Origin of the sequence: Isoptericola sp. NPDC056578 (genome assembly GCF_042793275.1) — a bacterium.
GTDB lineage: Bacteria > Actinomycetota > Actinomycetes > Actinomycetales > Cellulomonadaceae > Isoptericola.
In genome coordinates, this window is record NZ_JBHTVC010000038.1 from 1 (window position 1) to 45,165 (window position 45,165).

The following is a 45,165-nucleotide window of genomic DNA, read 5'->3' on the forward strand; positions in this document are numbered from 1 at the left end:
GCCCGGCGGCACGTGCCGCCGGGCCCCCGTCGTGCGCGGGGAGCGTCAGCTCCGCATGTCCATGACGACGCGGCCGTCGATGCTGCCCGCGATCATCTCGTCGAAGATCGCGTTGATGTCGCCGAGGGGGCGCACCGTGTAGGTCGGGTCGACCTTGCCGCGGGCGAAGAAGTCGAGGGCCTCCGCCATGTCCTTGCGGGTGCCGACGATCGAGCCGCGCACGGTGAGCCCGAACAGGACCGTGGTGAAGATGTCCAGCGGGAACTTCTCCGGGGGCAGGCCCACGAGGGACACCGTGCCGCCGCGGCGCAGCGCGCCGACGGCCTGCGGGAACGCGTGGGCGTTGACCGCGGTCACCAGTGCGCCGTGGACGCCGCCGCCGGTCTTCTCCTGCAGCTCGGCCGCGGCGTCGGCGGAGGTGGCCGCGTTCACGGTCACCTCGGCCCCGTGCTTGCGCGCCAGCTCGAGCTTGGCGTCGTCGACGTCGACCGCGGCGACGCGGCGGCCCATCGCGACCGCGTACTGCACGGCGATGTGGCCGAGGCCGCCGATGCCGGAGATCAGCACCCACTCGCCCGGCTTGGTGTCGGTGACCTTGAGGCCCTTGTAGACGGTGACGCCGGCGCACAGGATCGGGCCCACGGCCGACAGGTCGACGCCCTCGGGGACGATCGGGGCGTACCGGGAGTCGACGAGCATGTACTGGCCGAAGGAGCCGTCGACCGAGTAGCCGCCGTTCTTCTGGTTCGGGCAGAGGGTCTCCCAACCGGTCTCGCAGTACTCGCACTCGCCGCAGGCGCTCCACAGCCAGGCGTTGCCGACGGTGTCGCCGACCTTGACGCGGGTCACCTGGTCGCCGACGGCGACGACGTGCCCGACGCCCTCGTGGCCGGGGACGAACGGCGGGCTCGGCTTGACCGGCCAGTCGCCGTGCGCGGCATGCAGGTCGGTGTGGCACACCCCGGTGTAGTCGACCTTGACCAGGGCCTCGTGCGGGCCGGGCGTCGGGATCTCTCGGTCCTCGACGGTCAGGGGCTCGGTGAACGAGTGGACGACCGCGGCCTGCATGGTGCTCATCTGCTTCTCCCTCTCACGGGCCGCTCGCGGGCGGCCCACATGTCGAACTGCTGATACCTCGACGGTAGGCGCGATGCCTCCGCGACGCAGCCCCAGGGCCTTGTGAAGGCTGTCACAAGCCGCACGATCAGGCCGTTCGCTGCATGTGTAATCCTTCACAAAGTGGATGGCCGGTCGATCCGGCACGGTCGGCAGCGGTCGGCCCGACCCGGGCTCGCGTGCCCGGCCGAGGGGCGGACGCCGCCCTCGGGCGCTCCGGCCGTTCCGTAGACTGGCGCGGTGACCACCCCCCTGTCCGCCGCACCCGCGGGCGGCGTCGACGGCGCGCGGCTGCCGCTGCGTCCCGAGCTCGCCGCCGAGGTGCCCTACGGCGCCCCGCAGCTCGACGTGCCCGTGCGGCTGAACGTCAACGAGAACCCGTACGCCCCGTCGGAGGCCGTGGTCGCGACGATCGCCCACCACGTCGCCGAGGCGGCGCGCGGGCTCAACCGGTACCCGGACCGCGACTTCGCCGCCCTGCGTGGCGACCTGGCCGACTACCTGGCGCTCGAGTCGGGGGTGCGGGTCGCGCCCGAGCAGGTCTGGGCCGCCAACGGCTCCAACGAGGTCATGCTGCATCTCCTGCAGGCGTTCGGGGGCCCCGGCCGCACCGCGCTGTCCTTCGCGCCGACCTACTCGATGTACCCCGAGTACGCGCGCGACACGCACACGCGCTGGGTCACCGGCCGCCGCGAGACCGACTTCACGCTCGACGTCGACCACGCGGTCGCGACGATCGAGGAGGTCCGCCCGTCCGTGGTCCTCCTCGCCAGCCCGAACAACCCGACCGGCACGGCGCTGCCGCTCGCGACGGTGGAGGCGATCCTGGACGCCGCGGCGAGGACCGAGGTGCCCGACGCCCCCGAGCGCGACGGTCGCCGGGCCGGCGCTGTCGTCGTGGTCGACGAGGCGTACGCGGAGTTCCGGCGCCCCGGCACGCCGTCGGCCCTCGAGCTGCTCGGCACGCACCCCCACCTCGCGGTCTCGCGCACGATGTCGAAGGCCTTCGCCGCGGCCGGGCTGCGGCTCGGCTACCTGGCCGCCTCCACCGCGCTCGTCGACGCCCTGCGTGTCGTCCGGCTGCCCTACCACCTGTCGGCCGTCACGCAGGCGGCCGCACGGGGAGCGCTGGCGCACCACGACGAGCTGCGGGCCCAGGTGCGCGACCTGCGCGACGAGCGCGACGCCCTCGTGGCGTGGCTGCGCGCGCAGCGCGTGGACGGCCGCCCGCTGCAGGTGGCGGACTCCGACGCGAACTTCGTGCTGTTCGGCACGTTCGAGGACCGGCACGCCGTCTGGCAGGGCCTGCTCGACCGCGGGGTCCTCATCCGCGAGACGGGGCCCGACGGCTGGCTGCGCGTCTCCGTCGGCACGCCCGGCGAGAACGCCGCGTTCCGGGCCGCGTTCATCGAGGTCGTCAGCGAGACGGTCACCGGCGCCACGGCGCCCGAGGAGGAGGACTGATGCAGCACCGCACGGCCCGCGTGGAGCGCACGACGAGCGAGTCGAGCGTCGTCGTCGAGCTGGACCTGGACGGCACGGGGCGCACGGAGATCTCGACGACCGTGCCGTTCTACGACCACATGCTCACCGCGCTCGGCAAGCACTCGCTGATCGACCTCACGGTGCGCGCGACCGGCGACACCCACATCGACGCGCACCACACGGTCGAGGACGTCGCCATCGTGCTCGGCGAGGCGCTGCGCGAGGCGCTGGGCGACAAGCGCGGCATCTCCCGCTACGGCGACGCGACCGTGCCGCTCGACGAGGCGCTCGCGCTCGCGGTCGTCGACGTCTCCGGCCGGCCGTACCTGGTGCACTCCGGCGAGCCGGAGGGGCAGGAGTACCACCTCATCGGCGGGCACTTCACCGGGTCCCTCACGCGGCACGTGCTCGAGTCGATCGCCCACCACGCGGGCATCTGCCTGCACGTGCGGGTCCTCGCGGGCCGCGACCCCCACCACATCGTCGAGGCCCAGTTCAAGGCGCTCGCCCGCGCGCTGCGCGCCGCCGTCGCCCCCGACCCGCGCGTCGAGGGCGTCCCGTCCACGAAGGGTGCGCTGTAGCCGCATGACCACCGATCCCGACCGGCAGCCCGACCCGCAGCCGGACCTGCCCGACGACCTGCCCGAGGGCTTCGAGGTCCCCGACGACCTGTCGGGTCTCGACGGCACCCGCAAGGACCCCGACCTGGCGGTCCTCATCACACAGATCGCCGGCGCGGAGCCCTTGGCGGCCGCCTGCTCGCTCGCGGAGCTCGACGTCGACGCCGTGCCCACGCCCGTGGGCGCCGTCGCCGTGCTGCGCGACACGAGCGACGATGCCCCCGACCACGCCGCCGCGGCGATCTCGAAGCTCGTGGCGGGCGTCCCGCTGGTGCTCGTGACCCGCTGGGGCGAGCAGCTCACCTGCGTGCGCTACGCCGACGGCGAGGCGCAGGGCGAGCTGCCCCCGGGCCTGGTGCTGGGCGGCGCGCCGGAGGCGCTCGAGGACCTCGTCACCGGCCAGCTCACGGTGGCCGACCTGCCGGGCGTCGTGCCGTCGACGAGCATCGGCCGCTTCAAGGCGATGCGGATGCTGACCGGCGCCGCGCGCAAGGCCCGCAAGAAGCAGTAGGGGAGAAGCATGCCGGACACGCCCAGCGATTCGACCAGCGACTCGACAGGCACGGTCGACCGGGACAGGATCACCGCGGCGCAGGAGGCGGCGGGGATCACGCCGTTGCTGCCGCACGGCGGCGCCGCGGCCGAGCTCAACCCCGCGCCGGCGCCCGCGCGCCCGGACGGACGCTCCCACGTCGTGGTGCTCGACTACGGCTTCGGCAACGTCCGCTCGGCCGTGCGCGCGCTCGAGCGGGTCGGTGCCGACGTGGAGCTCACCGCCGACCTGGCGCGGGCCGCCGAGGCCGACGGCCTCGTCGTGCCGGGCGTCGGCGCGTTCGCCGCCTGCATGGCCGGCCTCCGTGCCGTGCGGGGCGACCAGGTGATCGACCGGCGCCTCGCGGGGGGTCGCCCGGTGCTGGGCATCTGCGTCGGCATGCAGGTCATGTTCGACGCCGGCGTGGAGCACGGCGAGCGCGCCGAGGGCCTGGGCGAGTGGCCCGGCGTCGTCGAGCGCCTCGACGCCCCGGTCGTGCCCCACATGGGCTGGTCGCCCGTGGAGGCTCCCGAGGGCTCCCGCCTCTTCGCGGGGGTCGAGCACGAGCGGTTCTACTTCGTGCACTCGTACGCGGCGCGGCAGTTCACGCAGGGGCACGACGGCGACGCGGACCCGCGCTACACGCCGCCGCTGGTCACCTGGGCGCGGCACGGGGCGCCGGGCGCGGAGTCCCGGTTCGTCGCCGCCGTCGAGAGCGGTCCGCTGGCCGCCACGCAGTTCCACCCCGAGAAGTCCGGCGACGCCGGCGCGACCCTGCTCGAGAACTGGGTCCGCTCGCTCTGAGCGCCGTCGACCCGATCACCCCGCACCCGAACCTGCCGTTCCAGAAGCTGGAGACACCCTGATGACCGACCGCCTCGTGCTGCTGCCCGCCGTCGACGTCGCCGACGGCCAGGCCGTCCGCCTCGTGCAGGGGGAGGCCGGCTCGGAGACGTCCTACGGCGACCCGCTGGCCGCCGCCCGCGACTGGCAGGCGGGCGGCGCCGAGTGGATCCACCTCGTGGACCTCGACGCGGCGTTCGGTCGCGGCTCGAACGCCGACCTCCTCGCGCAGGTCGTCGCGGAGCTCGACGTCCAGGTCGAGCTGTCCGGCGGCATCCGCGACGACGCCTCGCTCGAGCGCGCGCTCGCCACGGGAGCCCGGCGCGTCAACATCGGCACCGCCGCCCTGGAGGACCCGGAGTGGACCGCCCGCGTCATCGCCGAGCACGGGGACGCCGTCGCCGTGGGCCTCGACGTGCGCGGCACGACGCTCGCCGCCCGCGGCTGGACCCAGGAGGGCGGCGACCTGTGGGAGGTGCTCGCCCGCCTGGACGACGCCGGCTGCTCCCGGTACGTCGTCACCGACGTGACCAAGGACGGCACGCTGCGCGGCCCGAACGTCGACCTGCTGCGCGAGGTCGCCTCGCGCACGCCGGCCAAGGTGGTCGCGTCCGGCGGCATCTCCTCGCTCGCGGACCTCGAGGCGCTGCGCGCCCTGGTGCCGGACGGCGTCGAGGGCGCCGTGGTGGGCAAGGCCCTGTACGCCGGGGCGTTCACGCTGCCCGAGGCGCTCGACGTGGCGGGCCGGCCGTGACGGCCGGGGACGGCCGGGCCCTGCCGGGCCACCTGAAGTCCATCCAGCCGACGTCGCAGTTCGCGGGCGACGACGGCTCGGCCGACCCGGAGCTCGCCGCGCTGCTGGTCGCGCACGCCGCGGGCACGGGGTCGCTGGAGGACGTCGTGCGGCGCCTCGCCGTGACCCGCGTGCTGGTCCCCGTGCTCGCCGAGCTGGCCGTCGCCGACGTCGTCGAGCACGAGGGGCCCTCGGGCACGCAGGAGCTGCACGTCGACAAGGAGGCCGCGGCCGGCGTGGTGGCGATCGAGGCGCCCGACGGTCGCCGCGCGCTCCCCGTCTTCACGTCGGTCGGCGCGATGACGGCCTGGCGGCCCGACGCCCGTCCCGTCCCGGTCGAGGCGGCCCGCGCGGCCCTCTCGGCGGTGAGCGAGGACTGGTCGCTGCTGGTCGTGGACCCGGCCGGGCCGGCCACCGCCCTCGTGCCCCGGCCTGCGGTCTGGGCGCTCGCCCAGGGCGAGGAGTGGCGCCCGGCGCTGGTCCCCGCGGGCCCGGACGGCGCCCTCGAGGTGGACCCGGAGGTCGCCGCCGCGGTCGCGGACGCCGCGGCGCCGGTGCAGCACGTGGTGCGCGCGCACGCCGAGCGCGGACGCCGCGCGGAGGTCGCCGTCGTCCTGGCCCTGGACCCGGGGCTGGACCGGCCGGGGCTGGACCGCGTGCTCGCGCAGGTGAACGCCCGTCTCGGCGCCTCGACGGTGATCTCCGGCCGCGTGGACTCGCTCGAGCTGCGGGTGGGCGCGGCGCGCTGACCCGGCGTGCCGACCCGGCGTCGCCGGGCCTCCTAGCCGGTGGGCGTCGCGGACGGGCTGCCGGACGGCTGTGCGCACGGCGGCAGCGCCCGGAAGCCGTCGGCGTCGTCGAGCAGCCGTTCCAGGGTGGAGAGCGGCACCAGCAGCGAGCGGCCGTCGGAGGTCTTCGCGTACACGACGCCGATCACCCGTCCCCGCGTGTCGAGGGCGGCCGACCCCGACGAGCCCGGTTCGACGGGGGCGTCGGTGAGCAGCACCTCGCCCAGGTTCTCGTGCAGCGGGTCGGTCGTCGGCCCGATGACCTCGCCGGCGGTGATCGTCAGCTCGCCGCCCTCGGGATAGCCGACCACGGTGACGGCGTCGCCGGGCCGCGGGTCGGCCTCCGCGAGCGTCGGGTAGCTGGGCAGCGGGTCCGCGGTGCGCACGAGGGCGAGGTCGGCCAGGGATGCGCTGCCCGCGGCGGAGACCTCCAGGTCGCGCCCGTCGTAGGTGCTGACCTCCAGGGACTCCGAGTCCGCCACGACGTGGCGGTTGGTGACGAGGGTGTGCGCGTCGACGGCGAAGCCGGACCCGGTCGACAGGCCGTCGCAGCCGACGTTCCGGATCCGCACGGCCATGCGCTGCACGGCGTCGAAGCCGTCGGGGGACAGGCCCTCCGCGTCGTCGGGGGAGAGCGACGCCGGGGCGGACGGCGCGACGCGCGTCGGGACGACGTCGTCCGGGACCGCGGGCGGGAGCGCGGGGAGCACCCCGCAGCCGGCGAGCGTCGCGGCGAGGAGGAGGGCCGGCGCCGGGCGCAGGCCGCGCGAGCGGTCTGGCCGGGTACCTGGTCGGGTACTTGGTCGGGTCACTGCTCGAGCTCCTGCTCGAGCTGGTCGTTCGCCTCGGAGGCCTGCCGGCACAGCGTCTCGACGTCGGAGGCGAACCGGTCGAGGTCCTTCGCGTCGTAGGAGCCGCGGTCCTCGAGGTACGTGATGAGCTGCGACTGGGCGTCGACGCAGTCGCCGAGCGCCGTGGTCACGACGCCCGCCGCCTCGCTCACGCGCCGCTGGTAGTCGAGGTACTGCTGCGAGGCGACGTTCTCGTCCCCGAGCTGGGCCTTCTCGTTGGCGAGGTCGGTGATGCGGGCCGTGGCGGTCGCGAGCTGCTCGCGGGCCGCGACCAGCTCGGCGTCGGTGGCGTCGAGCTCGGCGTCGAGGGACGCCACCCGGTCGGCGTACCCCCGCGCCTCGTCCTCCCATGCCGCGCTGTGCGCCTGCCAGCGCGTGGTGGTCACCCACAGGTACGCGCCGATGCCGAGCGCCCCGGCGAGCAGCACGGCCAGGACCGCCACGACCGGGCGGCGGTCGCGGCGACGGACGGGTGCGCCGCTCCCCGCAGGGGGTGGCGAGCGGTCCGGGGGCGGCGGCCAGGCGGACGGGGCGGACATCTCAGACGACGGAGCCCGTGAACTTCTCGCCGGGGCCCTCGCCGGGCGCGTCCGGCACGACCGACGCCTCGCGGAACGCGAGCTGCAGGGACCGCAGGCCGTCGCGCAGCGAGCGGGCGTGCTGGTTGCCGATGTCGGGGGCGCTCGTCACGACGAGCGCGGCGAGCGCCGTGATCAGCTTCCGCGCCTCGTCGAGGTCCAGGTGCCCCTGGGCGTCGGCGTCCTCCGCGAGGCCGCACTTCACGGCGGCGGCGCTCATGAGGTGCACGGCCGCGGCGGTGATGACCTCGACCGCGGCGACGTCGGCGATGTCACGGGTGGCGTCGTCGGCCGCGGCGTCGGCGGTGGAGGGGGTCGCGGGGGTCGCGGTCGCGGAGTCGGTGGAGATGGCGTCGGGCGAGGTGCTCATGGGGTCCATCTTCGCATCGGGCGGGACCGTGACGGCCCGCGGGGGACGGCCGAGGCCGGGCCCCCGCGGGGACCCGGCCTCGGTGAGCGGCGACGGCGGACGCGCGTCGCCGTGCCTGTCGCGTCAGATGCCGACGGGCTCGACGTCCGGGCCCGAGCCGGCGGCGGCCGGCGACGGCACGTGCCCGGCCGACACCTCGGCGCGGAGCTTGGCGCCGAGCTCGGCGTCGACGTTCGTCCAGTACTGGAAGAACCGCTCGCGGATCTCGTCGATCGTGATGGCGAGGCCCTGGCCGGTGAGGGTCTCGAGGAACCGCGCCTTGGCGCCGTCGTCGAAGACCTCGCGGTACAGGGTGCCGGCCTGGCCGAAGTCGTCGTCCTCGGCGTGCAGGGTCTGCGCGGAGCGCAGCAGCGCGCCGTCCGACTCCCACGCCGCCTCGACGCCGAGCAGCGGGTCGGCCACGGGGCCGCCGGCCTCGCCGAACGAGTTCGGCGTGTACACGCGGTGCTCGGCGCCGTTGAAGTGGTACTGCATGTTGCCCTGGTGCATGTAGTTCGCGACCGGGGCGGCGTGCGGCTGGTTGACCGGCAGCTGGTTGAAGTTCGTGCCGATGCGGTGGCGCTGGGCGTCCGGGTAGGAGAACACGCGGGCCATGAGCATCTTGTCCGGCGAGATGCCGGTGCCCGGCACCTGGTTGCCCGGCGAGAACGCGGCCTGCTCGATCTCGGCGAAGAAGTTCTGCGGGTTCCGGTTCAGCGTGAACGTCCCGACCTTGATGCGCGGGTAGTCCTTCTTCGACCAGGTCTTCGTCATGTCGAACGGGTTGAAGCGGTACGTCTTCGCGTCCTCGTACGGCATGACCTGCACGTAGACGTCCCACGAGGGGAACTCGCCGCGGTCGATGGCCTCGTACAGGTCGCGGCGGTAGTAGTCGGCGTCCTCGCCGGCGATGCGCTCGGCGTCCTCCGCCGACATGTGCTCCACGCCCTGGTTCGACAGGAAGTGGTACTGCACCCAGAAGCGCTCGCCCTCGGCGTTGACCCACTGGTAGGTGTGCGAGCCGTAGCCGTTGAGGTGCCGCCACGACTTCGACAGGCCGCGGTCGCCCATGACGTAGGTGACCTGGTGGGCCGACTCGGGGGAGAGGGTCCAGAAGTCCCACTGCATGTCGGCGTCGCGCAGGCCCGAGGCGCCGAGGCGCTTCTGCGAGTGGATGAAGTCCGGGAACTTCATCGCGTCGCGCAGGAAGAACGTGGGGGTGTTGTTCCCGACGATGTCGAGGTTGCCCTCGGTGGTGTAGAAGCGCAGGGAGAAGCCACGCACGTCGCGCCAGGTGTCGGGGGAGCCCTGCTCGCCCGCGACGGAGGAGAAGCGCAGCAGCGTCTCGCTCGTCGCGCCCTTCTGGAAGACCGCGGCGCGGGTGTACTGCGACACGTCCTCGGTGATCACGAGCTCGCCGAAGGCGCCACCGCCCTTGGCGTGCGGGTTGCGCTCGGGCACGCGCTCCCGGTTGAAGGAGGCGAGCTTCTCGACCAGGTAGCGGTCGTGCAGGACGGTGGGCCCGTCCGCGCCCACGGTCAGCGAGTGCGCGTCGCTCGCGACCGGGGTGCCGGTCTGCGTCGTCGTGAACGGCGTCGTCATGAGATGACGTCCTTTCTCAGGGGGGTTCCGGTTCAGAAGGTCGTGCCGTGGCCGGCCGCCGGGACGGGGTCGGCGGCGGAGCGTCCGGCACAGTCGGGGCACAGGCCCCAGAAGGTGACCTCGGCGAGGTCGACGGCGAACCCGTGGGACGCGCTGGGCGTCAGGCAGGGTGCGTGACCCACGGTGCAGTCGACGTCGGCGACGGCGCCGCACGAGCGGCACACCACGTGGTGGTGGTTGTCGCCGGTGCGGCGCTCGTAGCGCGCGGGGTGCCCGGCCGGCTCCATCCGGCGCAGGAGGCCGGACGAGGTGAGCGCGTGCAGGCAGTCGTAGACGGCCTGCACGGACACCGAGCCGAGGTCGGCCCGCACCGCGCGCACGACGTCGTCCGCGGTGGCGTGCGGGTGCTCGGAGAGCGCGCGCAGGACGGCGAGCCGGGAACCGGTGACGCGCAGGCCCCGCTCCCTCAGCAACGTCTCGTCCGTCCTCGCCGTGGTCATGGCCGTGACCCTGCCACACTTTCTGGAACGATTCCAGTAAAGGTCGTGGCAGGGTCGGCCGAGACGCTCGCCACACCGGCCGGACGGGCGGCGATCCCGTGCTAGCCTTGACAGCTGACCGACCTGGGTCCGTCCGTACGCCGCTCCGCGGAGCGTCTGCAGGGCTCAGGTGCATCAAGTGGATCTCATCCCACCCGAGCACCGACCGAGCGCCCCCGGCGCCGACAGGAGCCGGGTCCCGGTCGGACGTCCCTCGTGGGCGTCCGCCTCGGTCGTCGGAGCGTTCGCGCCCCGGCGTCGGTAGATGGCCTCCACCTGTGCTCAGGTCGGGGGCCTTTCCCGTCCCTGGCGGTCTACCGACGAGTTCCTAGGAGCATCACCATCAGCGAGCCTCGCATCAACGATCGGATCCGCGTCCCCGAGGTCCGACTCATCGGCCCGGGCGGGGAGCAGGTCGGCGTGGTCGCCACGGGAGTCGCCCTGAAGCTTGCCCAGGACGCCGACCTCGACCTCGTCGAGGTGGCCCCGGACGCCCGTCCGCCCGTCGCCAAGCTCATGGACTACGGCAAGTTCAAGTACGAGTCGGACATGAAGGCGCGCGAGGCGCGGCGCAACCAGGCGAACACGGTCCTCAAGGAGATCCGGTTCCGCCTGAAGATCGACCCGCACGACTACGGCACCAAGAAGGGCCACGTCGTGCGCTTCCTGGAGGCCGGCGACAAGGTCAAGGTCATGATCATGTTCCGTGGTCGTGAGCAGTCCCGCCCCGAGATGGGCGTGCGCCTGCTGCAGCGCCTCGCGGAGGAGGTGTCGGACCTCGGCTTCGTCGAGTCGATGCCGAAGCAGGACGGCCGCAACATGACCATGGTGCTCGGTCCGGTGAAGAAGAAGGCCGACGCCAAGGTCGAGCAGCGCAAGCGGTCCAGCGAGATCAACGCGCAGCGCAAGACCAAGTCCGAGGTCAAGGCCGAGGCCCGCGCCCAGGCTGCGCCCTCGCAGCCGACGCCGGAGCCCGAGCCGACGGAGCCCGAGCCGACGCAGCCCGAGGTCGAGGTGCAGGAGGCGCCGGCCCCCGAGGCCGTGCAGCCGACCCCTGCACCGGTCGCCGAGGAGAAGCCCGCCGCTGCTCCGGCGAAGGCCGCTGCTCTGGCCAAGCCGGCCGCCGCTCCGGCCAAGCCGGCCGCTGCGCCGAAGCCGGCCGCTGCGCCGAAGCCGGCCGCCGCGACGCCGAAGCCCGCGACGCCGAAGCCGAGCACCCCTCGGCCGGCCGCGCCGCGGCCGCCGAAGCCGAGCCCCCGCGCAGGGCGCTGAGGCCGAACACACACGACCATCTGGCACCGGGCCGCTCGCCGGCCCCGGTCCGCACCACGTCCCCGCCGGCCGGCGGGTGACCGACACGAGGAGAGACGGCAGTCATGCCGAAGAACAAGACGCACTCCGGCGCCAAGAAGCGTTTCCGGGTCACCGGCAGCGGCAAGATCATGCGTGAGCAGACGAACGCTCGCCACTACCTCGAGCACAAGTCCAGCCGCCGCACGCGTCGTCTGGCCCAGGACCAGGTGGTCTCGGCCGCCGACGTCAAGACCATCAAGAAGCTGCTCGGCAAGTGAGCCCTCGGCGGCCACCCGCTCCCGGTGACACCGAGGAGCACGGCCGCCGGGTCCACTTCCGACCCGACACTGCAAGGAGCATCACGTGGCACGCGTGAAGCGGGCGGTCAACGCCCACAAGAAGCGCCGTACGACCCTCGAGCGCGCCAGCGGCTACCGCGGCCAGCGTTCGCGCCTGTACCGGAAGGCGAAGGAGCAGGTCACCCACTCCCTCGTCTACTCGTACCGCGACCGCAAGGCGAAGAAGGGCGACTTCCGCAAGCTGTGGATCCAGCGCATCAACGCTGCGTCCCGCGCGCAGGGGCTGACCTACAACCGCCTCATCCAGGGCCTCAAGGCCGCTGAGGTCGAGGTCGACCGTCGCATGCTCGCCGAGCTCGCGGTCAACGACGTGGCGGCGTTCAACGCGCTCGTCCAGGTCGCCAAGGACGCGCTGCCGGCCGACGTCAACGCGCCGAAGGCCGCCTGAGCCACCGCTCAGCACCCGGACGCCCGGACACCCCCGACCTGTCGATGCCGCGCATGATCTCAGGCATCCCCGACGTGACGCTCGCGAACCCGCGGGCGGACCGGGTCAAGCAGGTCAGGGCGCTGTCCGGGCGTCCTGCGCGTTCCCGGCACGCGCAGTTCCTCGTCGAGGGCCCTCAGGGCGTGCGCGAGGCGGTCCGCCACGCGGCCCACGACGTCCGGGACGTCTATCTGACGCCCGCCGCGGCCGAGCGCTACGACGAGATCCTGCGCGACGCCCTCGACGCCGGGCTGCACCTGCACGTCGGGACGCCCGAGGTGCTGGAGGCGATGAGCCCCGACGCCCAGGGCGTCCTGGCGGTCGTGCGGGCACGGTCGTACGGACTCGACGAGGCGGTGGAGTCGTTGGCCGCGGCGCGGGCCGCCGAGGGGCGCCCGCTGCTCGTCGCCGTGCTGGCCGCCGTGCGCGACCCGGGGAACGCAGGCACGGTGATCCGCGCGTCCGACGCCGCCGGCGCCGACCTGGTGGTCCTCGCGGGCCACAGCGTCGACCCGCACAACCCGAAGGTGGTGCGGTCCACGGCCGGCTCGCTCTTCCACCTCCCGGTCGTCACCGGGGCGTCGCTGGCCGAGGCCGTCGCCGTCCTCCGGTCCGCCGGCTGTGTCGTCCTCGCCGCCGACGGCGCGGGGACCCACGACCTGGACGACCTGCTCGACGTCGCGGGCGCGGCCTCGCGAGAGCCCGACCAGCCCGACCTCTCCGGCTCGACGGCATGGGTCTTCGGCAACGAGGCCTGGGGTCTGCCCGAGGCCGACCGTGCCCTCGCCGACGCGGTCGTGCGCGTGCCGATCCGCGGCCAGGCCGAGTCGCTCAACCTCGCGACCGCCGCGACCGTCTGCCTGTACGCCAGCGGGCGCGCCCAGCGCTAGGGCGCGTCTCCTCGACGCGCGTCGAGGCGCGCGGCAGACCGGCCAGGTGACGTCTTCCCGGTACCGCGTGTCCGGTCCTCGACCTCGTGCTGCGGACGCTGCCGGAGGCCGCCGCGCCAGGTTCTTGACGCGGTTCTTGACGCGGCGGCCTCCGGTCACAGGGTTCGTTTGACGTCGTGGGCGTCGGTCGAGCGAGGCATCAGGCAGGAACCCTGTCGAGGAAGCCGCGAACGTCGCGGATGCGCTGGTCCGCGTCGACCACGAGGACGTCGAAGCCGATCACGACCGGCTCCTCGCCGGCCGGTCCGAGGCCCCACTGGAAGCGGACCTGCTGATGGTGGGCGTCGATGTCGCCCACGGCGGTGAAGACGAAGCCGGGGAACTGAGCCTGGACAGCCTGAATGGTCGTCTCGACCGCTTCGCGGCCCTGCGCCTCGGCGAGCGGGTCGACGTAGGCGCAGTCCTCGGCCCAGTGGCTGGTGAGGAGCTCGGCGCGGGCCGACGTGTCGGTGGCGTTCCAGGTGTCGAGGTAGCGGGTCACGATCTCGTTCATGGCGTCTTCCCTTCTCGAATGACGTTGCACCCGAAGACTCGCCGCTCGTCGACCGTCCGGTCGATGACCTCTGAGGTCATGGTCGCCTTCGACAGGTGCTGCCTACGCTCCTCCCATGACCTCGACGGTGATGGCTCCATCGGTCGGCAACGAACTGCGCCGTTGGCGTGAGCTGCGGTCCTTGAGCCAACTCGCGCTCGCCACCCAGGCGGAGGTGAGCACCCGGCACGTGAGCTTCGTCGAGACCGGAAGATCCCGGCCGACCCCGGAGATGATCCTCCGGCTGGCCGAGGTGATGCGGGTACCCCTGGGCGAGCAGAACCGCCTCCTGCTCGCGGGGGGCTTCGCTCCCCGTTACGCGCACCGTGCCACCGACGACGAGGCGCTCGCGCCGGTGATGGCCGGGTTGCGCACCTTGTTGGACGCCCACGCGCCGTACCCGGCGTTGCTCCTCGACGACCATTGGGACGTGGTCGACGCCAACCGGCCCGTCGACGCGCTGGTCGCCGGCTGCGACCCGAGGCTGCTCGAGCCTCCGCTCAACGTGATCCGGCTCTGCCTGCACCCGCGAGGACTCGCACCGCGCATCCGCAACCTGCCCACCTGGCGAGAGCACCTGCTTCACCAGCTCCAGCAGCGCATCGCCCGCACCGGCGGCGACCACGACCTGGTCGCGCTCCGGGAGGACGTCGTCGACTACCCCTGCGACGGTGAGCCCCCCACCCGACCATCGGCCGACCCTGTCGTCCCGCTAGAGATCGAAGCGGGTGGTGAGGTGCTCCGGATGTTCAGCGTGGCCAGCCAGATCGAGAGCGCCTCCGACGTCACCCTCGACGGTCTGCACCTCGAGACGTTCCTGCCTGCCGACGACCACACGCGCCGGCTGCTGAACCCCTGACGTGCGCCCGAGAAGCCGTGGCGGGTCCGTCCGCTTCTCGGTCGGCCGTCGAAGGTGGTCTCGAACGCGTCGCGGGCCATCACAGCGAGTCACCGAACGGGCGACGCGCCTGAGCCCCACCGATCCGCTCGCCCCTCGGCGCGGTCCCGGATGCCGCGCAGCATCGCGGCCGACATCACCCAGCTCGCCACCTGCGTGGCCTCGACGACGAGCCGCCCCGCGACGCCGTGCGACCGGTACCGCTCCCGCACGAGCAGCCGCGTCCCGGCGGACCGTCCGGGCCACGGGCGCAGCACGAACGCCCACGAGAAGTCGAAGGGCGGCGCGCCGTCGGGACCGCCCTCGTCGCCCAGCAGGACCAGGTGGCGCCGCGGCTCCAGCGCGGCCACGCGGAGCCCGAAGCCCTCGGCGAGGTGCACCCGGTCGCCCGGGCCGAGGCGCTGCCACTCGGGCACCACGCGGTCCGCGGAGCGGATGTCCAGGCCCATCAGGCGCTCGATCCGGTCGTAGGAGTAGAACCCGCCGCGGCCGTAGCCGAGCTGCAGCAGCCAGGGCCACACGGCGGAGGCGGGCGTACGGACGCCGACCGCGCGGGTCGCGACCACGTCGGCCGACGGCACGAGGTCGTCCCCGGGCAGCGGCTGGTCGGCCTCCAGGGCGGCCGTGCCCCAGGTCTGGGTCATGCGCCGGGTCAGGAGCGCGGCGCCGACGCCGGCGACGGCAAGGGTCGTGCCGGCGAGCGCGCGGCGGGTCGTGGGCATGCCCCCAGCCTGCCGCGGGGCCTAGCATCGCGCCATGCGCCTGTTCACGGCCGTGTACCCGTCCGCCGAGGCCCTCGCCCACCTGGAGCTCGCCCTCGCCGGCGTGGGCGGCGCGTCCGTCGCGGACCCGGGCCGCGGGCTGCGCTGGGTGCCGCCCGAGCAGCGTCACGTCACGCTGGTCTTCCACGGCGAGGTGCCGGACGGGGCCGTGCCGGACTACGTGGACGCATTGGGCGACGCGCTGGCCGACGTGCCGCCGTTCGAGCTGGCCCTGAGCGGCGGCGGCACCTTCGGCGGCCGCACGCTCTGGGTGGGTGTGGCCGGGTCGGTCGACGACCTGCGGCGCGCCGGTGAGCTCGTGCAGGACGCCGCCGTCGGCGCGTCGGGCCTGCCCGCCGCGGACCGCACGTCGGGACGGCCGCACCTCACGGTCGCGCGGGCGACCGCTCGTGCGACCGTTCCTGCCGCGGCGGGCCGGCGGCGGGTGGACTCCGCACGCGGAGGCACGCGGGGGCCGCGCGGGCGGGAGGCCGACGCGTCGCCGCTGGTGCCGTGGGCGCGGGCGCTCGCCGTGTACCGGGGGCCGTGGTGGCGGGTGGACGCCGTGCACGTCGTCGCGTCCCGGCTCGGGGAGGGGCGGTCGGGCGGGCCGCTGCACGAGGCCGTCGCCGAGGTCCCGCTGGCCGGCGCCGCCTAGGGCGCGTCGGCCGCGCCGGGCGAGGCGTGCTGGACGTCCGCCAGGCGGTGCACGGTGTCCCGCGTCGTGCGGTACAGCTCCCGGTAGCCGTCGTAGAGGCTGTCGTAGCGCGCCGCCCGGGCAGGGTCCGGCTCGATCCGGGTCGTCAGGGGGTTCCACCGCGCGATGTCGACCTCCGCCACGGCGGACGCGGCGAGGTAGGCCGCGCCGAGGCACGCGCCCGACGACCCGTCGGCGAGGACCTGGGGGAGCCCGGTGACGTCGGAGACGATCTGCGGCCACAGGGCGCCCTGCGACCCCCCTCCGACGGCCACCCCGCGCAGCGCCGGCGCTCCGGCGCCGCGCAGGAGCTCGAGGTTCTGGCGGACGCCGAAGGCGGTCGCCTCGAGCGCCGCGCGGTACACGTCCCCCCGGGAGTGCTCGAGCGTGAGCCCGGCGATGACGCCGCGGGCGTCCGGGTCGTGCAGCGGGGTCCGCTCGCCGGCGAAGTACGGGAGCATGAGGAGGCCGCGGCTGCCCGCCGGGGAGCGCTCGGCCTCCGCGACCAGCTCGCCGAACCCGGGGCCGCCGAACAGCCCGCGCAGCCAGCCGGTGACCGCCCCGCTGGTGGCGGTGCCGGCCGTGAGGTCGTACGTCCCGGGCCGGACACCGACCGCCGACCAGAGGTCGCGGTGGTGCAGCAGGCGGTGGCCCGACGCGATCATGAAGAGCGTGCTGCCGTACATGAGGGCGACGTCGTCCGGGGCCGTGGGGACGCTGGCCGCCTCCGCCCAGGCGTCGATCGTCCCGAGCACGACGGGGGTGCCCTCGGGCAGGCCGGTCCGCCGCGCGGCGTCGGCCGTGACCTTCCCGGCCACGTCACCGGGCAGCCCGAGCGCGGGCAGGGTGACCTGGCCGCGCAGCCGGTCGGCCCAGCGCTCGTGCCAGGTGCCGGCGCGCAGGTCGTAGAGCGGCGCGGCCTGGCTGGCCGACGTGTGGTCGAGGCGGTAGGCGCCCGTGAGCCTCCAGACGAGCCAGGACGACGGCATGAACAGGCGGCGGGCGCGGGCCCAGACCTCCGGCTCGTGCTCGGCGACCCACGCGAGCTTGGGCCCCACGGCCTGGCTGGAGAGCCGGGAGCCGGTGGCCCGCTCGACGGCCTCGGCCCCGAGCTCTGCCTCCAGCCGGTCGATCTGCGCGGACGCGCGCGTGTCGACGCCGTAGAGGATGGCGGGGCGCAGGGGCGTGCCCGCCGCGTCCGTGAGGACGGCGCAGGGGCCGACGCCGCTGGTGCCCACCGCGACGACGGGGACGTCGCACTGGCGGCGCAGCCGCGCCGTGAGCTCCGCGAGCTCGTCCCACCAGACCTCCGGGTCCATCTCGACGTGCCCGGGACGAGGGCGGTCGGGCTCGTGCTCGATCGTGGCGCGCGCCTGCACACGACCGTCGAGGTCGACGAGCACCGCCTTCGCGCTCGAGGTCCCGATGTCGACGCCGAGGACGGCCCCGGTCATGGGCGGCGCGCCGCCGGCCGGTCGAGCGCCTCGAGCAGGGCGCGCGCCGTCGGCGCGTCGGTCACGAGGGAGCGCACGAGTCCGGCCCGCACGGCGCCGACGATGCTGGGCACCTTCTCGACGCCCACGGCGACGCCGACGCACCGGTCGAGCCCCTGGAGCAGCTCGCGGGGGGTGCGCACCATCCGGTCGCTGCCGGGGAACTCGATCGCGGCGCCGGCGGCGTCGAAGAAGTTCATGCACACGTCCCCGATGGCGTCGCGGAACGTCGACGCGTCCGCAGGGATCGAGCGGGAGATCGAGTTCCGGGTGGCGGTCGGCGCGCCGATGCCGACCACGGCGGCGCGGGCGGACCGCCAGAGGCCGATCACGTGCCGGAAGGTCGGGTCCTCGTCGAGCGAGCGGCGCATCGGGACCGTGGGCAGCACCTCGGTGAACAGGAACGCCGGGAAGGCGCCCGTGCTCTCGGCGGCAAGGCGGGCGATCTCGTTGGTCTGGTACCAGGCGACGGGCTCGCTGAGGCCGCCGACGGTCGGGACGACCTGCACGCCGGTCATCTTGGGCAGCGGCTCGCGCACGACCTCGTAGACGGTCCGCCCGGACGAGAGCAGCAGCACGTCGCCGGGCTCCAGACCCATGTCCTCGATCTCCGCGCCGACGGCGGGGGCGAGGTCGGGGCCGAGCCGGCTGGGATGGACGGGCGGCACGACGCGGGCGCCGTCCAGGCCGAGGGCCTCGCGGAGGCGCGCGGCGAGCACGCCGCGCTCGTCGGAGCGGGGGTCCACGACCTCGATGCGCACCAGGCCGAGCCGGCGCGCCTCGGTCACGAGCCGGCTGACGGTGGGGCGCGAGACGTCCAGGCGCTCCGCGATGGCGGCCTGCGTCTCGTTGTCGACGTAGTACATCCGCGCCGCCTGGTACGCCAGGTCGGCGGCGGTCACCTCGTGCTCGCTCCGGTGCTCGCTCAGGTGGTCCGTCCGGTCAGGCCTCGCGTCGTCGCGCTCGCTCACGGTGCTCCCAGGGTCTCGGGACGTCGTCGGACGACGGTGATTCTTCCCCTTCCGCGCGCCCGGCGCTCCTCTCCTGAACAAGTGTGCGTGACAAATGTTCATGAAGTGGCTACGGTGGCCGCGTCCGGAACCCAGAGCCAACGGAGGCCAGACCCGTGCCCCTCGTCACGAACGCCGAGACCACCCTTCCCGAGACCATGCGCGCCGTGGTCGTCCACGGTCCCGAGGACTACCGACTCGAGACCCTCCCCGTGCCCGTCCCCGGGCCGGGGGAGCTCCTGCTGCGCGTCGACGCCGTCGGCGTCTGCGCCAGCGACCTGAAGTGCTACCACGGCGCCGCGAAGTTCTGGGGCGACGAGCACCGCCCGGCCTGGGCGCAGAAGGGCGTGACGCCCGGCCACGAGTTCGCCGGCACCGTCGTCGCGGCCGGCGACCAGGGCGCGCTCGACAAGCGCGAGGCCGCGCTCGGCGACCGGCTCGCCTGCGAGCAGATCGTGCCCTGCTGGGAGTGCCGGTACTGCCTGCGCGGCGCGTACTGGATGTGCGGCCCGCACGACATGTTCGGCTTCAAGGGCTTCAACGGGGCCATGGCCGAGTACGTGCTGGTGCCGGAGCGGGCCCTGACGCACCAGGTCGACCCCTCGATCGCGCCGCAGCACGCCGCGTTCGCCGAGCCGCTGTCCTGCTCGATGCACGCCGTCGAGCGCGGCGGGATCCAGCTGGACGACGTCGTCGTGGTGGCCGGCGCGGGCCCGATCGGCCTCGGCGCCATCGCCGGCGCCCGCCAGAAGAACCCGTACCTCGTCGTCGCGCTCGACATGAGCGATGCCAAGCTCGAGCTGGCGAGCAAGGTCGGCGCCGACGTGACGATCAACATCACGACCGAGGACGCCGTCGCGCGGGTCAAGGAGCTCACCGGCGGCTACGGGGCCGACGTCTACATCGAGGCCACCGGCCACCCGTCCGCCGTCGCGCAGGGCCTCGACCTGCTGCGCAAGCTCGGCACCTTCGTCGAGTACTCGGTCTTCAAGGACGACGTGACCGTGGACTGGTCGATCCTCTCGGACGACAAGGAGCTCGACGTGCTGGGCGCACACCTCGGTCCGCACTGCTGGCGCCCCGCCATCAAGCTCATCGAGTCCGGCACCCTCCCGCTCGAGGAGGTGTGCACGCACCAGTTCCCGCTCGAGCGCTTCCAGGACGCCCTCGACCTGGTCGGCGACTCGGCGGGCGGCTCGGTCAAGGTGTCGATCGTCCCGTCGCTGTCCTGACCTCGCCCCACCGCCACGGATCCGACCGTTCGAAGGAGAACCATGTCTGAGACCACGACGCGCGACGACGCGCCGTCGCCGGCCACCGAGTCCCGGCTGGAGCGGATGGGCATCCCCCGCTCCGTCGCGTGGGGCTATCTGGGCGTCCTGCTGTTCATGACCGGGGTCGGCGTCGACTCCAACTTCATCACCCCGCACCTCGTCGAGGCGCTCGGCAGCCCCGAGGCGACCGTCGCCACGATCATCACGGCGTACAGCCTCACCGTGCTCGTGGGCAGCTATCTGTCCGGGGCACTCGCGGACCTCCTCGGGCCGCGCAAGGTGATGCTGCTCGGGTTCGGCGTCTGGGTCGTCTTCCAGGCCCTGTTCCTCGTCGCCCTGGACAGCGGCAGCTTCTGGGCGGTCGCGCTGACCTACGCGATCCGGGGCTTCGGCTACCCGCTGTTCGCGTTCGGCTTCCTGGTCTGGGTGAACGTCGCCACGCGCCCCGAGCGCAACGGCTCCGCCGTCGGCTGGTTCTACGTCGCGTTCACCGGCGGGCTGCCCACCCTCGGCTCGCTCTTCGCCATCGGCGCCATCCCGACGTTCGGCGGCGGGTTCGCCGGCGAGGCCGGTGCGATGTGGGTGTCGCTGCTCCCGGTGACGCTCGGCTTCCTCGTCGCGTGGTTCGGCGTGCGCGACCCGCGCGGGTCGCGCCGGATCGCGCCCGCCGGCGACTCGGCCTCGACGGTCATGCTGTCCGGCCTGTCGCTGACGGTGCGCAGCCCCAAGGTGCTCATGGGCTTCCTGGTGCGTCTCATCAACACCGCGCCCCAGTACGGCATGTTCATCGTGCTTCCCGCCGTGATCGCCGACGAGCGCGGCTGGGGCCAGGCCCGGTGGCTGACGATGACCGTGCTCGTGTACGCGACCAACATCCTCGTCAACGCCCTCTTCGGGTGGATCGGCGACCGCATCGGCTGGCAGCGCACGGTGAAGTGGTTCGGCGTGTTCGGGTCGTCGCTCGGCCTGCTCGCCTGGTGGTACGTGCCGCAGCTCGTGCCCTACGGCTCCGACTGGGGCTTCTGGGTCGCGACCGCCGCCGGGTGCGTCTTCGGCTGCCTGCTCGCCGGGTTCGTCCCGATGGGCGCGATCATGCCTGCGCTCGCCCCCGAGCGGAAGGGCGCCGCGATGGCCATGTACACGACCGCCGCGGGCGGCGCCGCCTTCCTGGGCTCGGCCGTCGTGGCGCTGGGCTTCGCCGTCGGGTTCGGCGGCCAGGGCATCGTCTGGATGTTCGTGGCCCTCTACGCCGCGGCCTTCGTCATGGTCGGCCGGCTCACCGTCGACCAGCCGGGGCACGCCCCCGCACCCCGCGCGGCCGCCGTGGCGGCCCGCTGACGACCGCGCCGTCGTCGCCTGGTACCTCCCCGTACGACCCACGAACGAAGGACGCTCCCATGACGAGGATCTTCGACGACCCGGAGGAGTTCGCCGACGACCAGCTCGCCGGATTCCTCGACCTCTACGCCGACCGGTTGCGCGGCGTGCCCGGCGGCGTCGTGACGCTGCCGGACGGCGAGCCGCAGGTCGCCGTCGTGATCGGCGGCGGCTCGGGCCACTACCCGGCCTTCTGCGGCACGGTGGGGTCCGGCCTGGCGCACGGCGCCGTGGTCGGCAACATCTTCACCTCGCCGTCCGCGGCCCAGGCGTACTCCGTCGCGAAGGCGGCCGACCAGGGGCGCGGGGTGGTGCTCAGCTTCGGCAACTACGCCGGCGACATCATGAACTTCGGCATCGCCGCCGAGCGGCTGCGCAAGGAGGGCATCGACGCGCGGGTCGTCGTCGTGACCGACGACGTCGCGTCCGCCGAGGACCCCGAGCAGCGCCGCGGCATCGCGGGCGACTTCTCCGTCTTCAAGGCGATGGGCGCCGCGGCCGCGGCGGGCCTCGACCTCGACGAGGTGGAGCGGGTCGGCCGCGCGTCGAACGCCGCGACCCGCACGCTCGGCGTGGCGTTCTCCGGCTGCACGATGCCGGGCGCCGAAGCCCCCCTCTTCCAGGTGCCCGCCGGGCACCTGGGGCTCGGCCTCGGCATCCACGGCGAGCCGGGCATCGAGGACGTCCCCCTGCTGCCGGCGGAGAAGCTCGCCGGCCTCCTCGTGGAGCGCCTCCTCGCCGCGGCGCCGGACTCGTCGTCGACGCGCCTCGCGCCGGTGCTCAACGGCCTCGGCACCACGAAGTACGAGGAGCTCTTCCTCCTGTGGCGGCACGTGGCCCGGCTGCTGCGCGAGCGGGGCTTCACCCTGGTGGAGCCGGAGGTCGGCGAGCTCGTCACGAGCCTCGACATGGGCGGCGTGTCCCTCACCCTCCAGTGGCTGGACGACGAGCTGGAGCGGTGCTGGACGGCCGACGCCTACACCCCGGCGTACCGCAAGCAGCGTGCGCCCCTCGAGCGGCTCGACGCCTCGGGGCGCGGGGGTGCCGCCGAGGGCGTGGCCCAGGACGAGGCCGTGCCGCCGGCGAGCGACGCCTCCCGGGCGCTCGCGGGCGCCGTCCGCGACGGGCTGCGCGCCCTGCACGCGGTCGTCGCCGAGCACGAGGAGGAGCTCGGCCGCATCGACGCGGTCGCCGGCGACGGCGACCACGGCCGAGGCATGCTCAAGGGCGCCACCGCGGCCCTGCGCAGCGCCGAGCAGGCGCCGCCCGAGGCCGGTGCCGCCTGGCTGCTCGGCCGCGCGGGGCGGGCGTGGGCCGAGCAGGCCGGCGGCACCTCCGGCGTGCTCTGGGGCGCCGCGCTGGAGGCGTTCGGCGGGTCGCTCGGGGACGACGGGGACGCGTACGACCCCCCGAAGGTCGCCGACGCGATCGACGCGTTCGCCGAGTCCGTGCAGGACCTCGGCCGCGCGCAGGCGGGGGACAAGACCCTGCTCGACGCACTGCTGCCGTTCGCCGCGTCGTTCCGTGAGCAGGCGGGGGCCGGCGCCCCGACGAGGGACGCCTGGGCGGCGGCTGCCGACGCGGCGACCGAGGCTGCCCGCGCCACGGCGGACCTGCGTCCGCGCGTCGGGCGGGCTCGGCCGCTCGCGGAGAAGTCCCTCGGCACCCCGGACGCCGGCGCGACCTCGTTCGCGCTCGTCGTCACCCGCGTGGGCGAGGTCCTCGCCCGCGACTGAACAGACCGACCAGCACCTGGCGGCGCCCGCAGCACCGGCGCGGCAGGAGAAGGAGACACCGGCATGACAGCAACGAACGACAGCGCGACCGAGGCGGGCGCGGGGCTGCGCCTCGTGGTCGGGTCCGACGACGCGGGCTTCGACCTCAAGTCCCTCCTCGCGGGGGACCTCGCCGACGACCCCCGCGTCGCGACGGTGACGGACGTCGGCGTGGGTGCCGACGGGCACACGGCGTACCCGCACGTCGCGGTCGAGGCGGCCCGGCTCGTCGCGGCCGGCGAGGCCGACCGGGCGCTCCTGGTCTGCGGCACGGGCCTGGGCGTCGCGATCGCGGCGAACAAGGTGCCCGGCGTCCGCGCGGTGACGGCGCACGACTCGTACTCGGTCGAGCGCTCCGTGCTCAGCAACGACGCGCAGGTGCTCTGCCTGGGGCAGCGGGTCGTCGGCCCGGAGCTCGCCCGCCGGCTCGTGCGCGAGTGGCTGGGCTACGCGTTCGACCCCGCCAGCGCGTCGGCGGCGAAGGTCGAGGCGATCTGCGGCTACGAGGTCGCCTGAGACGTGACGAGACCGGCGTGTCACGCCTCCCGTGCCATCATGGGAGGCGTGACACGCCGCGACCGCCGATTTACCGGGCCCGCCACGGGCCCGGCCCCGGCGACGCGCGCGCGCTGAGCGCGGCACCGCGGACGCCGACCTGACCGGCCCGGGCGGGCACATAAACTGACCCCGCCGCCCACACCCCTCGCAGGGCCCCTCTCAGGAAGGCACGCATGTCCACGCCCGCACCCACCCCAGAACCCGGCGTCGAACGGCAGAGCCCCGACCCGTTGGACGTCGCGGCGCTCGACGCCGTCGTCGACGAGGCCCTCGCCGCGGTCGCCGCCGCGCGCGACCTGGACGAGCTGAAGGCCGTCCGCACCGCGCAGACCGGGGACAAGAGCCCGCTCGCGCTCGCGAACCGCGCCATCGGGTCCCTGCCGGGGCCGGAGAAGGCCGCCGCCGGCAAGAACGTCGGGCCTCGCCGCGGCCGCGTGAACCAGGCGATCGCCGCGCGCCAGGCGGAGCTCGAGGCCGAGCGCGACGAGCGCGTCCTCGTCGAGGAGACCGTCGACGTCACGCTGCCGACGGACCGTCGCGCCGTCGGGGCGCGGCACCCGATCGAGCTGGTGCAGGAGCGCATCGCGGACTTCTTCGTCGGGCTCGGCTGGGAGATCGCCGACGGCCCCGAGGTCGAGGCGGAGTGGTTCAACTTCGACGCCCTGAACTTCGACCCGGACCACCCGGCCCGGCAGATGCAGGACACGTTCTACGTCGCGGGCGACGGGGACAAGCCGTCCAACCTCGTGCTGCGCACGCACACGTCGCCGGTGCAGTCGCGGTCCCTGCTCGAGCGCGGCGTGCCGCTGTACGTCGCGTGCCCCGGCAAGGTGTTCCGCACCGACGCGCTGGACGCCACCCACACCCCGGTCTTCCACCAGGTCGAGGGCCTTGCGGTCGACAAGGGCCTGACGATGGCGAACCTCGTCGGCACGCTCGACGCGTTCGCGCGGGCCATGTTCGGCCCCGAGGCGCGCACGCGGCTGCGCCCGAGCTTCTTCCCGTTCACGGAGCCCAGCGCCGAGATGGACCTGTGGTTCCCGCAGAAGAAGGGCGGCGCGGGCTGGATCGAGTGGGGCGGCTGCGGCATGGTCAACCCGAACGTGCTGCGCGCGGCAGGGATCGACCCCGAGGAGTACCAGGGCTTCGCGTTCGGGATGGGCATCGAGCGCACGGCGATGCTGCGCCACTCGATCGCCGACATGCACGACATCGTGGAGGGCGACGTGCGCTTCTCCACCCAGTTCGGGACGGAGATCTGATGCCCCGCATCGTCACTGACTGGCTCGGCGAGCACGTCGAGCTGCCGGCGGACCTCACCGCGGAGCAGCTCGCGGCGGCCCTGGTGAAGGTCGGCCTGGAGGAGGAGGAGATCCACCCCGCCGCCGTCACCGGCCCGCTCGTCGTGGGCCGCGTGCTCGCGCAGACCCCGGAGCCGCAGAAGAACGGCAAGACCGTCAACTGGTGCCTCGTCGACGTCGGTCCCGAGCACAACGAGGCGCACGTCAAGGGCGTCGACGACGCCGACGTCCCCGCCGGCGGCGCGCGCGGCATCATCTGCGGCGCGCACAACTTCGGCGTGGGGGACTACGTCGTCGTGTCGCTGCCCGGCACCGTGCTGCCCGGCGGCTTCGCCATCGCGGCGCGCAAGACGTACGGCCACGTCTCCGACGGCATGATCTGCTCGGTGCGCGAGCTCGGCATCGGCGAGGACCACGACGGCATCCTCGTGCTCACGCGCGCAGGCTTCGACGCCGCCGACCTCACGCCGGGCCAGGACGCGATCGCCCTGCTCGGCCTCGGCGACGAGGTGCTCGAGATCAACGTGACCCCGGACCGCGGGTACGCGTTCAGCTACCGCGGCGTGGCGCGCGAGTACGCCCACTCCACGGGCGCGCGGTTCACCGACCGCGGGCTGCCCGAGAACCTCGGCACCACCCCGCCCGCCCCCACGGCCGACGGGTTCGGCGTCGAGGTCGACGACGCGGCGCCGATCCACGGGCAGGTCGGCTGCGACCGGTTCGTCACGCGCATCGTGCGCGGCATCGACCCCGCCGCGCCCACCCCGCCGTGGATGAAGCGTCGCCTCGAGGGGTCGGGGATGCGGTCCATCTCCCTGGCCGTCGACGTCACGAACTACGTGATGCTCGACCTGGGCCAGCCGCTGCACGCCTACGACCTGGACCGGGTCGCGGCGCCGATCGTCGTCCGCCGTGCCGTCCCCGGCGAGCGCCTGACGACGCTCGACGACGTCGACCGCGCGCTGGACGCCGAGGACCTGCTCATCACCGACTCGCCGGCGGGCGAGCGCGGCGCGCGGGTGCTCGGGCTGGCCGGCGTCATGGGCGGCGCGTCGTCCGAGGTGAGCCCCACCACGACCGACGTCCTGGTCGAGGCCGCGCACTTCGACCCGATCACGGTGGCCCGCACCGCCCGGCGGCACCGGCTGCCGTCCGAGGCTGCCAAGCGGTTCGAGCGCGGCGTGGACCCGCGCCTGCCCGCCGTCGCCGCGCAGCGGGTGGTCGACCTGCTCGTGGAGCTGGGCGGCGGCGCCGCGGACGGCGCCGTGAGCGACCTCGACACCACGACCCCGCCCAAGCCGGTGCGGCTCGACGTCAGCCTGCCCACGCGGCTGTCCGGCGTGGAGTACGACCGCGCCACCGTGGTCGGCATCCTCGAGCAGATCGGGTGCACCGTGACGGACGCCGTCGCCGGGGCCAGCGTGGACGCCGTCCGCGTGACGCCCCCGTCGTGGCGCCCCGACCTCACCGAGCCGGCGGCGCTGGTCGAGGAGGTCGTGCGGATCGCCGGCTACGACCAGATCCCGTCCGTGCTCCCGTCCGCCTCGGGAGGCCGCGGCCTCACGCCCGAGCAGCGGGCCCGCCGGTCGGTGGCGCGCGCGCTCGCGGAGGCCGGCCTCGTCGAGGTGCTGTCCTACCCGTTCGTGGGCGAGGCCGACCTGGACGCGCTCGGGCTGCCCGACGACGACGTGCGCCGCACCACGCTGCGCCTGGCCAACCCGTTGGCCGACGACCGGCCGTTCCTGCGCGCGGACCTGCTCTCGACGCTGCTCGAGACCGCACGCCGGAACGTCTCGCGCGGCCTGCCCGACGTGGCGGTCTTCGAGGTCGGCCTGGTCACGCGGCCGACGCCGGGCACCCCGGCCCCGCCGCAGCTCCCGGTGGGCGTGCGGCCGTCCGACGACGACCTGGCGGCACTGGTGGCCGCGGTCCCCGACCAGCCGCGGCACGTCGCGGGCGTGCTCACCGGCCGCGCGGTGCCCGCCGGCTGGTGGGGCGACGGCCGCGCGGCCGACTGGACGGACGCCCTCGACGCCGCGCGCCTCGTCGCCGAGCGCGCGGGCGCGGAGGTCACGGTCCGGGCCGACTCCGGCACGATGCCGTGGCACCCCGGCCGCTGCGCGGCGGTGACGCTGCCCGACGGCGCCGTCGTCGGGCACGCGGGCGAGCTGCACCCGAAGGTGGTCGAGGCCCTGGGCCTGCCCGCCCGGGCGGTGGCGTTCGAGCTCGACCTGGGCGCGCTGATCGCCGCCGGCGGGGACGCCCCGGTCGCGGCCGAGCCGGTGTCGGCGTTCCCCGCGGCGAAGGAGGACTTCGCGTTCGTCGTCGACGCGGGCGTGCCCGCCGCCGACGTGCACGCGGCCGTCGTCGCCGGCGCGGGCCCGCTGCTCGAGGACGCGCGCCTCTTCGACGTCTTCACCGGAGAGCAGGTCGGCGAAGGGAAGAAGTCGCTCGCCTACTCGGTGCGGCTGCGCGCCGCCGACCGCACGCTGACGGCCGACGACGTGCGCGCCGTCCGCGAGGGCGTGGTCGCCGCGGCGACCGAGCGTGTCGGGGCCGTGCTGCGTGGCTGAGCGCGCCGCCGGGTCCGGGCCGCGGGGCGACGTCCCCGCGGCCCGGACCGCGCTCGTCACCGGGGCGAGCCGCGGCATCGGCCGCGCGGTCGCGCTCGGGCTCGCCCGGGCCGGGCTGGACGTCGCGCTCGTGGCGCGGGACGCGGGACGGCTGGCGGAGGTCGCGCGCGAGGTGCGCGCCCTCGGCCGGGTCGCCCTCGAGCTGCCGGCCGACGTCACCGACGCCGCGGCGGTGGCGGCCGCCGTGCGGGCGGCCGAGGCGTCCCCGGCCGACGGGGGGCTCGGGTCGGTGGACCTGCTGGTCAACAACGCCGGCCGCATCGACGCCGAGGTGCCGCTGTGGGAGGCCGACCCGGACGAGTGGTGGTCGGTGCTCGAGACGAACGTCCGGGGCCCGTTCCTGCTCGCCCGGCACGCGGTGCCGGGGATGCTGGCGCGCGGCGGCGGGCGGGTCGTCGACCTCAACAGCGGCGCCGGCTCGCACGACAACGGCGACGCGACCGCCTACAACGCGAGCAAGACCGCGCTGATGCGCCTCGGCGCCGGTCTCCACCTCGCCGGCCACGACCGGGGCCTGCGCGTGCTGGAGGTCGCGCCCGGCGTCGTGCGCACGGACATGACGGGGGCGATGCGCGCCCACGAGGGGCGGACCGAGTGGACGCCCGTCGAGCGGACGGTCGACCTCGTGACGGCATTCGCGCGCGGCGACCTCGACGCCTGCTCCGGCTGGTTCGTCCGCGCCTCGCACGACACCCCGGAGTCGCTGGCACGTCTCGCGCAGGAGGCGTCGGCCCCCGCCGCCCGCCGGCTGCGCGTGCAGCCCGCGGCGGCGGACGACCCGCTGGCCGAGGTGCTCACCGGTCGCTGACCGGGGCACCCCGGCCGGGGCGCGAGCGGCGGGTCAGCGGCGCTCGTCGCGCCAGCGCACCCACTGCTCGACGAGCGACAGGTCGTAGTCGGGCCCGCTCGTGCCGATCGTGAACAGCGTGGCCCCGGCGTCGAGCAGCTTCTGCCCGACCTCCTCGGGCGGCGCGCCCACACCGACCGACCGCTCCACGAGGCGACCGGTGTCGCGCCCGACGGCCTCTCCGTGCTCGTCGAGGATCGCGGACTTGCGGGTCAGGGTGTCGACGTCGCCGAAGGAGTGCCAGACGTCGGCGTGCTCGGCCACGAGGCGCAGCGTCTTCTTCTCGCCGCCCCCGCCGATCAGGATCGGGATCTCCCGCGTCGGGGCGGGGTTGGCGGCCGCGAGCCGCGCCTTGATGCGGGGGAGCGCCGCGCCCAGGTCGGCGATGCGCGAGCCCGCCGTGCCGAACTCGTAGCCGAACTGCTCGTAGTCCTTGGCGAACCATCCGGCGCCGATGCCGAGGATCAGCCGGCCGCCGCTGATGTGGTCGACCGTGCGTGCCATGTCCGCGAGCAGGTCGGGGTTGCGGTAGGAGTTGCAGCTGACGAGGGCGCCGATCTCGACGCGCTCGGTCTGCTCGGCCCAGGCGCCGAGCATCGTCCAGCACTCGTAGTGCTTGCCGTCCGGGTCGCCCGAGAGCGGGAAGAAGTGGTCCCAGTTGAAGATCACGTCGACGCCGGCGTCCTCGGCGCGCCGGACGGCGTCGCGCATCTGGGCGTAGTCGGCGTGCTGCGGCTGGAGCTGGACCCCGATGCGGATCGGGTGGCTGGTCTCGGTCACGGCGCGAGCCTACGACCGTTCGTGCCCGTCGCCGTCACGAGCTCCGCGTGGCGACCACGAAGACGCGGCGGAAGGCCAGGGGCGTGCCGAACGGGTACCTCGGGTAGGCCTCGCGCAGGGCGGCGCCGAGCTCGGCGTCGAACCGGGCGCGCAGGTCGGTGCCGTGCGCGGCGTCGTGCGCGTCGAGCGCGTGCAGCACCGGCTGGGCACCGGTCGCCGAGATCCAGCGCAGCACGGGGTCGTCGCCGTCGAGCACGTGCGTGTACGTGGTCTCCCAGGTGTCGACCGACCAGCCCGGCCGGCCGAGCAGCGCGAGGTACTCGGCGGGGTCGCCGACCGCGCGGCGCTCGACGGGACCGACGACGGCGGCGTACGGCCCGCGCCCGGCGACCTCCCGCAGGGTGCGGTGGCTCGGGGCGTCGTGGTTGCCCGGGACGGAGAAGGCGAAGGTCTGGCGGGCCGTGGCGGCGAGGGCGGGGAGCAGGTCGCGGTGCCCGGGCACCCACTGCAGGGTGGCGTTGCTGATCACGAGGTCGGCCTCGGGCGCGGGGCCGCGTCCGGCGGCGTGGTCGCGCACGTCGGCGAGCTCGTAGCGGCCCCCGGGGTCCGCGGCTCGCGCCTTCTCGATCATCGCGGGGGAGGCGTCGAGCCCCACGAACGTGGCGGCCGGCCACCGCTCGCGCAGCACGGGGGTGAGGTGCCCCGGGCCGCAGCCCAGGTCGACGATGCTCGCCGGGTCGCGCACGACGCGCGCGACGAGCTCGCCGAAGGGGCGCGACCGTTCGTCGGTGTAGCGCAGGTACGCGGTGGGGGACCAGTCGGCCACGACGATTCCTCTCGACATCAAGTCTCTTGATGTCGAGAGACTAGCGCGCAGGCCCCGCACGCACCAGGCTGTCGACGTGGAGCCCGACAGGATCGCGCCGCCAGGCCGCGGCGGGGCGACCCCCGCGACCGTCGTCCCGTACCTCGCCGTGCGGGGGGCGTCCGAGGCGATCGACTCCTGCCGCAGGGCCTTCGGCGCGCAGGAGCGCTTCCGGATCGAGGAGGCCCGTCTCGAGCGCGGGGTCGACGACGGGCCCCAGGAGGGCTGGCGCAATGCGTGGGTGGTGGACCCGTACGGGCACCGCTGGCACGTCTCGAGCCCGACGGCGGGCTGACCGCCACCGGTCAGGGGACCAGGAGGACCTTGCCCGTCGTGCCGCGCCCCTCCAGGGCGCGGTGCGCCTGCGCCGCGTCGGCGAGCGGGAGCCGCTCGCCGATCCGCACGTCCAGGTCGCCCGCGGCGGCCGCCCCCAGCACCTCGGCGGCCCGCCACTCGAGCTCGCCCCGGGTGAGGAGGTAGTGGGCCAGCGTCGGCCGGGTGAGGTAGAGCGACCCGCCGGAGTTCAGCCGCTGCGGGTCGAAGGGCGGCACCTGACCCGACGCCCCGCCGAACAGCACGAGCGTGCCGCGCGGGCGCAGGGACGCGAGCGAGGCGTCGAACGTGGCGCGGCCCACGCCGTCGTACACGACGTGCACGCCGCGCCCGTCGGTGAGGTCCCGCACGACGGCGGGCAGCTCGGTCGCGAGGTCGCCCATCGCCGCGTAGTCGACGGTGTGCGCGGCGCCGGCCGCCGACGACAGGGCCGCCTTCTCGGGCGAGGACACGGTGGTGATGACGCGCCCGCCGCGCGCCACCGCGAGCTGGGTCGCGAGCAGGCCGACGCCGCCGGCGCCGGCCGTGAGGAGCACGTCGTGGCCGGGCCCGACCTCGAAGGTCGACGCGACGAGGTAGTGCGCCGTCATCCCCTGCAGCGGCAGGGCGGCGGCCGTGACGAGGTCGAGGCCCGCGGGGACGCGCACGGCGTTCGCCGCCGGGACGACGGCGAGCTCGGCGTACGAGCCGGGCGCCTCGTTCCAGGCCACCTCGTCGCCGACGGCGAAGCCCTCCACGCCGTCGCCGAGCGCCTCGACCGTCCCGGCGCCCTCGACGCCCACGACGTGCGGGTAGCGCATGGGGTACACGCCCGCCCGGCGGTAGGTGTCGATGAAGTTGACCCCCGCCGCCACGACGCGGACGAGGAGCTCGCCCGCGCCGGGCGCGGGGTCGGGCTGCTCGACGTACTCCAGGACCTCGGGACCACCCGCCGCGCGGGCCACGACTGCGTGCATGCGCCCGAGCCTACGCAGCCGGAGGCCGGTCCAGCCGCTCGCCCGCGCGCACGGGCGCGTCGACCCGGTTGCCGGCCGGGGCGAGCGGGCAGGTCCAGGCGGGGTCGTACCGGCAGGACGGGTGGTACGCCAGGTTGAGGTCGACCACCACGAGGCCGTCGCGCCCGCCGAGGTCGGCACCCTTGGCGGTGTCGAGGACGTACCGTCCGCCGCCGTACGTCTCGCCACCGGCGGTGCCGTCCCGCAGCGGCACGAACAGCCCGCCGCCGTACTGCGCCAGCCACCAGGCGTCGAGCGTGCCCAGCCCGGGGAGCTCGAGCACGCCGACCCGCTCCATCGTCGTCGTGCCGTCCGCGCCCGTGTCGAGCTCGAGCCGCGCCGGCGGCGCCGGACGCAGCGGTACCTCGAAGCGCACGGCCGGGTCGTACGGCCAGTACGGCAGGCCGGTGGCGCGCAGCGGGTCGTCGGCGGGCAGCGGGCTCTGCGGGTGGTCGCGGAAGAGGCCGTCGCGGCCCGCCCGCCACGTCGCGTGCCCGCTCGCGGGGTCGGGCGCCGCGCGGACGGCGGCGTAGAGCTCGGCCACGCTCCGCCGCCAGTCCGCGAGCTCGAGGGCGACCTGCGGCGTCATGCCGCCACCTCGAGCTCGCCGAGCAGGAAGGCGTCGCCGTCGTCGTGGCGCCAGTCCGCGTGCCGCCGCAGGCGCAGCCCTGCGGCCGCGGCCTGCGTCGCCAGCAGGCCCGGGTCCGCGAACGCGTCGTGGTGGGTGGGGAAGGCACGCGGTCCGGGCCCGGGCCCGCCGAACGCCGTGAACGTCGCGGTGACGGCCCGGCCGCCGGGCCGCAGCACGCGCGCCCACTCGCGCAGCACCGCCCGCGGGTCGGGGACCAGGTGCAGGGCCGTGACGCAGGTGACGAGGTCCGCCGACCCGTCGGCCAGGGGGAGGGCGGCGGCGTCGGCCCGCAGCAGGGTCGCGCCTGGCGAGCCGCGGTGGGCGACGGCGAGCATGTCGGGGGACAGGTCGACGCCGGTCAGGCGCAGCGGCCGCGGGGCCAGCGCCACGAGCGCCCGCAGCACCAGGCCCGTCCCCGTGGCGACGTCGAGCACGTCGCGGACGTCGTCGAGCTCGCAGAACGCGGCGACCCGGGCGGCGAGGTCGCGGTGCATGGCGCTCTCGTCGTACGTCGCGGCGCGGGCGTCGTAGGCCGCCGCGACCGCGGCGGACACGTCGTCGGCCGGGGTGTCGGCCAGGCCGTCGGCCGGGGCGTCGGCGGGGAGGTCTGCGGGACGGGAGGTCACGGCCTCGACCCTATGCTTCGCCCGTGACCCGAGACACCCGCGCGCCGTTCATGATCCGTCCCGCGACCGACGACGACTGGCCCGCCCTCTGGCCGACCGTCGAGGCGGTGGTGCGCGAGGGCGAGACCTACGTCTACCCGCTGGACCTCACGAGCGCGCAGGCGCGGGAGATCTGGATGGAGCGCGCCCCGGGCGCGACGGTCGTGGCGGTGGGCGCCGACGGGGCGCTGCTGGGCACGGCCAAGATGGGGCCGAACCGGCCGGGACACGGCGACCACGTGGGCACGGCGTCGTTCATGGTGTCGCCCGCCGCGCGCGGGCTCGGGGTGGGCCGGGCACTCGGCGAGCACGTCGTCGCGTGGCACCGGGAGCAGGGCTTCCGCGGCATCCAGTTCAACGCGGTGGTGGAGTCCAACGAGGTGGCCGTGCGGCTGTGGCGGTCGCTGGGGTTCGAGGTCGTCGGCACGGTGCCGGGCGCGTTCCGCAGCCCGTCGCACGGGTACGTCGGGCTGCACGTGATGTACCTGCCGCTCGTCGGGTGACCCGCGGCGCCCGTGCCGTGAGAAACAGGTCCCGACGCTCTGCATAGGTATGTATAGTGCTGCATATGGTCAGCACTGAGTCGCGCACGTTCCGTGTCGCCGTCGCCGGTGCCTCCGGGTACGCCGGGGGCGAGTTCCTGCGCCTCGCGGCGCGCCACCGCGCGCTGGAGATCGGGGCGCTCACGGCGCACTCGAACGCGGGCGCGCGGCTCGGCGCGCTGCAGCCCCACCTGCGCTCGCTCGCCGACCGTGTCCTCGAGCCGACCACGCCCGAGGCGCTCGCGGGCCACGACGTCGTCGTGCTCGGACTCCCGCACGGGGCGTCCGGGGAGATCGCCGCGCAGCTGCCCGACGACGTGCTCGTCCTCGACCTCGGTGCCGACCACCGCCTCGCGTCCGCCGCCGACTGGGAGCAGTTCTACGGCTCGGCCCACGCGGGCACCTGGCCCTACGGCCTGCCGGAGCTGCTCCACGCGGACGGCGCGGGGCACGTCACCGGGGCCCAGCGCGACCACCTCGCGGGCGCCCGCCGGATCGCCGTGCCGGGCTGCAACGTCACCGCCGTCACCCTCGGCCTGCAGCCGGGCGTCGCCGCCGGCCTGGTCAGCCCGGCCGACGTCGTGGCGGTTCTCGCCAACGGCTACTCGGGCGCGGGCAAGTCGCTCAAGCCGCACCTGCTCGCTGCCGAGGGCCTGGGTTCCGCCGTGCCGTACGCCGTCGGCGGCACGCACCGGCACATCCCCGAGATCGCGCAGAACCTGCGCACCGCCGGGGCGCCCGCGGTGTCGATCAGCTTCACGCCCACCCTGGTGCCCATGTCGCGCGGCATCCTCGCCACCGTCACGGCGCGCCTCGCGCCGGGCCACGAGGACGCCACCGCCGCCGACGTCCGCGCCGCCTGGGCGGAGGCCTACGCCGACGAGCCGTTCGTCGAGCTGCTGCCGGAGGGTCAGTGGCCGACGACGGCCGCCACGCTCGGCGCCAACACCGCCCTGGTGCAGGTCGCCCTCGACCACGCCGCCGGGCGGGTCGTGACCGTCACCGCCATCGACAACCTGGTCAAGGGCACCGCCGGCCAGGCGGTCCAGGCCATGAACCTCGCCCTCGGCCTGCCGGAGACGGCCGGCCTCGTCACCGAAGGAGTCGCACCGTGAGCGTCACCGCAGCGCAGGGGTTCCGGGCCGCCGGGATCACGGCCGGACTCAAGGCCTCCGGGACCCCCGACCTCGCCCTCGTCGTCAACGACGGCCCGCAGCACGCCGCCGCCGCCGTCTTCACGAGCAACCGTGTGGTCGGCGCGCCGGTGATGTGGTCGCGTCAGGCGATCAAGGACGGGGTCGCCCGCGCCGTCGTGCTGAACTCGGGCGCCGCGAACGTGTGCACCGGCCCGGGCGGGTTCCAGGACTCCCACGCCACGGCGGAGAAGGTCGCCGAGGTGCTCGGGATCGGCGCGATCGACGTCCTGGTGGCCTCGACCGGCCTCATCGGCGTGCGCCTCGCGGCCGAGAAGCTCCTCGCCGGGATCCCGGTCGTGGCGGAGTCGCTCGGGTCGGACGAGGCGTCGGGCACGAGCGCCGCCACGGCCATCATGACCACGGACTCGGTCCCGAAGACGGCGGTGCGCACGATCGAGACGCCGTCCGGCACGGTGACGGTGGGCGGGATGGCCAAGGGGGCGGGAATGCTCGCTCCCGCGCTCGCCACGATGCTCTGCGTCATCACGACGGACGCCGTCGTGGACGCCGGGACCACCGACGCGGCGCTGCGCGCCGCGACCCGCACGACGTTCGACCGGGTCGACTCCGACGGCTGCATGTCCACGTCCGACACCGTGGTGCTGATGGCGTCGGGCGCGTCCGGGGCGACGCCGGACGACGCCGCGTTCGCCGAGGCCGTGACCGCCGTCTGCGCCGACCTGGCGCGCCAGCTCGTGGCCGACGCGGAGGGCGCGTCCCACGACGTCGCGATCACGGTCACGCACGCCACGAGCGAGGACGCCGGCCTGGCCGTCGCCCGGGCCGTGAGCCGGTCCAACCTGGTCAAGGCCGCGATCTTCGGCAACGACCCCAACTGGGGCCGGATCCTGTCGCAGGTCGGCACGGTCCCGGAGGACGTCGCGCCGTTCGACCCGCTGGAGCTCGACGTCAGCGTCAACGGCGTCATGGTGTGCAAGGCGGGCGGGGCGCACGAGTCGCCGGAGAACGTGGACCTCGCCGCGTCGCGCGACGTCGACATCACGATCGACCTGCACGCCGGGAACGCCGAGGTCACGCTGTGGACCAACGACCTCACCCACGCGTACGTGCACGAGAACAGCGCGTACAGCTCATGAGCAGCGACGTCGTGAACGGGCTCGCGCCCGAGCAGAAGGCCGAGGTGCTCCTCGAGGCGCTGCCGTGGCTCCAGGAGTTCGCCGGGGCGCTCGTCGTCGTCAAGTACGGCGGCAACGCCATGATCGACGGCGAGCTCAAGGCCGCGTTCGCGCAGGACATGGTCTTCCTGCGCCAGGTGGGGCTGCGGCCCGTCGTCGTGCACGGCGGCGGCCCGCAGATCAACGCCATGCTGGAGCGCCTGGACATCCACAGCGAGTTCCGCGGCGGCCTGCGCGTCACCACGCCCGAGGCGATGGACGTGGTGCGCATGGTGCTCACGGGCCAGGTCTCGCGCGAGCTCGTCGGCCTCATCAACGCGCACGGCCCGCACGCCGTCGGGATGTCGGGGGAGGACGCCGGGCTGTTCCGCGCCGCCCGCCGCCACGCCGTGGTCGACGGCGAGCCGGTCGACGTCGGCCTCGTGGGCGACGTCGTGCAGGTGGACGCCGGGGCGGTGCAGGACCTGCTCGACGCCGGCCGCATCCCGGTCGTGTCGACCGTCGCGCCCGACGTCGACGACCCGACCCAGGTGCTGAACATCAACGCCGACACGGCCGCCTCCGCGCTCGCGGTGGCGCTCGGCGCGAGCAAGCTCATCATGCTCACCGACGTCGAGGGCCTGTACACGTCGTGGCCCGACAAGGACTCCCTCGTCGAGGAGATCTCCGCGCCGGACCTCGCGGCCCTCCTGCCGAGCCTGACGTCCGGCATGGTGCCCAAGATGGAGGCGTGCCTGCGCGCCGTCCAGGGCGGCGTGCCGCGCGCCACCGTGATCGACGGCCGCCAGCCGCACTCCGTGCTCCTGGAGGTCTTCACCACCCGCGGCAACGGCACCATGGTCGTGCCCGCGCCGACGGCCACCACCACCGATCCCACTGCGAGCAAGGAGGCAGGCGCGTGAGCGACACCCTGCAGTCGGTGAGCGGAGGCGCCCTCGCCGACGCCTCGAACGCCGCCTGGACCGATCGCTACACCCATGCGGTGATGGACACGTTCGGCCCGCCCCAGCGTGTGCTGGTGCGCGGCGAGGGCGCCTACGTGTGGGACGCGGACGGGCGGCGCTACCTCGACCTGCTCGCCGGGATCGCGGTGAACGCGCTCGGCCACGCGCACCCCACCCTCACGGCGGCGATCAGCGCGCAGCTGGGCACCCTCGGGCACGTGTCGAACTTCTTCGCCACGCCCACCCAGATCGGCCTGGCCGAGCGGCTCCTGCACCTCGCGGGCGCGCCCGAGGGCTCCCGGGTGTTCTTCACCAACTCGGGCACCGAGGCGGTGGAAGCGGCGTTCAAGATGGCGCGCCGCAACCGTTCCGACGGACCTGGCGACGACGGCACCCGCACCCGCGTCCTGGCCCTGGAGGGCGGCTTCCACGGCCGGTCGATGGGCGCCCTCGCCCTCACGGCGAAGGCCGCGTACCGCGAGCCGTTCGAGCCGCTGCCCGGCGGCGTCGAGCACGTGCCGTTCGGCGACACCGCCGCCCTCGACGAGGCGTTCTCGCCGGAGGCCGTCGCGGAGCGGGGCGGCGTCGCGGCGCTCGTCGTCGAGCCGCTGCAGGGGGAGGCCGGCGTGCGGCCGCTGCCCCCGGGCTACCTGGCGCACGCCCGGCGGCTCACCGCCGAGGCGGGCGCGCTGCTCGTCCTCGACGAGGTCCAGACGGGCGTCGGCCGCACGGGCTCCTGGTTCGCGTTCCAGCAGCCGGAGATCGGCGGCGGCGTCGTGCCCGACGTCGTCACCGTGGCCAAGGGTCTCGGCGGCGGCTTCCCGGTGGGTGCCGCGATCGCGTTCGGCGAGCGCGCCGCGACGCTGCTCGGCCGTGGCCAGCACGGCACCACCTTCGGCGGCAACCCCGTCGCGGCCGCCGCCGGGCTGGCGACGCTCGGCGTCATCGAGCGCGACGGCCTCCTCGAGAACGTCCGCCGCGTCGGCGAGGTGCTGCGGACCGAGATCGAGGCGGCGGGCAACCCGCTCGTCGCCGGCGTGCGCGGGCAGGGTCTCCTGCTCGCCGTCCAGCTCACCCGGCCCGTCGCGGCCGACGTCGCGGCGGCGGCCCTCGAGGCGGGCTTCGTCGTCAACGCCGTCGCCCCGGACGCGATCCGCCTGGCCCCGCCGCTGATCCTCACGGCCGAGCAGGCGCGCGACGTCGCCCGGTTCTTCGCCGCCGTCACCGTCCCCGCCTCGACGCCCGTCGACCAGCCCGTTGAAGGGAAGCCCTGATGCCCCGCCACTTCCTCCGCGACGACGACCTCACCCCGGACGAGCAGCGCGAGGTCCTCGAGCTCGGCATGGCGTTCCGGGAGGACCGGTTCGTGCGCACGCCGCTCGCGGGCCCGCAGGGCGTCGCCGTGCTGTTCGACAAGCCGACGCTGCGCACGCAGGTCTCGTTCTCGACCGGCGTCGCCGAGCTCGGCGGCTTCCCGGTGATCGTCGACGGCCGCCTCGCCCAGGTGGGCGTGCGCGAGTCCGTCGCGGACGTCACGCGCGTGCTCGACCGTCAGGTGTCGGCCATCGTGTGGCGCACGTTCGGCCAGGAGCGCATCGACGAGATGGCCGCCGTCTCGCGGGTGCCGGTCGTCAACGCGCTCACCGACGGCTTCCACCCGTGCCAGATCCTGGCCGACCTGCTGACGGTCGCGCAGCACCGGGGCGGCATCTCCGCCCTGGCCGGGCAGCGGCTCGCGTACGTCGGGGACGCCGGCAACAACATGGCCGCGTCGTACCTGCTCGGCGGCGTCACCGCCGGCCTCCACGTCGCCGTGGCCGGCCCCGAGGGCTATCTCCCGCCCGAGGACGTCGTCGCCCGCGCCCGGGAGATCGCCGCCACGACCGGTGGCTCGGTGACGGTCACGACCGACGTCCGGGAGGCGGTCGCCGGGGCCGACGTCGTCGCGGCGGACACGTGGGTCTCCATGGGGGACGAGGACGAGGCCGCCGAGCGGCTCGCCGCGCTCGACGCCTACCGCGTGGACGACGCGCTGCTGGCCGCCGCGGCCGACGACGCGATCTTCCTGCACTGTCTGCCCGCCTACCGCGGCAAGGAGGTCAGCGCCTCGGTGATCGACGGCCCGTCCTCCGTCGTCTGGGACGAGGCGGAGAACCGCCTGCACGCGCAGAAGGCGCTGCTGACCTGGCTGCTGGAGCACCGGTGAGCGCGGCGGACGGGGCCCCGTCGGGCCAGGTCGCGGGCCCGACGACGAAGGCCGCCCGGCACGCGCGGATCGTCGAGATCGTGCGGCGCACGGCGATCCACTCGCAGGCCGAGCTGGCCCGCGAGCTCGCCGACGCGGGCGTCAGCGTCACGCAGGGCACCCTGTCGCGCGACCTCATCGAGCTGCGGGCCGAGAAGGTGCGCAACGCGGCAGGGGCGCTCGTCTACGCCGTGCCCGGCGAGGGCGGCGACCGCAGCGTGCAGGCCGCGGGCGTGGGGGAGCACGACGTCGAGTACGTCGCCGCGCGTCTCGCCCGGCTCTGCAACGACCTGCTCGTGTCGGCGGAGGCGTCCGCCAACCTCGTGGTGCTGCGCACGCCCCCCGGCGCGGCCAACTACCTCGCGTCCGCGATCGACCACTCGGTCTTCCCGGGCGTCCTCGGCTCCATCGCGGGCGACGACACGATCCTCGTGATCGCCCGCGACCCGCTCGGCGGCGACGACCTGGCCCGGCGCTTCCTCGAGCTGACCGGGCCCTGACCCGGTCCGGACGACGCGGGACCGTGGCCCCCACGGTCCCGCACTGCCAGACTTGACCCGAACCCCCTCGCAAGAAAGAGAACTGTGATGACTGATCGCGTCGTGCTCGCCTACTCGGGCGGCCTGGACACCTCCGTGGCCATCGGCTGGATCGCCGAGGCCACCGGGGCCGAGGTCGTGGCCGTGGCCGTCGACGTCGGCCAGGGCGGCGAGGACATGAACGTCATCCGCAAGCGCGCGCTCGACTGCGGCGCCGTCGAGGCGTACGTCGCCGACGCGCGCGACGAGTTCGCGGCGGAGTACTGCATGCCCGCGCTCAAGGCCAACGGGATGTACCTCGACCGCTATCCGCTGGTCTCCGCGATCTCCCGCCCGGTGATCGTCAAGCACCTCGTGCGCGCCGCGCGCCAGTTCGGTGCGACGACCGTCGCGCACGGCTGCACCGGCAAGGGCAACGACCAGGTCCGCTTCGAGGTCGCGACGACGTCGCTGGCCCCGGACCTCAAGTCCATCGCCCCGGTGCGCGACCTCGCGCTCACGCGCGAGAAGGCCATCGACTACGCGGAGCGGCACGACCTGCCGATCGCGACCACCAAGAAGAACCCGTTCTCGATCGACCAGAACGTGTGGGGTCGCGCGGTGGAGACCGGCTTCCTCGAGGACATCTGGAACGAGCCCACCAAGGACGTCTACTCCTACACGGACGACCCGACGTTCCCGCCGGTCGCCGACGAGGTCGTCATCACCTTCGACCAGGGCGTGCCGGTCGCGCTCGACGGCGTCGCCGTGACCCCGCTGCAGGCGATCCAGGAGATGAACCGCCGCGCCGGCGCCCAGGGCGTGGGCCGCATCGACATCGTCGAGGACCGCCTCGTGGGCATCAAGTCCCGCGAGATCTACGAGGCGCCCGGTGCCGTCGCGCTCATCGCCGCGCACCAGGAGCTGGAGAACGTCACGCTCGAGCGCGAGCAGGCCCGCTTCAAGCGGCAGGTCGAGCAGCGCTGGACCGAGCTGGTCTACGACGGCATGTGGTTCTCCCCGCTGAAGAAGAACCTCGACACCTTCGTCGACGAGACCCAGAAGTACGTCTCCGGCGACATCCGCATGGTGCTGCACGGCGGCCGGGCCACCGTGACCGGCCGCCGCTCGGAGTCGAGCCTGTACGACTTCAACCTCGCCACCTACGACGAGGGCGACTCGTTCGACCAGTCGCACGCCCGGGGCTTCATCGAGATCTACGGCCTCGCCGCCAAGCAGGCCGCGGCCCGTGACGAGAAGTTCGGCAACGGCGTGGACTTCGGCGTCGGGGAGTTCTGACGTGGGCTCCGAGGTCACGCCGGGCGCAGGGCCCGGCGCGGTGACGACGCAGGGCGACAACGTCTCCCTGTGGGGCGGCCGGTTCTCCGGAGGCCCGTCGCCGGAGCTGCAGGCGCTGTCCCAGTCGACGCACTTCGACTGGGTGCTCGCGCCGTACGACATCCGCGGCTCCCGGGCGCACGCCCGCGTGCTGCACGCGGCGGGCCTGCTGACCGACGACGAGCTGGCCGGCATGCTCGACGCGCTGGACGTCCTGCTGGCCGACGTCCAGTCGGGTGCGTTCCTCCCGGTGCTGGGCGACGAGGACGTGCACACGGCCCTCGAGCGCGGCCTCATCGAGCGCGCGGGCACCGAGCTCGGCGGCAAGCTCCGCGCGGGCCGCTCGCGCAACGACCAGATCGCCACCCTCGTGCGGCTTTACCTGCGCGACCAGGCGCGCGTCGTCGTGCGGCAGGTGCTCGACGTCGTGGACACGCTCATCGTGCAGGCGCAGGACGCCGGCGAGGCCGTGATGCCGGGCCGCACGCACCTGCAGCACGCCCAGCCGGTGCTGCTGGCGCACCAGCTCCTGGCCCACGCGTGGCCGCTGCTGCGCGACGTCGACCGGCTCGTGGACTGGGACGTGCGCGCGGCACGCTCGCCCTACGGGTCGGGGGCGCTCGCGGGCTCGTCGCTGGGGCTCGACCCGGCGGCGGTCGCGACCGAGCTCGGCTTCGACGGCCCGGTGGAGAACTCGATCGACGGCACGGCCGCGCGCGACGTCGTCGCGGAGTTCGCGTTCGTGTCCGCGATGGTCGGGATCGACCTGTCCCGGCTCTCGGAGGAGATCATCCTCTGGAACACGAAGGAGTTCGGCTTCGTGCGGCTGGACGACTCGTGGTCGACCGGGTCGAGCATCATGCCGCAGAAGAAGAACCCCGACATCGCGGAGCTCGCCCGCGGCAAGGCGGGCCGGCTCGTGGGTGACCTCACCGGGCTGCTCACCACGCTCAAGGGCCTGCCGCTGGCGTACAACCGTGACCTGCAGGAGGACAAGGAGCCGGTCTTCGACCAGGTCTCCACCCTCACGGTGCTGCTTCCTGCGTTCGCGGGCATGGTCCGCACCCTCACGTTCGACACGGCGCGGATGGCCGAGCTCGCCCCGCAGGGCTTCTCGCTGGCCACCGACATCGCCGAGTGGCTGGTGCGCGAGGGCGTGCCGTTCCGGGTCGCGCACGAGGTGGCGGGCGCCTGTGTCCGGGTCTGCGAGGAGCGCGGCATCGAGCTGTGGGACCTCACGGACGCCGATCTCGCCGCGATCTCCGAGCACCTGACCCCGGGGGTGCGCGAGGTGCTGAGCGTCGAGGGCTCCGTGGGGTCGCGCGACGGCGTCGGCGGCACGGCGCCCGCGCGGGTCACCGAGCAGGTGGAGGCCGCCAAGGAGCGCTCGGCCGAGTTCCGCATCTGGGCGGACAGCTGAGCGGATCCGTACCGACGTCGGCCGCCCCCTCTCCGGAGGGCGCGGCCGACGTCGTCCGCGGTGCGGGTCGTCCGGCAGGGAGAATGTCCGACGTGACGACGACCGACCTCGAGGAGGGACAGGCGTGACGGTGCCCGACGACGTCCTGGGGCGACTGGTGTCGCGCGTGCGCGCGACGCCGCCCAGGCTGCCCGCCCGGGGAGCGGACCGGCCGGAGGAGGGGACTCGGCTCGTGGTCGTGGACGGCCCGGCGGGCTCGGGCAAGTCGTCGTTGGCCGCGCAGCTCGCACGGGTTCTGCCCGCGCAGGTGGTCCACATGGACGACCTCTACGACGGCTGGTCCGGGCTGGCCGCCGGCGTCGAGCGGCTGCACGAGCAGGTCCTCGGCCCGCTCGCCGCGGGCGAGGACGGCCGCTACCAGCGCTACGACTGGGAGAGCGGCGGGTACGCCGAGTGGCACGACGTCCCGCGCGCGCCGTACCTCGTCGTGGAGGGCTGCGGGGCCGGGGACCCGAGGGTCGACGACGTCTCGGCCCTGCTCGTGTGGGTCGAGACCGACGACGCGCTGCGGCTCACGCGCGGCCTCGCGCGCGACGGCGAGGAGGCGCAGGGCCACTGGAAGGCGTGGATGGCGGCGGAGAGCGCGCTCTACGCGGCGCACCGGACCGCGCGCCGCGCCGACGTGCGCCTGGACGGTTGGGGTCAGGTCACGTGGCCGACGCACGGGATCTGACGGTGCGGGGCGGCGAGCGGGACGCCGTCGTGCCGCCGCGCGAGTGGTTCGCGCGGGACGTCCGGCTCGTCGCGCGGGACCTGCTCGGCGCGCTGCTCACCCGCCGCACGCCCGACGGCGCCGTCACCCTGCGGATCACCGAGGTGGAGGCGTACGCGGGCACGGCCGACCCGGGGTCGCACGCGTTCCGGGGTGAGACGGCGCGCAACCGCACGATGTTCGGCGAGCCCGGACACGTCTACGTGTACCGGCACCTGGGGCTGCACCACTGCATGAACGTCGTGTGCAGCCCGCCGGGCGAGGCGTCGGCGGTGCTGCTGCGGGCGGGCGAGGTGGTCGGGGGAGCGGACCTCGCCCGCGAGCGGCGCGCGGCGGCGGGCGTGACGCGGTCCGACGTCGACCTGGCGCGCGGCCCGGCGCGGCTCACGGTCGCCCTGGCGATCGACCGGGACGACGACGGCGCGGACGTCACGGACCCGGACGGCGACCTGGTGCTGCGGGTGCCCGACCGTACCGCCGACCGTGCCGCCGACCGTGCCGCCGATGAGGTCGCGACGGGTCCCCGCGTCGGCGTGAGCGGCGAGGGAGGCCGGGCGGACCGGTTCCCGTGGCGGGTGTGGCTGGCGGGCGACCCGACGGTCTCGCCGTACCGGGCCGCGGAATCCCGGCGCCGACGGCGGTAGGCGTCGGGCACACTAGGAGGGCGGCCCGACCGGGTCGCGATCCCTTTCCCCGAGGAGCACACGGTGACCGACGTTCTCGACGAGCTGCACTGGCGAGGCCTGGTGGCGCAGTCCACCGACGAGGCCGCGCTGCGTTCTGCGCTGGCCGAGGGACCCGTCACCTATTACGCGGGCTTCGACCCGACGGCGCAGAGCCTGCACGTCGGGCACATGGTCCAGCTGCTGAACATGCGTCGGCTCCAGCTCGCCGGGCACCGTCCTCTTGCGCTGGTCGGCGGGGCCACGGGGCTGATCGGCGACCCGCGCCCGACCATGGAGCGTTCGATGCAGTCGCGCGACGTCGTCGCCGGCTGGGTGGACCGCATCCGCGCGCAGATCGAGCCGTTCCTGGACTTCGAGGGGCCGGCGGCCGCGCGCATGGTCAACAACCTCGACTGGACCGGCGCCATGTCGGCGATCGACTTCCTGCGCGACGTGGGCAAGCACTTCCGGGTGGGCACGATGCTCGGCAAGGACATCGTGGCCCGGCGCCTGCGGTCGGACGAGGGCATCAGCTACACCGAGTTCAGCTACCAGGTGCTGCAGGGCATGGACTTCCGGGAGCTGTACGAGCGCCACGGGTGCACGCTGCAGCTCGGCGGCAACGACCAGTGGGGCAACCTGCTGTCCGGGGTCGAGCTGATCCGCAAGACGGACGGCGCGGCCGTGCACGCTCTGACGTCGCCCCTCATCACCAAGGCCGACGGCACCAAGATGGGCAAGTCGGAGGGCGGGGCGGTCTGGCTCGACCCGGAGCTCACGAGCCCGTACGCCTTCTACCAGTTCTGGGTGAACACCGCGGACGCGGACGTCGTGAAGTACCTCAAGGTCTTCACCTTCCGGTCGCGGGAGGAGATCGAGGCGCTCGAGGGCGAGGTGGCGGAGCGCCCCTTCGCCCGCGAGGCGCAGCGGGCGCTCGCCGGCGACCTCACCACCCTGGTGCACGGTCAGGCGGCGACCGACGCCGTCATCACGGCGAGCCAGGCCCTCTTCGGGCGCGGCGAGCTGCAGGGACTGGACGCGGGGACGCTCGGCGCCGCCGTCGCGGAGCTCCCGCGCACGACGGCGAAGGCGGGCGACCTCGTCGTCGACGCCTTCGTGGGCTCGGGCCTGGTCGCGTCGAAGGCCGCCGCGCGCCGCGCGATCGGCGAGGGCGGGGCCTACGTGAACAACACCAAGGTGGAGTCCGAGGACGCGGCCCTGCGCACCGAGGACCTGCTGCACGGCCGCTACGCCGTCCTTCGTCGCGGCAAGCGGACCCTCGCGGTGGCCGTCGCGGAGTGATGCCCCGCGTGCTGTCGTCCGCGTGATGTCGAGGGCCCCGGGGGAGCGCGAGCTCCCCCGGGGCCCTCGCCGCACGTCGAGCGCGGCCCGCACGGCGTCGACGGCCGCACCAGATCGTGCGACGTCCCGGTATTCCTGCAGGTCAGAGCGCGATTTGGCGCCCCGGCCGGAGTGTGTGTAATGTTCTGGTCGTTCGCCCGACAGGGAGAACGGACACCGAGGAGACAGCCGCGAGGCTGGGTACCGGTGGCCGGCCCGGGGCGGACACCCGAATCCTTCTTCACGAGGTCGACTAGTGCGCCCTCGTTCGGGACCGGGACGTTCGAACCGACACGCCGGGCCAACGGCCGGGAGTTGACGGGGAAGAACGAACCGAGTAAGGTTGAGGGGTTGCCCCGGCGGGGTCGGAACGGTTGGTTCTGGTTCTGCGGTGTGCGTCGGTTGTTTGAGAACTCAACAGTGTGTTTGATAGTCAAT

47 protein-coding genes are annotated in these 45,165 nt (G+C 74.5%); 32 read left to right on the top strand and 15 right to left on the bottom strand.

The annotated features are described in order from the left end of the window. Positions 1 to 45 precede the first annotated feature (45 nt). The gene (gene adhP / locus ACFQ80_RS14835) at positions 46 to 1,077 is read right to left on the bottom strand and encodes an alcohol dehydrogenase AdhP (RefSeq protein WP_430552253.1); all 1,032 of its coding nucleotides are present in this window, start codon (positions 1,075 to 1,077) and stop codon (positions 46 to 48) included. A gap of 279 nt (positions 1,078 to 1,356) precedes the next feature. Between adhP and ACFQ80_RS14840 the strand changes: the two genes are divergently transcribed. The 6 genes from ACFQ80_RS14840 to ACFQ80_RS14865 all read left to right on the top strand — a co-directional run bounded on the left by ACFQ80_RS14840 (position 1,357) and on the right by ACFQ80_RS14865 (position 6,138). Then, positions 1,357 to 2,580, top strand: coding sequence for a histidinol-phosphate transaminase (locus ACFQ80_RS14840; RefSeq protein WP_430564196.1), 1,224 nt, complete (start codon positions 1,357 to 1,359; stop codon positions 2,578 to 2,580). Beyond that, positions 2,580 to 3,182: an imidazoleglycerol-phosphate dehydratase HisB gene (hisB, locus tag ACFQ80_RS14845; protein ID WP_430547395.1), complete on the top strand. Its 603-nt coding sequence runs from the start codon at positions 2,580 to 2,582 to the stop codon at positions 3,180 to 3,182. Before ACFQ80_RS14840 ends, hisB begins: the two co-directional genes overlap by 1 nt. Positions 3,183 to 3,186: 4 nt before the next feature. Continuing rightward, positions 3,187 to 3,732: a hypothetical protein gene (locus ACFQ80_RS14850; RefSeq protein WP_430552251.1), complete on the top strand. Its 546-nt coding sequence runs from the start codon at positions 3,187 to 3,189 to the stop codon at positions 3,730 to 3,732. Positions 3,733 to 3,741: 9 nt separating this feature from the next. Next, positions 3,742 to 4,557 (top strand): imidazole glycerol phosphate synthase subunit HisH, encoded by an 816-nt coding sequence (gene hisH / locus ACFQ80_RS14855; protein ID WP_430564197.1) that lies wholly within the window; start codon positions 3,742 to 3,744, stop codon positions 4,555 to 4,557. A gap of 61 nt (positions 4,558 to 4,618) precedes the next feature. Next, entirely contained in the window at positions 4,619 to 5,350 is a 732-nt protein-coding gene (gene priA / locus ACFQ80_RS14860) for a bifunctional 1-(5-phosphoribosyl)-5-((5-phosphoribosylamino)methylideneamino)imidazole-4-carboxamide isomerase/phosphoribosylanthranilate isomerase PriA (protein WP_429762153.1), read from the top strand. After that, the gene (locus tag ACFQ80_RS14865) at positions 5,347 to 6,138 is read left to right on the top strand and encodes an SseB family protein (protein ID WP_430564198.1); all 792 of its coding nucleotides are present in this window, start codon (positions 5,347 to 5,349) and stop codon (positions 6,136 to 6,138) included. The genes priA and ACFQ80_RS14865 overlap by 4 nt, the downstream gene beginning before the upstream one ends. 32 nt (positions 6,139 to 6,170) lie before the next feature. On the opposite strand, the gene ACFQ80_RS14870 is transcribed toward ACFQ80_RS14865, so the two are convergent. From ACFQ80_RS14870 to ACFQ80_RS14890, 5 genes are all read right to left on the bottom strand, one after another. After that, positions 6,171 to 6,989: a S1C family serine protease gene (locus ACFQ80_RS14870; RefSeq protein WP_430564199.1), complete on the bottom strand. Its 819-nt coding sequence runs from the start codon at positions 6,987 to 6,989 to the stop codon at positions 6,171 to 6,173. Then, a complete protein-coding gene (locus tag ACFQ80_RS14875; protein WP_430564200.1) occupies positions 6,986 to 7,567 on the bottom strand; it encodes a hypothetical protein in 582 nt (193 codons plus the stop codon). The genes ACFQ80_RS14870 and ACFQ80_RS14875 overlap by 4 nt, the downstream gene beginning before the upstream one ends. A 1-nt stretch (position 7,568) precedes the next feature. Next, a complete protein-coding gene (locus tag ACFQ80_RS14880) occupies positions 7,569 to 7,976 on the bottom strand; it encodes a DUF1844 domain-containing protein (RefSeq protein ID WP_430552246.1) in 408 nt (135 codons plus the stop codon). Between the two features lie 123 nt (positions 7,977 to 8,099). After that, positions 8,100 to 9,617, bottom strand: coding sequence for a catalase (locus ACFQ80_RS14885; protein WP_430564201.1), 1,518 nt, complete (start codon positions 9,615 to 9,617; stop codon positions 8,100 to 8,102). 32 nt (positions 9,618 to 9,649) lie between these two features. Next, entirely contained in the window at positions 9,650 to 10,117 is a 468-nt protein-coding gene (locus ACFQ80_RS14890; protein WP_430552244.1) for a Fur family transcriptional regulator, read from the bottom strand. A 432-nt stretch (positions 10,118 to 10,549) separates the two neighbouring features. On the opposite strand from ACFQ80_RS14890, the gene infC reads away from it, so the two are divergent. From infC to ACFQ80_RS14910, 4 genes are all read left to right on the top strand, one after another. Further along, positions 10,550 to 11,428, top strand: a complete 879-nt coding sequence (infC, locus tag ACFQ80_RS14895) for a translation initiation factor IF-3 (protein WP_430564229.1) — start codon at positions 10,550 to 10,552, stop codon at positions 11,426 to 11,428. Positions 11,429 to 11,532: 104 nt separating this feature from the next. After that, positions 11,533 to 11,727, top strand: coding sequence for a 50S ribosomal protein L35 (gene rpmI, locus ACFQ80_RS14900; RefSeq protein ID WP_079576291.1), 195 nt, complete (start codon positions 11,533 to 11,535; stop codon positions 11,725 to 11,727). Between the two features lie 85 nt (positions 11,728 to 11,812). Next, positions 11,813 to 12,196 (top strand): 50S ribosomal protein L20, encoded by a 384-nt coding sequence (gene rplT / locus ACFQ80_RS14905; RefSeq protein ID WP_430552243.1) that lies wholly within the window; start codon positions 11,813 to 11,815, stop codon positions 12,194 to 12,196. Between the two features lie 53 nt (positions 12,197 to 12,249). Then, complete coding sequence (locus ACFQ80_RS14910; RefSeq protein WP_430564202.1) at positions 12,250 to 13,125, top strand: TrmH family RNA methyltransferase; 876 nt, start codon at positions 12,250 to 12,252, stop codon at positions 13,123 to 13,125. A 199-nt stretch (positions 13,126 to 13,324) separates the two neighbouring features. On the opposite strand, the gene ACFQ80_RS14915 is transcribed toward ACFQ80_RS14910, so the two are convergent. Beyond that, positions 13,325 to 13,678, bottom strand: coding sequence for a nuclear transport factor 2 family protein (locus ACFQ80_RS14915; protein WP_430564203.1), 354 nt, complete (start codon positions 13,676 to 13,678; stop codon positions 13,325 to 13,327). A 115-nt stretch (positions 13,679 to 13,793) separates the two neighbouring features. Here ACFQ80_RS14915 and ACFQ80_RS14920 point away from each other — a divergent pair, with 115 nt between their 5' ends. Next, complete coding sequence (locus ACFQ80_RS14920; protein WP_430564204.1) at positions 13,794 to 14,576, top strand: helix-turn-helix domain-containing protein; 783 nt, start codon at positions 13,794 to 13,796, stop codon at positions 14,574 to 14,576. Between the two features lie 89 nt (positions 14,577 to 14,665). Here the strand turns inward: ACFQ80_RS14920 and ACFQ80_RS14925 are convergent, their stop codons facing one another. After that, positions 14,666 to 15,337: an SRPBCC family protein gene (locus tag ACFQ80_RS14925; RefSeq protein ID WP_430564205.1), complete on the bottom strand. Its 672-nt coding sequence runs from the start codon at positions 15,335 to 15,337 to the stop codon at positions 14,666 to 14,668. A 34-nt stretch (positions 15,338 to 15,371) separates the two neighbouring features. Between ACFQ80_RS14925 and ACFQ80_RS14930 the strand changes: the two genes are divergently transcribed. Beyond that, positions 15,372 to 16,034: a 2'-5' RNA ligase family protein gene (locus ACFQ80_RS14930; protein ID WP_430564206.1), complete on the top strand. Its 663-nt coding sequence runs from the start codon at positions 15,372 to 15,374 to the stop codon at positions 16,032 to 16,034. Here ACFQ80_RS14930 and ACFQ80_RS14935 read toward each other — a convergent pair. Both ACFQ80_RS14935 and ACFQ80_RS14940 read right to left on the bottom strand, forming a co-directional pair. Beyond that, positions 16,031 to 17,527: an FGGY-family carbohydrate kinase gene (locus ACFQ80_RS14935; protein WP_430564207.1), complete on the bottom strand. Its 1,497-nt coding sequence runs from the start codon at positions 17,525 to 17,527 to the stop codon at positions 16,031 to 16,033. The genes ACFQ80_RS14930 and ACFQ80_RS14935 overlap by 4 nt on opposite strands. Beyond that, positions 17,524 to 18,537 (bottom strand): sugar-binding transcriptional regulator, encoded by a 1,014-nt coding sequence (locus tag ACFQ80_RS14940; protein WP_430564208.1) that lies wholly within the window; start codon positions 18,535 to 18,537, stop codon positions 17,524 to 17,526. The genes ACFQ80_RS14935 and ACFQ80_RS14940 overlap by 4 nt, the downstream gene beginning before the upstream one ends. A gap of 155 nt (positions 18,538 to 18,692) precedes the next feature. On the opposite strand from ACFQ80_RS14940, the gene ACFQ80_RS14945 reads away from it, so the two are divergent. The 7 genes from ACFQ80_RS14945 to ACFQ80_RS14975 all read left to right on the top strand — a co-directional run bounded on the left by ACFQ80_RS14945 (position 18,693) and on the right by ACFQ80_RS14975 (position 28,302). Continuing rightward, positions 18,693 to 19,808, top strand: coding sequence for a zinc-binding dehydrogenase (locus ACFQ80_RS14945; protein ID WP_430564209.1), 1,116 nt, complete (start codon positions 18,693 to 18,695; stop codon positions 19,806 to 19,808). 42 nt (positions 19,809 to 19,850) lie between these two features. Beyond that, entirely contained in the window at positions 19,851 to 21,188 is a 1,338-nt protein-coding gene (locus ACFQ80_RS14950; protein ID WP_430564210.1) for an MFS transporter, read from the top strand. 59 nt (positions 21,189 to 21,247) lie between these two features. Further along, positions 21,248 to 22,963, top strand: coding sequence for a dihydroxyacetone kinase family protein (locus ACFQ80_RS14955; RefSeq protein ID WP_430564211.1), 1,716 nt, complete (start codon positions 21,248 to 21,250; stop codon positions 22,961 to 22,963). A gap of 63 nt (positions 22,964 to 23,026) precedes the next feature. After that, positions 23,027 to 23,518, top strand: coding sequence for a ribose-5-phosphate isomerase (locus ACFQ80_RS14960; protein ID WP_430564212.1), 492 nt, complete (start codon positions 23,027 to 23,029; stop codon positions 23,516 to 23,518). Positions 23,519 to 23,733: 215 nt separating this feature from the next. Continuing rightward, positions 23,734 to 24,822: a phenylalanine--tRNA ligase subunit alpha gene (pheS, locus tag ACFQ80_RS14965; RefSeq protein WP_430552231.1), complete on the top strand. Its 1,089-nt coding sequence runs from the start codon at positions 23,734 to 23,736 to the stop codon at positions 24,820 to 24,822. Continuing rightward, a complete protein-coding gene (pheT, locus tag ACFQ80_RS14970) occupies positions 24,822 to 27,434 on the top strand; it encodes a phenylalanine--tRNA ligase subunit beta (protein ID WP_430564213.1) in 2,613 nt (870 codons plus the stop codon). Before pheS ends, pheT begins: the two co-directional genes overlap by 1 nt. Then, on the top strand, positions 27,427 to 28,302 hold the full coding sequence (locus ACFQ80_RS14975) for an SDR family NAD(P)-dependent oxidoreductase (RefSeq protein ID WP_430564214.1): 876 nt from the start codon (positions 27,427 to 27,429) through the stop codon (positions 28,300 to 28,302). The genes pheT and ACFQ80_RS14975 overlap by 8 nt, the downstream gene beginning before the upstream one ends. A gap of 33 nt (positions 28,303 to 28,335) precedes the next feature. Here the strand turns inward: ACFQ80_RS14975 and ACFQ80_RS14980 are convergent, their stop codons facing one another. Beyond that, entirely contained in the window at positions 28,336 to 29,121 is a 786-nt protein-coding gene (locus ACFQ80_RS14980; RefSeq protein WP_430552228.1) for an LLM class F420-dependent oxidoreductase, read from the bottom strand. A 34-nt stretch (positions 29,122 to 29,155) separates the two neighbouring features. Next, a complete protein-coding gene (locus ACFQ80_RS14985) occupies positions 29,156 to 29,947 on the bottom strand; it encodes a methyltransferase domain-containing protein (protein ID WP_430564215.1) in 792 nt (263 codons plus the stop codon). 76 nt (positions 29,948 to 30,023) lie between these two features. On the opposite strand from ACFQ80_RS14985, the gene ACFQ80_RS14990 reads away from it, so the two are divergent. Continuing rightward, positions 30,024 to 30,281 (top strand): hypothetical protein, encoded by a 258-nt coding sequence (locus ACFQ80_RS14990; RefSeq protein WP_430564216.1) that lies wholly within the window; start codon positions 30,024 to 30,026, stop codon positions 30,279 to 30,281. A gap of 10 nt (positions 30,282 to 30,291) precedes the next feature. Here ACFQ80_RS14990 and ACFQ80_RS14995 read toward each other — a convergent pair whose 3' ends face one another. Genes ACFQ80_RS14995 through ACFQ80_RS15005 form a run of 3 tightly spaced genes read right to left on the bottom strand, consistent with a single transcriptional unit; the run spans position 30,292 to position 32,571 of the window. Further along, complete coding sequence (locus ACFQ80_RS14995; protein ID WP_430564217.1) at positions 30,292 to 31,275, bottom strand: quinone oxidoreductase family protein; 984 nt, start codon at positions 31,273 to 31,275, stop codon at positions 30,292 to 30,294. A 10-nt stretch (positions 31,276 to 31,285) separates the two neighbouring features. Further along, complete coding sequence (locus tag ACFQ80_RS15000; protein ID WP_430564218.1) at positions 31,286 to 31,903, bottom strand: DUF1684 domain-containing protein; 618 nt, start codon at positions 31,901 to 31,903, stop codon at positions 31,286 to 31,288. After that, complete coding sequence (locus ACFQ80_RS15005) at positions 31,900 to 32,571, bottom strand: class I SAM-dependent methyltransferase (RefSeq protein ID WP_430564219.1); 672 nt, start codon at positions 32,569 to 32,571, stop codon at positions 31,900 to 31,902. The genes ACFQ80_RS15000 and ACFQ80_RS15005 overlap by 4 nt, the downstream gene beginning before the upstream one ends. A gap of 23 nt (positions 32,572 to 32,594) precedes the next feature. Here ACFQ80_RS15005 and ACFQ80_RS15010 point away from each other — a divergent pair, with 23 nt between their 5' ends. The 12 genes from ACFQ80_RS15010 to tyrS all read left to right on the top strand — a co-directional run bounded on the left by ACFQ80_RS15010 (position 32,595) and on the right by tyrS (position 44,688). Then, a complete protein-coding gene (locus tag ACFQ80_RS15010) occupies positions 32,595 to 33,113 on the top strand; it encodes a GNAT family N-acetyltransferase (protein ID WP_430564220.1) in 519 nt (172 codons plus the stop codon). A 65-nt stretch (positions 33,114 to 33,178) separates the two neighbouring features. Continuing rightward, positions 33,179 to 34,267 (top strand): N-acetyl-gamma-glutamyl-phosphate reductase, encoded by a 1,089-nt coding sequence (gene argC / locus ACFQ80_RS15015; protein ID WP_430564221.1) that lies wholly within the window; start codon positions 33,179 to 33,181, stop codon positions 34,265 to 34,267. Continuing rightward, positions 34,264 to 35,445, top strand: a complete 1,182-nt coding sequence (gene argJ / locus ACFQ80_RS15020; protein WP_430564222.1) for a bifunctional glutamate N-acetyltransferase/amino-acid acetyltransferase ArgJ — start codon at positions 34,264 to 34,266, stop codon at positions 35,443 to 35,445. Before argC ends, argJ begins: the two co-directional genes overlap by 4 nt. Continuing rightward, complete coding sequence (gene argB, locus ACFQ80_RS15025) at positions 35,442 to 36,386, top strand: acetylglutamate kinase (RefSeq protein ID WP_430552220.1); 945 nt, start codon at positions 35,442 to 35,444, stop codon at positions 36,384 to 36,386. The genes argJ and argB overlap by 4 nt, the downstream gene beginning before the upstream one ends. Beyond that, positions 36,383 to 37,702: an acetylornithine transaminase gene (locus tag ACFQ80_RS15030; protein ID WP_430552219.1), complete on the top strand. Its 1,320-nt coding sequence runs from the start codon at positions 36,383 to 36,385 to the stop codon at positions 37,700 to 37,702. Before argB ends, ACFQ80_RS15030 begins: the two co-directional genes overlap by 4 nt. Next, on the top strand, positions 37,702 to 38,634 hold the full coding sequence (gene argF, locus ACFQ80_RS15035) for an ornithine carbamoyltransferase (RefSeq protein WP_430564223.1): 933 nt from the start codon (positions 37,702 to 37,704) through the stop codon (positions 38,632 to 38,634). Before ACFQ80_RS15030 ends, argF begins: the two co-directional genes overlap by 1 nt. Beyond that, complete coding sequence (locus ACFQ80_RS15040; protein WP_430564224.1) at positions 38,631 to 39,173, top strand: arginine repressor; 543 nt, start codon at positions 38,631 to 38,633, stop codon at positions 39,171 to 39,173. The genes argF and ACFQ80_RS15040 overlap by 4 nt, the downstream gene beginning before the upstream one ends. Before the next feature lie 87 nt (positions 39,174 to 39,260). Beyond that, positions 39,261 to 40,490, top strand: a complete 1,230-nt coding sequence (locus tag ACFQ80_RS15045) for an argininosuccinate synthase (protein ID WP_430552216.1) — start codon at positions 39,261 to 39,263, stop codon at positions 40,488 to 40,490. A gap of 1 nt (position 40,491) precedes the next feature. Then, positions 40,492 to 41,949: an argininosuccinate lyase gene (gene argH / locus ACFQ80_RS15050; RefSeq protein ID WP_430564225.1), complete on the top strand. Its 1,458-nt coding sequence runs from the start codon at positions 40,492 to 40,494 to the stop codon at positions 41,947 to 41,949. A gap of 124 nt (positions 41,950 to 42,073) precedes the next feature. Beyond that, positions 42,074 to 42,682, top strand: coding sequence for a uridine kinase (locus ACFQ80_RS15055; protein ID WP_430564226.1), 609 nt, complete (start codon positions 42,074 to 42,076; stop codon positions 42,680 to 42,682). After that, positions 42,661 to 43,365: a DNA-3-methyladenine glycosylase gene (locus ACFQ80_RS15060; RefSeq protein ID WP_430564227.1), complete on the top strand. Its 705-nt coding sequence runs from the start codon at positions 42,661 to 42,663 to the stop codon at positions 43,363 to 43,365. The genes ACFQ80_RS15055 and ACFQ80_RS15060 overlap by 22 nt, the downstream gene beginning before the upstream one ends. 63 nt (positions 43,366 to 43,428) lie before the next feature. Next, positions 43,429 to 44,688, top strand: coding sequence for a tyrosine--tRNA ligase (tyrS, locus tag ACFQ80_RS15065; RefSeq protein WP_430564228.1), 1,260 nt, complete (start codon positions 43,429 to 43,431; stop codon positions 44,686 to 44,688). Positions 44,689 to 45,165: the final 477 nt, after the last annotated feature.

Coding starts and splice junctions, on each gene's coding strand:
- adhP (WP_430552253.1), bottom strand. CDS start 1,077: ATGAGCACCATGCAGGCCGCGGTCGTCCACTCGTTCACCGAGCCCCTG.
- hisB (WP_430547395.1), top strand. CDS start 2,580: ATGCAGCACCGCACGGCCCGCGTGGAGCGCACGACGAGCGAGTCGAGC.
- ACFQ80_RS14850 (WP_430552251.1), top strand. CDS start 3,187: ATGACCACCGATCCCGACCGGCAGCCCGACCCGCAGCCGGACCTGCCC.
- hisH (WP_430564197.1), top strand. CDS start 3,742: ATGCCGGACACGCCCAGCGATTCGACCAGCGACTCGACAGGCACGGTC.
- priA (WP_429762153.1), top strand. CDS start 4,619: ATGACCGACCGCCTCGTGCTGCTGCCCGCCGTCGACGTCGCCGACGGC.
- ACFQ80_RS14875 (WP_430564200.1), bottom strand. CDS start 7,567: ATGTCCGCCCCGTCCGCCTGGCCGCCGCCCCCGGACCGCTCGCCACCC.
- ACFQ80_RS14880 (WP_430552246.1), bottom strand. CDS start 7,976: ATGAGCACCTCGCCCGACGCCATCTCCACCGACTCCGCGACCGCGACC.
- ACFQ80_RS14885 (WP_430564201.1), bottom strand. CDS start 9,617: ATGACGACGCCGTTCACGACGACGCAGACCGGCACCCCGGTCGCGAGC.
- ACFQ80_RS14890 (WP_430552244.1), bottom strand. CDS start 10,117: ATGACCACGGCGAGGACGGACGAGACGTTGCTGAGGGAGCGGGGCCTG.
- rpmI (WP_079576291.1), top strand. CDS start 11,533: ATGCCGAAGAACAAGACGCACTCCGGCGCCAAGAAGCGTTTCCGGGTC.
- ACFQ80_RS14910 (WP_430564202.1), top strand. CDS start 12,250: ATGATCTCAGGCATCCCCGACGTGACGCTCGCGAACCCGCGGGCGGAC.
- ACFQ80_RS14915 (WP_430564203.1), bottom strand. CDS start 13,678: ATGAACGAGATCGTGACCCGCTACCTCGACACCTGGAACGCCACCGAC.
- ACFQ80_RS14920 (WP_430564204.1), top strand. CDS start 13,794: ATGACCTCGACGGTGATGGCTCCATCGGTCGGCAACGAACTGCGCCGT.
- ACFQ80_RS14925 (WP_430564205.1), bottom strand. CDS start 15,337: ATGCCCACGACCCGCCGCGCGCTCGCCGGCACGACCCTTGCCGTCGCC.
- ACFQ80_RS14930 (WP_430564206.1), top strand. CDS start 15,372: ATGCGCCTGTTCACGGCCGTGTACCCGTCCGCCGAGGCCCTCGCCCAC.
- ACFQ80_RS14935 (WP_430564207.1), bottom strand. CDS start 17,527: ATGACCGGGGCCGTCCTCGGCGTCGACATCGGGACCTCGAGCGCGAAG.
- ACFQ80_RS14950 (WP_430564210.1), top strand. CDS start 19,851: ATGTCTGAGACCACGACGCGCGACGACGCGCCGTCGCCGGCCACCGAG.
- ACFQ80_RS14955 (WP_430564211.1), top strand. CDS start 21,248: ATGACGAGGATCTTCGACGACCCGGAGGAGTTCGCCGACGACCAGCTC.
- ACFQ80_RS14960 (WP_430564212.1), top strand. CDS start 23,027: ATGACAGCAACGAACGACAGCGCGACCGAGGCGGGCGCGGGGCTGCGC.
- pheS (WP_430552231.1), top strand. CDS start 23,734: ATGTCCACGCCCGCACCCACCCCAGAACCCGGCGTCGAACGGCAGAGC.
- pheT (WP_430564213.1), top strand. CDS start 24,822: ATGCCCCGCATCGTCACTGACTGGCTCGGCGAGCACGTCGAGCTGCCG.
- ACFQ80_RS14995 (WP_430564217.1), bottom strand. CDS start 31,275: ATGCACGCAGTCGTGGCCCGCGCGGCGGGTGGTCCCGAGGTCCTGGAG.
- ACFQ80_RS15000 (WP_430564218.1), bottom strand. CDS start 31,903: ATGACGCCGCAGGTCGCCCTCGAGCTCGCGGACTGGCGGCGGAGCGTG.
- argC (WP_430564221.1), top strand. CDS start 33,179: ATGGTCAGCACTGAGTCGCGCACGTTCCGTGTCGCCGTCGCCGGTGCC.
- argB (WP_430552220.1), top strand. CDS start 35,442: ATGAGCAGCGACGTCGTGAACGGGCTCGCGCCCGAGCAGAAGGCCGAG.
- argF (WP_430564223.1), top strand. CDS start 37,702: ATGCCCCGCCACTTCCTCCGCGACGACGACCTCACCCCGGACGAGCAG.
- ACFQ80_RS15045 (WP_430552216.1), top strand. CDS start 39,261: ATGACTGATCGCGTCGTGCTCGCCTACTCGGGCGGCCTGGACACCTCC.